The organism is Nonomuraea spiralis (assembly GCF_014648435.1).
GTDB classification, from domain to species: domain Bacteria; phylum Actinomycetota; class Actinomycetes; order Streptosporangiales; family Streptosporangiaceae; genus Nonomuraea; species Nonomuraea spiralis.
The window spans coordinates 56,453-108,710 of the sequence record NZ_BMRC01000031.1; the positions used below are offsets into that span (position 1 = coordinate 56,453).

General features: G+C 71.4%; 56 protein-coding genes (1 of these 56 only partly in view). 28 read left to right on the forward strand and 28 right to left on the reverse strand.

Going from position 1 to position 52,258, the window contains the following annotated elements; translation table 11 throughout:
• From IEZ27_RS44450 to IEZ27_RS44465, 4 genes are all read right to left on the reverse strand, one after another.
• Nucleotides 1-567: the 5' portion of a GNAT family N-acetyltransferase gene (locus IEZ27_RS44450; protein ID WP_189652764.1), read on the reverse strand. 36 nt of this gene lie to the left of the window's left edge; 567 of the gene's 603 nt are visible here — the first part of the coding sequence; it begins with the start codon at nucleotides 565-567; the stop codon falls past the left edge of the window.
• Nucleotides 568-766: 199 nt separating this feature from the next.
• A complete protein-coding gene (locus IEZ27_RS44455) occupies nucleotides 767-1,519 on the reverse strand; it encodes a GntR family transcriptional regulator (protein WP_185845243.1) in 753 nt (250 codons plus the stop codon).
• Nucleotides 1,520-2,353: 834 nt separating this feature from the next.
• Nucleotides 2,354-2,797 carry a Zn-ribbon domain-containing OB-fold protein gene (locus tag IEZ27_RS44460; protein ID WP_189652765.1) on the reverse strand — a complete coding sequence of 148 codons (444 nt, stop codon included), beginning with the start codon at nucleotides 2,795-2,797 and terminating at the stop codon, nucleotides 2,354-2,356.
• Between the two features lie 3 nt (nucleotides 2,798-2,800).
• Complete coding sequence (locus IEZ27_RS44465) at nucleotides 2,801-3,973, reverse strand: thiolase C-terminal domain-containing protein (RefSeq protein ID WP_229824897.1); 1,173 nt, start codon at nucleotides 3,971-3,973, stop codon at nucleotides 2,801-2,803.
• Between the two features lie 176 nt (nucleotides 3,974-4,149).
• Between IEZ27_RS44465 and IEZ27_RS44470 the strand changes: the two genes are divergently transcribed.
• From IEZ27_RS44470 to IEZ27_RS44495, 6 genes are all read left to right on the forward strand, one after another.
• Nucleotides 4,150-4,764 (forward strand): flavin reductase family protein, encoded by a 615-nt coding sequence (locus IEZ27_RS44470; protein WP_189652766.1) that lies wholly within the window; start codon nucleotides 4,150-4,152, stop codon nucleotides 4,762-4,764.
• Nucleotides 4,751-5,872 carry an acyl-CoA dehydrogenase family protein gene (locus tag IEZ27_RS44475; protein WP_189652767.1) on the forward strand — a complete coding sequence of 374 codons (1,122 nt, stop codon included), beginning with the start codon at nucleotides 4,751-4,753 and terminating at the stop codon, nucleotides 5,870-5,872. Before IEZ27_RS44470 ends, IEZ27_RS44475 begins: the two co-directional genes overlap by 14 nt.
• Nucleotides 5,873-5,883: 11 nt before the next feature.
• Nucleotides 5,884-6,657 carry an SDR family oxidoreductase gene (locus IEZ27_RS44480; RefSeq protein WP_189652768.1) on the forward strand — a complete coding sequence of 258 codons (774 nt, stop codon included), beginning with the start codon at nucleotides 5,884-5,886 and terminating at the stop codon, nucleotides 6,655-6,657.
• 63 nt (nucleotides 6,658-6,720) lie between these two features.
• The gene (locus IEZ27_RS44485) at nucleotides 6,721-8,016 is read left to right on the forward strand and encodes a DUF2252 domain-containing protein (RefSeq protein ID WP_189652769.1); all 1,296 of its coding nucleotides are present in this window, start codon (nucleotides 6,721-6,723) and stop codon (nucleotides 8,014-8,016) included.
• A 28-nt stretch (nucleotides 8,017-8,044) separates the two neighbouring features.
• Nucleotides 8,045-9,250 (forward strand): ATP-grasp domain-containing protein, encoded by a 1,206-nt coding sequence (locus IEZ27_RS44490; protein ID WP_229824898.1) that lies wholly within the window; start codon nucleotides 8,045-8,047, stop codon nucleotides 9,248-9,250.
• A 34-nt stretch (nucleotides 9,251-9,284) separates the two neighbouring features.
• The gene (locus tag IEZ27_RS44495; protein WP_229824899.1) at nucleotides 9,285-10,031 is read left to right on the forward strand and encodes an SDR family oxidoreductase; all 747 of its coding nucleotides are present in this window, start codon (nucleotides 9,285-9,287) and stop codon (nucleotides 10,029-10,031) included.
• Here IEZ27_RS44495 and IEZ27_RS44500 read toward each other — a convergent pair whose 3' ends face one another.
• The 3 genes from IEZ27_RS44500 to IEZ27_RS44510 form a co-directional block, all read right to left on the reverse strand.
• Nucleotides 10,032-10,829 (reverse strand): ATP-grasp domain-containing protein, encoded by a 798-nt coding sequence (locus IEZ27_RS44500; protein ID WP_229824900.1) that lies wholly within the window; start codon nucleotides 10,827-10,829, stop codon nucleotides 10,032-10,034.
• A 109-nt stretch (nucleotides 10,830-10,938) separates the two neighbouring features.
• Nucleotides 10,939-11,196, reverse strand: a complete 258-nt coding sequence (locus IEZ27_RS44505; protein WP_189652772.1) for a hypothetical protein — start codon at nucleotides 11,194-11,196, stop codon at nucleotides 10,939-10,941.
• Nucleotides 11,197-11,227: 31 nt separating this feature from the next.
• Entirely contained in the window at nucleotides 11,228-11,485 is a 258-nt protein-coding gene (locus IEZ27_RS44510) for a hypothetical protein (protein WP_125647097.1), read from the reverse strand.
• Nucleotides 11,486-11,702: 217 nt separating this feature from the next.
• Here IEZ27_RS44510 and IEZ27_RS44515 point away from each other — a divergent pair, with 217 nt between their 5' ends.
• The 3 genes from IEZ27_RS44515 to IEZ27_RS44525 are packed head-to-tail and all read left to right on the forward strand — an operon-like array spanning nucleotide 11,703 to nucleotide 13,955.
• Nucleotides 11,703-12,359: an NIPSNAP family protein gene (locus tag IEZ27_RS44515; RefSeq protein ID WP_189652773.1), complete on the forward strand. Its 657-nt coding sequence runs from the start codon at nucleotides 11,703-11,705 to the stop codon at nucleotides 12,357-12,359.
• A 28-nt stretch (nucleotides 12,360-12,387) separates the two neighbouring features.
• Complete coding sequence (locus IEZ27_RS44520) at nucleotides 12,388-12,894, forward strand: SigE family RNA polymerase sigma factor (protein WP_308427352.1); 507 nt, start codon at nucleotides 12,388-12,390, stop codon at nucleotides 12,892-12,894.
• On the forward strand, nucleotides 12,891-13,955 hold the full coding sequence (locus tag IEZ27_RS44525; RefSeq protein ID WP_189652774.1) for a hypothetical protein: 1,065 nt from the start codon (nucleotides 12,891-12,893) through the stop codon (nucleotides 13,953-13,955). Before IEZ27_RS44520 ends, IEZ27_RS44525 begins: the two co-directional genes overlap by 4 nt.
• A gap of 16 nt (nucleotides 13,956-13,971) precedes the next feature.
• Here the strand turns inward: IEZ27_RS44525 and IEZ27_RS44530 are convergent, their stop codons facing one another.
• Nucleotides 13,972-14,901, reverse strand: coding sequence for an SDR family oxidoreductase (locus tag IEZ27_RS44530; RefSeq protein WP_189652775.1), 930 nt, complete (start codon nucleotides 14,899-14,901; stop codon nucleotides 13,972-13,974).
• A gap of 9 nt (nucleotides 14,902-14,910) precedes the next feature.
• On the reverse strand, nucleotides 14,911-15,639 hold the full coding sequence (locus IEZ27_RS44535; RefSeq protein ID WP_189652776.1) for an SDR family oxidoreductase: 729 nt from the start codon (nucleotides 15,637-15,639) through the stop codon (nucleotides 14,911-14,913).
• 46 nt (nucleotides 15,640-15,685) lie between these two features.
• On the opposite strand from IEZ27_RS44535, the gene IEZ27_RS44540 reads away from it, so the two are divergent.
• The 4 genes from IEZ27_RS44540 to IEZ27_RS44555 are packed head-to-tail and all read left to right on the forward strand — an operon-like array spanning nucleotide 15,686 to nucleotide 18,912.
• A complete protein-coding gene (locus IEZ27_RS44540) occupies nucleotides 15,686-16,414 on the forward strand; it encodes an enoyl-CoA hydratase family protein (protein ID WP_189652777.1) in 729 nt (242 codons plus the stop codon).
• On the forward strand, nucleotides 16,411-17,187 hold the full coding sequence (locus IEZ27_RS44545) for a CoA transferase subunit A (RefSeq protein WP_189652778.1): 777 nt from the start codon (nucleotides 16,411-16,413) through the stop codon (nucleotides 17,185-17,187). The genes IEZ27_RS44540 and IEZ27_RS44545 overlap by 4 nt, the downstream gene beginning before the upstream one ends.
• Nucleotides 17,174-17,893, forward strand: a complete 720-nt coding sequence (locus IEZ27_RS44550) for a CoA-transferase subunit beta (protein WP_189652779.1) — start codon at nucleotides 17,174-17,176, stop codon at nucleotides 17,891-17,893. The genes IEZ27_RS44545 and IEZ27_RS44550 overlap by 14 nt, the downstream gene beginning before the upstream one ends.
• Nucleotides 17,890-18,912 (forward strand): NAD(P)H-dependent flavin oxidoreductase, encoded by a 1,023-nt coding sequence (locus tag IEZ27_RS44555; protein ID WP_189652780.1) that lies wholly within the window; start codon nucleotides 17,890-17,892, stop codon nucleotides 18,910-18,912. Before IEZ27_RS44550 ends, IEZ27_RS44555 begins: the two co-directional genes overlap by 4 nt.
• Before the next feature lies 1 nt (nucleotide 18,913).
• Here IEZ27_RS44555 and IEZ27_RS44560 read toward each other — a convergent pair whose 3' ends face one another.
• From IEZ27_RS44560 to IEZ27_RS44570, 3 genes are all read right to left on the reverse strand, one after another.
• Nucleotides 18,914-19,579, reverse strand: a complete 666-nt coding sequence (locus tag IEZ27_RS44560; RefSeq protein ID WP_189652781.1) for a pentapeptide repeat-containing protein — start codon at nucleotides 19,577-19,579, stop codon at nucleotides 18,914-18,916.
• A 4-nt stretch (nucleotides 19,580-19,583) separates the two neighbouring features.
• Nucleotides 19,584-21,062: a glycoside hydrolase family 3 protein gene (locus tag IEZ27_RS44565; protein WP_189652782.1), complete on the reverse strand. Its 1,479-nt coding sequence runs from the start codon at nucleotides 21,060-21,062 to the stop codon at nucleotides 19,584-19,586.
• 137 nt (nucleotides 21,063-21,199) lie between these two features.
• Complete coding sequence (locus IEZ27_RS44570; RefSeq protein ID WP_125647132.1) at nucleotides 21,200-22,354, reverse strand: acetyl-CoA C-acetyltransferase; 1,155 nt, start codon at nucleotides 22,352-22,354, stop codon at nucleotides 21,200-21,202.
• Between the two features lie 97 nt (nucleotides 22,355-22,451).
• Here IEZ27_RS44570 and IEZ27_RS44575 point away from each other — a divergent pair, with 97 nt between their 5' ends.
• Nucleotides 22,452-23,123 (forward strand): TetR/AcrR family transcriptional regulator, encoded by a 672-nt coding sequence (locus IEZ27_RS44575; RefSeq protein WP_125647135.1) that lies wholly within the window; start codon nucleotides 22,452-22,454, stop codon nucleotides 23,121-23,123.
• Nucleotides 23,120-23,800 carry a DNA alkylation repair protein gene (locus IEZ27_RS44580; protein ID WP_125647138.1) on the forward strand — a complete coding sequence of 227 codons (681 nt, stop codon included), beginning with the start codon at nucleotides 23,120-23,122 and terminating at the stop codon, nucleotides 23,798-23,800. The genes IEZ27_RS44575 and IEZ27_RS44580 overlap by 4 nt, the downstream gene beginning before the upstream one ends.
• A gap of 5 nt (nucleotides 23,801-23,805) precedes the next feature.
• Here IEZ27_RS44580 and IEZ27_RS44585 read toward each other — a convergent pair whose 3' ends face one another.
• Complete coding sequence (locus tag IEZ27_RS44585) at nucleotides 23,806-24,645, reverse strand: LysR family transcriptional regulator (RefSeq protein WP_189652783.1); 840 nt, start codon at nucleotides 24,643-24,645, stop codon at nucleotides 23,806-23,808.
• A gap of 82 nt (nucleotides 24,646-24,727) precedes the next feature.
• Here IEZ27_RS44585 and metE point away from each other — a divergent pair, with 82 nt between their 5' ends.
• Entirely contained in the window at nucleotides 24,728-26,872 is a 2,145-nt protein-coding gene (metE, locus tag IEZ27_RS44590) for a 5-methyltetrahydropteroyltriglutamate--homocysteine S-methyltransferase (RefSeq protein WP_189652784.1), read from the forward strand.
• Here metE and IEZ27_RS44595 read toward each other — a convergent pair.
• From IEZ27_RS44595 to IEZ27_RS44610, 4 genes are read right to left on the reverse strand one after another with little or no spacing between them, the layout of a single operon-like run.
• A complete protein-coding gene (locus IEZ27_RS44595; RefSeq protein WP_189652785.1) occupies nucleotides 26,863-27,414 on the reverse strand; it encodes a GNAT family N-acetyltransferase in 552 nt (183 codons plus the stop codon). The two genes, metE and IEZ27_RS44595, sit on opposite strands and share 10 nt — an antisense overlap.
• Nucleotides 27,415-27,466: 52 nt before the next feature.
• The gene (locus tag IEZ27_RS44600) at nucleotides 27,467-28,381 is read right to left on the reverse strand and encodes an ABC transporter permease (protein ID WP_189652786.1); all 915 of its coding nucleotides are present in this window, start codon (nucleotides 28,379-28,381) and stop codon (nucleotides 27,467-27,469) included.
• Nucleotides 28,382-28,426: 45 nt separating this feature from the next.
• Nucleotides 28,427-28,744 carry a hypothetical protein gene (locus IEZ27_RS44605; RefSeq protein WP_189652787.1) on the reverse strand — a complete coding sequence of 106 codons (318 nt, stop codon included), beginning with the start codon at nucleotides 28,742-28,744 and terminating at the stop codon, nucleotides 28,427-28,429.
• Entirely contained in the window at nucleotides 28,741-29,085 is a 345-nt protein-coding gene (locus tag IEZ27_RS44610) for a hypothetical protein (RefSeq protein WP_189652788.1), read from the reverse strand. Before IEZ27_RS44610 ends, IEZ27_RS44605 begins: the two co-directional genes overlap by 4 nt.
• Nucleotides 29,086-29,331: 246 nt before the next feature.
• Between IEZ27_RS44610 and IEZ27_RS44615 the strand changes: the two genes are divergently transcribed.
• A complete protein-coding gene (locus IEZ27_RS44615) occupies nucleotides 29,332-30,042 on the forward strand; it encodes a UTRA domain-containing protein (protein WP_229824901.1) in 711 nt (236 codons plus the stop codon).
• A gap of 442 nt (nucleotides 30,043-30,484) precedes the next feature.
• Here IEZ27_RS44615 and IEZ27_RS44620 read toward each other — a convergent pair whose 3' ends face one another.
• Genes IEZ27_RS44620 through IEZ27_RS44640 form a run of 5 tightly spaced genes read right to left on the reverse strand, consistent with a single transcriptional unit; the run spans nucleotide 30,485 to nucleotide 35,348 of the window.
• Nucleotides 30,485-31,402, reverse strand: coding sequence for a carbohydrate ABC transporter permease (locus IEZ27_RS44620; RefSeq protein ID WP_189652790.1), 918 nt, complete (start codon nucleotides 31,400-31,402; stop codon nucleotides 30,485-30,487).
• Nucleotides 31,403-32,314 (reverse strand): carbohydrate ABC transporter permease, encoded by a 912-nt coding sequence (locus tag IEZ27_RS44625; protein ID WP_189652791.1) that lies wholly within the window; start codon nucleotides 32,312-32,314, stop codon nucleotides 31,403-31,405. It lies immediately after the preceding gene.
• Complete coding sequence (gene ngcE / locus IEZ27_RS44630) at nucleotides 32,314-33,726, reverse strand: N-acetylglucosamine/diacetylchitobiose ABC transporter substrate-binding protein (RefSeq protein WP_189652792.1); 1,413 nt, start codon at nucleotides 33,724-33,726, stop codon at nucleotides 32,314-32,316. The genes IEZ27_RS44625 and ngcE overlap by 1 nt, the downstream gene beginning before the upstream one ends.
• Nucleotides 33,727-33,743: 17 nt before the next feature.
• A complete protein-coding gene (locus IEZ27_RS44635) occupies nucleotides 33,744-34,478 on the reverse strand; it encodes a sugar isomerase domain-containing protein (RefSeq protein ID WP_189652793.1) in 735 nt (244 codons plus the stop codon).
• Nucleotides 34,479-35,348 (reverse strand): MurR/RpiR family transcriptional regulator, encoded by an 870-nt coding sequence (locus IEZ27_RS44640; RefSeq protein WP_189652794.1) that lies wholly within the window; start codon nucleotides 35,346-35,348, stop codon nucleotides 34,479-34,481.
• 79 nt (nucleotides 35,349-35,427) lie between these two features.
• Here IEZ27_RS44640 and IEZ27_RS44645 point away from each other — a divergent pair, with 79 nt between their 5' ends.
• On the forward strand, nucleotides 35,428-36,438 hold the full coding sequence (locus IEZ27_RS44645) for an N-acetylglucosamine kinase (protein WP_189652795.1): 1,011 nt from the start codon (nucleotides 35,428-35,430) through the stop codon (nucleotides 36,436-36,438).
• On the opposite strand, the gene IEZ27_RS44650 is transcribed toward IEZ27_RS44645, so the two are convergent.
• Complete coding sequence (locus IEZ27_RS44650; RefSeq protein WP_189652796.1) at nucleotides 36,428-37,498, reverse strand: thiolase C-terminal domain-containing protein; 1,071 nt, start codon at nucleotides 37,496-37,498, stop codon at nucleotides 36,428-36,430. The two genes, IEZ27_RS44645 and IEZ27_RS44650, sit on opposite strands and share 11 nt — an antisense overlap.
• Before the next feature lie 116 nt (nucleotides 37,499-37,614).
• On the opposite strand from IEZ27_RS44650, the gene IEZ27_RS44655 reads away from it, so the two are divergent.
• From IEZ27_RS44655 to IEZ27_RS44665, 3 genes are all read left to right on the forward strand, one after another.
• Nucleotides 37,615-38,451: an alpha/beta fold hydrolase gene (locus IEZ27_RS44655; protein WP_229824902.1), complete on the forward strand. Its 837-nt coding sequence runs from the start codon at nucleotides 37,615-37,617 to the stop codon at nucleotides 38,449-38,451.
• A gap of 93 nt (nucleotides 38,452-38,544) precedes the next feature.
• Nucleotides 38,545-39,393 (forward strand): LysR family transcriptional regulator, encoded by an 849-nt coding sequence (locus IEZ27_RS44660; RefSeq protein WP_189652797.1) that lies wholly within the window; start codon nucleotides 38,545-38,547, stop codon nucleotides 39,391-39,393.
• Nucleotides 39,394-39,408: 15 nt separating this feature from the next.
• A complete protein-coding gene (locus IEZ27_RS44665) occupies nucleotides 39,409-40,032 on the forward strand; it encodes a MerR family transcriptional regulator (protein WP_189652798.1) in 624 nt (207 codons plus the stop codon).
• Nucleotides 40,033-40,035: 3 nt separating this feature from the next.
• On the opposite strand, the gene IEZ27_RS44670 is transcribed toward IEZ27_RS44665, so the two are convergent.
• Complete coding sequence (locus IEZ27_RS44670) at nucleotides 40,036-40,923, reverse strand: hypothetical protein (RefSeq protein WP_189652799.1); 888 nt, start codon at nucleotides 40,921-40,923, stop codon at nucleotides 40,036-40,038.
• Between the two features lie 53 nt (nucleotides 40,924-40,976).
• Nucleotides 40,977-41,654 (reverse strand): ThuA domain-containing protein, encoded by a 678-nt coding sequence (locus IEZ27_RS44675; RefSeq protein WP_189652800.1) that lies wholly within the window; start codon nucleotides 41,652-41,654, stop codon nucleotides 40,977-40,979.
• Between the two features lie 82 nt (nucleotides 41,655-41,736).
• Between IEZ27_RS44675 and IEZ27_RS44680 the strand changes: the two genes are divergently transcribed.
• Both IEZ27_RS44680 and IEZ27_RS44685 read left to right on the forward strand, forming a co-directional pair.
• Entirely contained in the window at nucleotides 41,737-42,594 is an 858-nt protein-coding gene (locus tag IEZ27_RS44680; RefSeq protein WP_229824903.1) for an RNA polymerase sigma-70 factor, read from the forward strand.
• Between the two features lie 24 nt (nucleotides 42,595-42,618).
• Nucleotides 42,619-43,380, forward strand: a complete 762-nt coding sequence (locus tag IEZ27_RS44685; protein WP_189652801.1) for an SDR family oxidoreductase — start codon at nucleotides 42,619-42,621, stop codon at nucleotides 43,378-43,380.
• On the opposite strand, the gene IEZ27_RS44690 is transcribed toward IEZ27_RS44685, so the two are convergent.
• A complete protein-coding gene (locus IEZ27_RS44690) occupies nucleotides 43,370-43,942 on the reverse strand; it encodes a TetR/AcrR family transcriptional regulator (protein ID WP_189652802.1) in 573 nt (190 codons plus the stop codon). The two genes, IEZ27_RS44685 and IEZ27_RS44690, sit on opposite strands and share 11 nt — an antisense overlap.
• An 84-nt stretch (nucleotides 43,943-44,026) precedes the next feature.
• Here IEZ27_RS44690 and IEZ27_RS44695 point away from each other — a divergent pair, with 84 nt between their 5' ends.
• Together IEZ27_RS44695 and IEZ27_RS44700 are read left to right on the forward strand one after the other, a co-directional pair.
• Nucleotides 44,027-45,676: an FAD-dependent oxidoreductase gene (locus IEZ27_RS44695; RefSeq protein WP_189652803.1), complete on the forward strand. Its 1,650-nt coding sequence runs from the start codon at nucleotides 44,027-44,029 to the stop codon at nucleotides 45,674-45,676.
• Nucleotides 45,673-47,106, forward strand: coding sequence for an ATP-binding protein (locus IEZ27_RS44700; RefSeq protein WP_125647208.1), 1,434 nt, complete (start codon nucleotides 45,673-45,675; stop codon nucleotides 47,104-47,106). Before IEZ27_RS44695 ends, IEZ27_RS44700 begins: the two co-directional genes overlap by 4 nt.
• 15 nt (nucleotides 47,107-47,121) lie before the next feature.
• Here the strand turns inward: IEZ27_RS44700 and IEZ27_RS44705 are convergent, their stop codons facing one another.
• Complete coding sequence (locus IEZ27_RS44705) at nucleotides 47,122-48,123, reverse strand: ROK family transcriptional regulator (RefSeq protein ID WP_229824904.1); 1,002 nt, start codon at nucleotides 48,121-48,123, stop codon at nucleotides 47,122-47,124.
• A 73-nt stretch (nucleotides 48,124-48,196) separates the two neighbouring features.
• Here IEZ27_RS44705 and IEZ27_RS44710 point away from each other — a divergent pair, with 73 nt between their 5' ends.
• Genes IEZ27_RS44710 through IEZ27_RS44720 form a run of 3 tightly spaced genes read left to right on the forward strand, consistent with a single transcriptional unit; the run spans nucleotide 48,197 to nucleotide 51,964 of the window.
• Nucleotides 48,197-49,360, forward strand: coding sequence for an MFS transporter (locus IEZ27_RS44710; RefSeq protein ID WP_229824905.1), 1,164 nt, complete (start codon nucleotides 48,197-48,199; stop codon nucleotides 49,358-49,360).
• Nucleotides 49,361-49,406: 46 nt separating this feature from the next.
• Nucleotides 49,407-50,474: an LLM class flavin-dependent oxidoreductase gene (locus IEZ27_RS44715; RefSeq protein ID WP_189652805.1), complete on the forward strand. Its 1,068-nt coding sequence runs from the start codon at nucleotides 49,407-49,409 to the stop codon at nucleotides 50,472-50,474.
• 2 nt (nucleotides 50,475-50,476) lie between these two features.
• Nucleotides 50,477-51,964, forward strand: a complete 1,488-nt coding sequence (locus IEZ27_RS44720; RefSeq protein ID WP_189652806.1) for an AMP-binding protein — start codon at nucleotides 50,477-50,479, stop codon at nucleotides 51,962-51,964.
• Between the two features lie 114 nt (nucleotides 51,965-52,078).
• Here IEZ27_RS44720 and IEZ27_RS54500 read toward each other — a convergent pair.
• Nucleotides 52,079-52,258, reverse strand: a 180-nt coding sequence (locus IEZ27_RS54500) for a transposase (RefSeq protein ID WP_229824906.1), incomplete at its 5' end; no start/stop codon positions are given.

A 52,258-nucleotide genomic window follows, 5' to 3' on the forward strand; every position in this document is an offset into this window, starting at 1 on the left:
GAAGGCCGTCGTGGACAGATCACGCGACGGCCGCTGGAACAGGGCCCCGGACGAGCGGTGCGGCAGGTCCACGGTGCGGACGTGCCGGAAGCCGCGGGTGCGGTAGTACTCCTGCAGCCGCGGGTTGGCCTTGGCGCAGTCGAGCCGGAGCCAGGGCAGCCCGGAGGCGTGGGCCGCGGTGCAGGCCCAGTCGAGGAGCGCGTCGCCGAGTCCGCTGCCGGACCAGGGCCGGGCCACGGCCAGCTTGTGGACGTAGAGCGCGGCGCCCGGGTTGTCGGCGGGCGTCCAGAACTCGGGGTCGGCGTTGTCGTCGAGGGCGATCGTGGCCACGGGCGGGGCCTGGACGTCGGGGTCGAGATAGCGGAGCTCGTCGTCGAGCAGGTACAGGACCCGCTCCTCGATGAGCGGCTCGATCCGCTCGGGGCCGAATCCCTGCCGCGGCCACTGCCGCACTCCCTGCGTGTAGAGCCACTCGGCGGTGTCCGCGAGAAGCCTGAGTACGCCGGGAAGGTCCGCGGCCTCCGCGCGCCGGAGTGCGAGCGGGTGAAGGAGGGTGTTTGTGTGCATAATACAGCCCTTCGATGCGTAGGGTGCCCATGCCAACACTCAGCGTGATGACGCAATGTCGCGCAGGGGCGTAATGGGTCCTCAACCCGATATATATGGATAAATGGCGATTTAGGGGAGTATGCACGACTCCCCTAGGCCAGCGAGGCGGCTTTCTCGCTGCGCCCGGCCGGCGGGATCACCCCTTCAACCGAGCCCGTCAGCGGCGACGATCGAGCTCGTATCTGATCAGATGTTTGTCGGCGGGCAGCACCGACACAGCGACACGCACTGGCATGTCGGCCCCGTCGTATCCGACTCGGACGTACACCATGACTGGTGTGCCGAGTTCGAGCTGGAGACGCTCGGCCTCCTCCTGGTTGGGCATGCGGGCCCAGATGTCGTCCACGACGCGTATCTGCGCGTGGCCCAGTTCTTCCAGAACCCGGTTCGCCCCTCGCGCGATGTCTCCGGGCCTGGCGATCTCGGAATCGGCTACCAGATCACGGGGAAAGTAGGAGTCATTGGTGTTGTACGGCTGGCCGTCCACGAACCGCAGGCGGCGACGTACGACCGCCAGCTCTCCATCCGCCAACTCCAGCCTGCTGGCGATCTCCTCGACGGGAGAAACCGTCAGAACTTCAATGTACTGGCTCGGAGCCCGGCCTTCCTGCGCAACGGCGTAGGCGAAGGCCTCCTTCAGTTCCCCGGTGGGTTGCGGCTCCAGCTCGCGCTGCGGGTAGATCAGCAGCGGTCTGCGGTCCCGGACCACCGTTCCGCGCCGCGGCGTGCGCGTGACCAGCCCCTCGTTCACGAGTTCCCCGAGAGCCAGCCTGACGGTGTTCCTGCTCACCCCGTGGTCTTCCATGAGCTGTGCCTCGGTCGGCAGCTGCGCCCCGGGGCCGAGAACACCCGAGTAGATGGCTCGACGCAACTCCGAAGCCACCTGCTGATACAGCACCGACCTTGCCACTTTCACCCCTTTTGTTCCAACAATTTAGACGATCTGGTTCTAGCAGGCCACAACCCCTTGACCGAAGCCCCTCGACCGGCCCATCATCCATTCGTTGGTACAAATCCATCTAAAGGCCGGTGAGGGGGTGGAGGCCAATGTCGCCGGTCCGCACGGACACGCCGTTCCTGCCCTGGCGGGACCCTCGCGAAGCAACACGTTTACTGCGTTACGTGTTGCCTTGCCGGCGGTCCACCCACACGTACCAGAGCAGTGGCGGTGGAATGCCCGTGCTCTCGGTGTCGACTGAACTGACCGTGTGGTGCAAAGACGGATCCTTTGTCTGGAACGAGGAGGGTGGCGCCCCCGTCACGCACCCCATTGATGACCCTGTCGGTTCAGCCCGACGCATCGCCGCACGTCGCCGGCGGCACGTGCCTTCGCACACCCCCACCGACTCCGTGCGCGAACCCGCGGCCTAGGACTCCATCCCTCGCCGGAGTCCTGGCGTCGCCGCTCACGGGGCAGGAAGCGCGTCCTGGCGGGTCCCCCACGCCCGCCAGGACGCGTCTTCCTCCGAGGGACCTGCTCGCCGCCGTACCGCCCCCGCCGCCGGAGGACTGCGCGCCGTCCGGCTCCGGCCCGGACCCACGGCAGGAGTCAGCGGTCGTGACGCCGGGGTCACGTCTGTCGCCGAGTCGCTGCCGCACACGTCTGCCGTCAAGTCCGGGTCGCCTCCAGTGTTGACGCCTCAGCTTCATCATCAACCCTCGCGACCCAACCTGGGGGCACCTTCCGGAATGGTGGGACTGGTGGGAATTACCGGTACCAATCCACTGCCCGGATGAAGATCGATCAGCGGGAGGATGTGCGCTCGGGCGAATGGACATCCAGATCACCGCTCAGGGGCTCCCAGTCGAGCAGGGTCAGCCGGTCGTCGATCCGGGTGCGGACCCCTCGTACACGCTGGCCGGGCTCGGGCTCGGGGGCCGCGCCGCGCCAGTTCCCGTGCAGCAGGCAGCCGGGGACCGCGTCCAGCCGCACCATCACGACGACGTACGGCTCCCGCGCGCCCGGCAGGAACGGCTGGTGGTTGACGATCCAGCTCTCGACCACGCCCTCGGCCGGCACCGGCGTCCAGCGCCAGGACTCGCCCCGGCAGGACGGGCAGAAGGCCCGCGACGGGAAGCGCGCGGTCCCGCAGTTGTCGCAGCGCTGCACCGCGAACCCCTCCCGGGCCAGGCGCTCCCACCACTCGGCGGAGTCCCGGTCGGGCTCGGGACGGGGACCGTGGGCCATGGGTCACGACCTTCTGAGGATCAGGGCGGAGGTGGCGGGCAGGATGTAGCCGGGCTGGGCGGTCGAGAGCGCCACCTCGGCGCCGGGCACCTGCCGCTCCCCCGCCTCACCCCTGAGCTGGGCGACCGCCTCGGCGATGTGGTTGACGCCGTGCACGTACCCCTCGGACAGGAATCCTCCGTGGGTGTTCACGGGCAGCTCGCCGTCCATGGCCGTGGCCCCCGAGTCCACGTACGGGCCGCCCTCGCCCTTGGCGCAGAAGCCGTAGTCCTCCAGCTGCACGATGACCGAGTACGTGAAGCAGTCGTAGATCTCGGCCACGTCCACGTCGCGGGGACCGAGGCCGGCCTGGGCGTACAGGCGCGGGGCCAGGGCCGCGGCCGCGGTCACGGTGGGGTCGGCGGGAGCCGTGCCGGACAGGTGGGACGTGCCGCCGCCCCAGGCCGCCGCGGAGATCAGGACGGGGTGACGGCGCAGGTCGCGGGCGCGTTCGGCGGTGGTGACGACGACCGCGCAGGCGCCGTCGGTCTCCAGGCAGCAGTCGAGCAGGCGGAAGGGCTCGGCGATCCACCTGGCGGCCAGGTAGTCGTCCAGCGTGATCGGGGTACGCATGAGCGCCCGCGGGTTCTTGGCCGCGTTGGCGCGCTGGGTGACCGCCAGCCGGCCGAAGTGCTCCTCCTTGGTGCCGTACCTGAGCATGTGGGCGCGGGCGTACATGGCGTACTGCTGCGGCGGGGCGACGTAACCGTACGGGGCCTGGTACTGGACCTCCGGGCTGACCGGGACGCCGCGTCCGGTGCCGCCCATGCGGAACTCGGAGCGGGCGTTTATCGCGCGGTAGCAGACGACGGTCTCGGCCATCCCCGTGGCCACGGCCAGGGCGGCCTGGCCGACGACGGCGTGCGAGACGCTGCCGCCGCCGAACTGGTCCAGGTGCCAGGCCAGGTCGGGCAGGCCCAGGGCGGGGGCCACCAGGGAGGGCGGTGCCGAGTCGCCGACGCGGTGGGTGGCCAGGCCGTCCACGGCGTCCGGGGGGAGGCCGGCGTCGTCCAGGGCGGCCAGGACGGCGCGGCAGGCCAGGGTGAGGGTGCTGACGCCCGAGTTCTTGGTGAAGGGGGTGTAGCCGACTCCCGCGATGGCGGTCACGTCCCGGAAATCAAGCAAGCGCTTGGGCACGTACGTCACGCTAGGCCCTCCCTTTCCCCAAGTCAATCGCCGTACGAACCCGCCCCGGGCCGTCGCGCGGCGATACCCCTCACGACGTACGGGTTGACACGGTTTTCGGAATGGACCTACTGTCCAAGCAAGCGCTTGGTATGATGGGCGCAGTCGGTGACGAGGAGGCGGACCCCATGAGCACACACGCTGCCCGGCTCATCGCGCCGGACGGCTGTCGCGGCCTTCCGACGCCCCTTCAGCGCAGCAGGACTCGCAACGGAGCCACCATGCCGACCGGCCCCTCACAGCCCAGCGGGAACGGCCACCTCGACAGCCGCCGGTTCCGCCAGGTCCTCGGCAGGTTCGCGACCGGCGTCGTGGCGATCACCGCCCTCGACCCGGCGAACGACCAGCCCTGCGGCCTGGCGGCCAACTCCTTCACCTCGGTCTCGCTCGACCCCCCGCTGGTGGCCTTCTGCGTCGCCCACACCAGCACGAGCTGGCCCCGGGTGCGCGGCGCGAAGGTCGTCACGGTGAACGTGCTGGCCGAGCACCAGCGATCGGTCTGCGCGCAGATGGCGGCCAAGGGCGGCGACAAGTTCGCCGGGCTGAGCTGGACCGGCTCCCCCGGCGGCAACCCGGTGCTCGAAGGCGCGCTGGCCTGGCTCGACTGCGTGGTCGAGGCCGAGCACCCGGCGGGCGACCACGTGATCATCGTGGCCCGGGTGCTGCAGCTCGACACGCACGCCGACGGCGGCCCGCTGGTGTTCTTCCAGGGCGGCTACGGGGGCTTTGTTGAGCCTGCGTGAGCAGGCCCGCGCCTGGCTGGAGGAGAACCTGTCCGGCGCGTACGCGCGGGCCCGCGGCCTCGGCGGCCCCGGCAGGGAGCACGAGGGGCACGACCTGCGCGTGGCCTGGGAACGCCACCTCGGCAAGGCGGGCTGGACCTGCCTGAGCTGGCCCGAACGGTACGGCGGCCGCGCCGCCTCCCTCGACGACCAGGTCGCCTTCTACGAGGAGTACGCCAGGGCCGCCGCCCCGGCCAGGGTCGGCCTCATCGGCGAGGGCCTGATCGGCCCGACCATCCTGGAGTTCGGCACCGACGAGCAGAAGGAGCGTTTCCTCCCCCCGATCCAGCGCGGCGAGGAACTGTGGTGCCAGGGCTACTCCGAGCCCGAGGCCGGTTCCGACCTGGCGAACGTCCAGACCAGGGCGCGGCTGGAGGGCGGCGAATGGGTGATCACCGGGCAGAAGGTGTGGACGTCGCTGGCTCACCTCGCCGACTGGTGTTTCGTCCTGTGCCGTACCGAGGAGGGCTCGCAGCGGCATCGCGGGCTGTCGTACCTGCTGGTGCCCATGCGGCAGCCGGGCGTCACCGTACGTCCGATCCGGCAGCTCACCGGCACCTCCGAGTTCAACGAGGTGTTCTTCGACGGCGCGCGCACGGCCGCCGGCGCCCTGCTCGGGGCGCCCGGCGACGGCTGGCGGGTGGCCATGGCCACGCTGGGCCACGAGCGCGGCGCCTCCACGCTCGGCCAGCAGATCGGGTTCCGGCGGGAGCTGGCCGAGGTGATCGCGACCGCCCGGCGCACCGGGGCGGCGCAGGATCCCGTCCTGCGCGACCGGCTCGTGCGGTCGTGGCTGGAGCTGGAGATCATGCGGCTGAACGCCCTGCGGATGTTGCGCCCGGACCCGGGCCCGGAGGTGTCGATCGCCAAGCTCTACTGGTCGGAGTGGCACCGGCGGCTCGGCGAGCTGGCCCAGGAGGTGCAGGGAAAGGCCGGCCTGGTGGCGGACGGCGGCCTGAACGACCTGCAGCGCTTGTATTTGTTCAGCCGGGCGGACACGATCTATGCCGGGTCCAGTGAGATCCAGCGGAACATCATCGCCGAGCGCACTCTGGGACTTCCCCGCTGATTGGAGCACGGATGGCACCGCCCTATCCGAGGTCGCACGGTCTGCTCGACGGCAAGGTCACGCTGGTGACCGCCGCGGCGGGCGCGGGCATCGGCTACGCCACGGCCAGGCGCTGCGCCGAGGAGGGGGCGACGATCGTCCTGTCCGACCGGCACGAGCGCCGCCTGGCCGAAGCGGCCGACGCCCTGACGGAGCTGACCGGCGTCAAGCCGCTGGCGGTGCCGTGCGACGTGACGTCGGAGCCGCAGGTGCTGGCCCTGTTCGACGCGGTGGTCGAGGCGCACGGCCGGCTCGACGTGGTGGTCAACAACGCCGGCCTCGGCGGTACGGCCCCGCTGGCCGAGATGACCGACGAGCAGTGGCACGCGGTCCTCGACGTCACCCTCAACGGCACCATGCGCTGCACCAGGGCCGCGGTCCGGCACATGATCGGCCAGGGCTCCGGCGTGATCGTGAACAACGCCTCGGTGGTCGGCTGGCGGGCCCAGCGCGGGCAGGCGCACTACGCGGCGGCCAAGGCCGGGGTGATGGCGTTGACGAGGTGCGTCGCGCTGGAGGTCGCCGAGCACGGCGTACGGGTCAACGCGGTCGCGCCGTCACTCGCCGTGCATCCGTTCCTGGCGAAGGTGACGAGCGAGGAGCTGCTCGCGGAGCTGGCCGCCAAGGAGGCGTTCGGGCGGTCGGCCGAGCCGTGGGAGGTGGCCAACGTGATCGTCTTCCTGGCGAGTGACTACTCTTCGTACATGACGGGGGAAACCGTGTCGGTCTCCTCGCAACATCCCTGACCTGGCCCTGTCAGGGGAAGTTCGGGGTAGGCGAGCGGGTCGGCGGGGCGCTACGGTCCGCGTATGGGCACACGCTCCTCCTTCCTGCTCGACGTCCTGATCACCGAGTTCGGCGAGTCGATCAAGCGGGATCCCGCCGCCTTCCGGCGCAAGTTCCGCAAGATGGCGGCCTCCCCCTTCGCCTTCTACCGGGGCAGCGCCAGCCTGTTCTACGCCGACCTCACGGGCGACTTCGCCGACGAGTCCTACCTCGACGAGCCCACCGGCCGGGTGTGGATCCACGGCGACCTGCACGCGGAGAACTTCGGCACCTACATGAACGCCTCCGGGGTGCTGGTCTTCAACGTCAACGACTTCGACGAGGCCTACGTCGGCCCCTACGTCTGGGACCTCAAGCGTTTCGCCGCCAGCGTGGCGCTGATCGGCTACGCCAAGGCGCTGTCGGACGAGACGATCGGCGTGCTGGTGGGCGAGTTCGCGCGGGCGTACCTGGCCGAGCTGCACGGCATCGCGACCGGCGGCGACGACGCCATCGGCTCACTCACCCTGGACACCACCGGGGGCGTGCTGCACCGGGTGCTGCAGACGGCGCGGCTCAGCACGCGCGTGGCGATGCTCGACGTGGAGACCGTGATCGACGACTACGAGCGGCGCTTCGCCATGATGGACGGGCGCGAGGAGGTCGACGCGGCGACCAGGCAGGCCGTGCTCGCCGCGTTCGAGGACTACCTGGGGACGCTGCCCACGCCGTCCAACCCGGTCGAGCACGTGGTCAAGGACGTGGCGCTGCGCAAGGGCGTGGGGATCGGGTCGGCTGGGCTGCCGTCGTACAACCTGCTGCTGGAGGGGCGTTCGCAGGCGCTGGAGAACGACGTCATCCTCTACATGAAGCAGGCCCAGGCGCCGGCCGTGGCCCGCTACGTCGCCAACGAGAAGGCGGCCTCCTACTTCCTGCACCAGGGCCACCGCACGGCGGAGTCGCAGCGGGCGCTCCAGGCGTACGCCGATCCCTGGCTCGGCTACACGACGCTCGGCGGGGTGGGCCAGCTCGTGGCCGAGGTGTCGCCGTACTCGGCCGACCTCGCCTGGGACGACGTCAACGAGCCCGACGAGCTGCGGTCCATCGTGCGCGACCTCGGGCGGGCGGTGGCGCGCATGCACTCCGTGGCCGACGACGAGTCCAGCCACGACCTGGTGGACTTCTCGACGGAGGAGGCCATCGTCGCGGTCATCGACGGCGACCAGGCCGGATTCATTGGCATGTTGGTGGATTTCGCCCACCGTTATGGGGCACAGGCTCGGGAAGACCATCAACGGTTCGTCGACCTGTTCAGGAACGGTCGCCTGCCCGGCGTGTGAGCCCTCGCGGCGGCCGCGGAGGAGCATCGTGCGTCATCTCATTGGGCTGCTGCTGGGGACCGAGGAGGACTGGCCGGCGGCGTTCGAGACCGTGTTACGCCGGTTGGGGCCGATCAAGGGGGTGGGCGGGTTCGACGTCGAGCGCATCACGATCGAGCCGTTCGACCTGCGCGCCGGGCCACGCCACGAGCTGGTGATCGACCGGCTGGCGTACTGGTACTACCACCCTCGCGAGTGGCTCAAGAAGATCGCCATGATGGACGACGTCTACCTGCTGAACAGCCCGTTCACGTTCCAGTCCATGGAGAAGCACGCGGCCTACTGCGCGATGATGCGGCTGGGCCTGAAGGTGCCGGAGACGGTGCTGGTGCCGTACAAGAACCCGGTGGACAACGCCCGTTACGCCTACACCTCCGAGCGTTACAACCGGGCCTTCGACCTCGACGCGGTCGCCGAGGGCATCGGCTACCCGTTGTTCATGAAGCCGTACGACGGTGGGGCCTGGCGGGGTGTCTCCCGGGTGCGCGACCGCGACGAGCTGCACCGCGCCTACGACCAGAGCGGCGAGATGCTCATGCATCTCCAGCAGTCCGTCGAGGGGTACGACGCCTTCGCCAGGTCGTTGTCGATCGGCGCGGAGACCATGGTCATGCGCTTCCGCCCCGACGAGCCGATGCACGACCGGTACGCCGTGGACCACGAGTTCCTCTCGCCGTCCGTGGGCGAGGAGGTCGTCACCGTCGGACGGCTGGTGAACGCGTTCTTCCGCTGGGAGTTCAACTCCTGCGAGACCCTGGTCAAGGGCACGGACGTGCACCCGATCGACTACGCCAACGCCTGCCCCGACGTGGCGCTGACCAGCCTGCACTACTACTTCCCCTGGGCGATCAAGGCACTGGTGAAGTGGAGCGTGTTCTGCGTGGCCACCCGCCGCCGTCCGCGCATAGACCTGGAGACGCACGACTACTTCGCCGTCACCGGCGACTACGGCGAGCGGCTGGCCCAGTACCGCAAGCTGGCCGACCGGTACTTCGAGGTCGACCGGTACGAGGAGTTCTGCCGCACCCACCTGGGACACATCGACGAGGTCGTCCAGGAGTGGGTCGCCGGGCCGGACTTCGACCGGCTGCTGGTGGGGACGGTGGCGGCGACGTACCCGGCCGCCGAGCGCGAGCGGTTCACCGAGCACTTCCGCGGGCTGCTGCGGCTGTGGGTGAAGGACCAGAACTGCTAGTAACCGACCAGTCGGTATGGCATGCTTCCGGACCATGACTCTGTTCTCGGTGGAAGGCAAGACGGTCGTCGTCACCGGAGGTTCGCGCGGCATCGGCCGCATGATCGCCGCCGGGTTCGTGGAGGCGGGCGCGACCGTCGTCATCTCGGCGCGCAAGACGGCGGAGGTCGAGAAGACCGCCGCCGAGCTCGGGTGCTCGGCCGTGCAGGCCGACCTGTCCACGCGGGAGGGGGTCGACACGCTGGTCTCGGCCGTCGGCGGCCCGCTGCACGTGCTGGTCAACAACGCCGGGGCGACCTGGGGCGCGCCCCTGGAGGAGTATCCGGAGCACGCCTTCGACAAGCTCTGGGACATCAACGTCAAGGGCGTGTTCTACCTGACCCAGAAGTTCCTGCCGCACCTGCGGGAGGCGGCCGGCGCCGACGACCCGGCCCGGGTGATCAACGTCGGCTCGATCGACGGCATCAGGGTGCCCGCCCTGGAGAGCTATGCCTACTCCTCCACCAAGGCCGCGGTGCACATGCTGACCCGGCATCTGGCCAGGCAACTGGCCAAGGAGCACATCACGGTCAACGCCATCGCCCCCGGCCCGTTCGAGTCGAAGATGATGGCGTTCGCCCTGGACGACCCCGCCACCCGCGCGGCCATCGCCTCGAACGTGCCCCTCGGCCGGATCGGCCGGCCCGACGACATGGCGGGCGCGGCCATCTTCCTGGCCTCGCGGGCGGGGGCGTACCTGACGGGCACGGTCATCCCGGTGGACGGCGGGATCTCCTGCTGATCAGACCAGCTCGGTCAGGGCCCTGGCCAGGTTCGCCGCGGCGTCCGGCGCGTAACGCAGGAACAGGTACGGCTCGGTCAGTTCCAGCTCGATGACCACCGGCGTGCCGTCGGACAGCCGGACCAGGTCGATCCTGGCGTAGAGAAGGGCGTGGGGAATGGCTGCGAGCACCTTCTCGGCCAGGTCGACCTGGTCCGGGGCCGGGGTGCGGAGCTCGGCCCGCGCGTTGTGGTCGAAGGTCGCGCCCGGCGCGAGCATCGGATGGCGCCGGACGGCGTGGCTGAAGCGGCGGTTGAAGTACAGCAGGGAGGTCTCGCCCTCCGACTCCACCATGTCGAGGTAGGGCTGCACCATCGGCTGCCGTCCCGCGGCCTGGAGCGCGGCGGCCAGCTCCGCGGCCTTGTCGCGGTCGGTGGTCCTGGTCGTGTCGCGGGCCCCGGCGGAGATCGCGGGCTTGACGACGTATTCCGGCCAGTCGGGCAGGTCGTGGGCGGACCAGTGTGTCGGCACGGTCGGCACGCCCAGGTCCCTGAGGTAGGTCTTGTCGGTGTTGCTCTCGAGGACGGCGACCGGGTTGAGCAGCCGGGTGACGGACTCCACGCCGCGCGCCCAGGTCAGGAACTCCTCGCGCCGGTCGATGTAGTCCCACACCGATCGCACGACCACGGCGTCGTAGGCGCTCCAGTCGGCCGCGGGGTCGTCCCAGCGGACGGCGCGGCCCTCGATGCCGTTCGCCTGCCAGTGGGAGAGCGCGAGGTCACGCTCGTCGTCCTGGCCGGTCGCGTCGTCAAACGTCACATATGCACATTTAGCCACGCAGGGATGTTAATACGGGGCGAGTTACGCCTTTCCGACCAGGCCCGAACGGGGGCGCCCTCTCCGCGCCGGAGGGCGCCCCCGGGTCCGGCTAGGAGTCGACGCTGGTGTAGGCGTCGCTGCCGTCGGTGGCGGTCACGGCGTTGCCGTTGACGTTGTTGACGCTCGTGGTGTCGCTGCCGCTCACGTTGACGTTCACGACGTTGCCGAAGTTGTTGCCCGACTGGGAGGTGTCGTGGTTGGAGCTGGAGTTGCCCGCGTTGGTGTCGGCGTAGGCGGGGGCGGACAGCAGCGTGAGAGCGGCCGCGGCGGCGACGGCGCCGGTGGTCACGCAGAGCTTCTTCATCATTCGATGTCCCTTCCTTGGAGCTGTACGGGCGTCAGTAGAAGATGTAGGTCACCGCTATGCCGCCGTCGGTGGCGGTGGTCGCGATGCCGTTGGTGTTGTTGACGTTGGCCGAGTCCCAGCCACTCCGAATGGCCGAAGTGACGTCGCCGAAGTTGTTTCCGGCCTGGGACGAGTCGCTGTTGCTGCTCCAGTTGTCGAGCCAGGTGTCAGCGTGAGCGGGAACGGCCATGAGTGCGGCGCCGGCGACCGCTGCCAGCACGGCACCTGCGGCGCACAGCTTTTTGATCACTTCTGCTCCTTCACCGGTGAGGAAGCCCTTCGGGACGGCGGGAGCCAGGGCCCTGGGCACGCCGCCGCCCCCTTTTTGACCTTCTGTGACCCATTGGGACCAAGGTCAATGCGACTATATAACTCTGCGTTGCCTATCGGTAGCGAAGAGTGATCAGAACATTGTTCGAGCCATACGCTGACATGAGATGGCAGCGACCCGGCCCTAGGGTCCGGGCATGATCTACGAGCTGCGGCGGTACACCCTTCACCCCGGACGGCGGGACACGCTGATCACGCTGTTCGAGCGCGAGTTCGTCGAGCCGCAGGAGGCGGCCGGAATGCGGGTCGCCGGCACCTTCCGCGACCCCGGCGCACCCGACACCTTCACCTGGCTGCGGTCCTTCCCGGACATGGAGACCCGGCGTACGGCACTGGAGTCCTTCTACGACGGCCCGGTCTGGCGGGCCCACCGCGACGCCGCCAACGCCACGATGATCGACTCCGACGACGTGCTCCTGCTGCGCCCGGCGGCCGGGCCGCCACTCCCCTCCTGGGACCGGCCGCCCGTCGGCGCCGCCGAACCCCCCGCCGCCCTGTATGTCGCGACGATCTGCCACGTCGAGGACGGCTTCGCCGGATTCTTCGCCCGGCAGGTCGCACCGGCGCTGGCCGAGGCCGGGGCGCCGCCGGTCGGCTGGCTGAAGAGCGAGCACGCCGAGAACACCTTCCCCCGCCTGCCCGTACGCACGGGTAAGACGGTGTTCGTGTGGTTCACCCGTTTCGCCCGGCCCGAGGACGAGCGCGAGGTGGACCTGTCCCTGCTGGAGGCCCGGCTCACCGCCCCGCCGGTACGCCTCCGCCTGCGTCCCACCGCCCGGTCGTCGATGCGCTGAGGCGTTCTTTCCAACCTCCGGGGCCGCCGTGGAGTTGATTCTCTACATGGACCGCTACGAGGGGTTCCATGAGTTCGTCCGGAGCCGCCAGCAGTCGCTGATGCGGACCGCGTACCTGCTCACCGGGGACCCCCATCTCGCCGAGGACCTGTTGCAGACGGTCCTGACCCGTGTCGCCGCGCACTGGGGCAAGCTCGCCAAGGGCGGCAACCCCGAGGCGTACGCCCGCCGGGCCCTGGTCAACCAGACCATCTCCTGGCGCAGGCGCCGGCGGCCCGAGCTGCCCGCCGCCGAACTGCCGGAGACCGGCGGGCACGCCCACGACGAGGCCACCGTACGCCGCCTGGCCCTGCTCGGCGCGCTGGCCCGGCTCACGCCCAAGCAGCGGGCGGTGATCGTGCTGCGCTTCTACGAGGACCGCACCGAGCACGAGACCGCGCGGCTCATGGGCGTCTCGCTCGGCACGGTCAAGAGCCAGACGCACTACGCGCTGTCCAAGCTGCGCGCGCTCACCCCTGTGGAGGTGTACCGATGAAGTCGCTGAGCGAGGACCTGCGCGCGCTGGCGGAGCAGGCGCCCGACGTCGACCTTGGGGCGCGGGCCGTCCGCGGCGCCCGGCGCAGGCGGGCGACCCGGCTGGCGGTGGCGGCCGCGGCGGCGGTCTGCGTGATCGCGGGCGGCGGCGCGACGCTCCTCTGGCAGGAACGGGCTCCCGCGCTCGTGCTCCCCCCGCCGGAGACCACCGTGCTCCCGCTGCCCGCGAAGGGCGTCGCGCCGGTCGAGCAGTTCTACCGGACGATCTGCCGGGACACCGGCCCCACGTGCGCCTGGCGGCTGGTGACCCGGGACGGGGCCACGTACGAGCTGGCCGACGGGCCGCGGGACGGGCCCGTCGAGGCGACGCCCGACGGGCGCAGGATCGCCTACTACAGCCCGGGACGGCACGCGGTCGTCGTCCGCGACCTGGCCGGCGGCCAGGTGTGGACGTCGCCGCTCAAGCAGCAGGAACGGGAGTTCGACAGCGAGTTCGCGCTGCGGCTCGCACCCGGCGGCCTGCGCTTCGCCGTGTCGGGCCGGACGTCGAACAAGCTGGTGGACCTCAAGCGCGGCACGGCGACCGACCTGCCCAAGGGGTGGTGGCCGGTGAGCGTGTCGGACGGGACCGGCCCCGTCGTGATGGCCAAGTCGTCGGACGACACCACCTCGGTACGGGTGCTCGGCCACGACCCCGTCACGGTCACGCCGTCCACCTACGACTTCAGCGCCCTGGCCCCGGACGGGCACACGATGGCCCGGGTGAGCGCGACCCTCGACCGCGACCGTACGCCCATGGTGCGGCACGACGGCACGCTCGTCGTCTTCGACGTCCTGGGGGACGTCGAGCGCCGGATCAAGCCGTCGGGGCTGGCCGCCGGGCTGCTGCCGGCCAAGCTCGGCGGCTGGTTGTCAGCGCGGGAGGTGACGATGCTGACCGTTTCCGGCGACGCCCGCCAGGACGCCGTGGTGTACGCCGTGGACGTGGTCTCGTCGCGGGCCAGGGAGCTGTTCACGCTCAGGGACGACGGGCGGTTCTCCGTCCCCGGCCTGGTCCGCTAGCGCGCCGGGGAGCGGGTCAGGGGGCCGCGCCGTAGACGGGCCCGGGGGCGGGCGCGGCCTCCAGGAGCCCGGCGACCGCCGCGCCCACCTCCTCCGGGGACCAGCGGGCGCCGCGGTCCACGCCGGGGCCGTGGCGCCAGCCGGTGGCCAGGGAGATCGTGCCGCCCTCGACCTCGAACACCCGGCCCGTCACGTGCCCGGAGTGCGCCGAGCCGAGCCAGACGACGAGGGGGGCGATGTTCGCCGGGTCCATGGGGTCGAAGCCGGACTCCGGCCTGGCCATGGTCGCGGCGAACACCTCCTCGGTCATCCGGGTGCGGGCGGCCGGGGCGATGGCGTTGACCGTGACGCCGTAGCGGGCCAGCTCGGCGGCGGCGACCTGGGTGAGCGCGGCGATCCCGGACTTGGCCGCCGAGTAGCCGGCCTGGCCGACGCTGCCGAGCAGGCCGGCGCCCGACGAGGTGTTGATCACCCGGCCCGACACCTCCTCGCCTGCCTTCGACCGCTCCCGCCAGTGGGCCGCCGCGTGCCGCAGCGGCAGGAAGTGGCCCTTGAGGTGGACGCGGATCACGTCGTCCCAGTCCTGCTCGGTCATCGAGACCAGCATGCGGTCGCGCAGGAAGCCGGCGTTGTTCACCAGCGTGTCCAGCCGGCCGTACGCGCTGACGGCGGTCTTGACCAGCCGGGCGGCGCCCGCCCAGTCGGACACGTCGTCGCAGTTGGCCACCGCCTGTCCGCCGAGCGCCTCGATCTCCGCGACGACCTCCTGGGCGGGGCCGGGGGACGCGCCGCCGCCGTCGCGGGAGGTGCCGAGGTCGTTCACCACCACGCGGGCGCCCTGTCTGGCGAACTCCAGGGCGTGCTGTCTGCCGATGCCGCGTCCGGCGCCCGTCACGATCACCACGCGGCCAGTGCAAATACCCACGAGACCTCCCAAGGGGATCATGAACAGATATCAGGAAATATCGTCGGAAGCTAGGAATTGCCAGGCGGGGATCTCGCCGCCGCCGTCCACCCGTACCTCGGCGCCGGTCACGTAGCCGGGGGCGGCCAGCCACAGGCAGGCCGCGGCCACGTCGGCGGGGGTCGCGGGGCGGCCGGCGGGGATGGTCGCGTCCGCCCGCCCGTGGCCGGTGTACCGCTCGGCCGCCGTGGTGCCGGCCAGGCCGACGACGACCGAGTTGACTCTGACCTCGGGGGCCCACTCGGCGGCCAGGCAGCGGGCCAGGTGGTGCAGGCCCGCCTTGGCGGCGCCGTACGCGGACGTGCCCGGCGAGGGACGGGCCCCGCTGACGCTGCCGATCATCACGATCGCGCCCCGGGCGGCGGCCAGCAGCGGATGGGCGGCCTGGGACACCAGCAAGGGGGCGGTCAGGTTCAGCTCGATGACGCGGGCGTGCAGGCGCGGCGAGGTGCCCGAGACGGGGGCGGGCGGTGAACCCCCGGCGTTGTTGACCACCACGTCGAGCCGGTCGAACCCGGCCACCAGCCGTTCGACGTCCGCCGGCACACGCACGTCGGCCTGGACGAAGCGCAGGCCGTCCAGCGGGCCCGGGTCCGTCCTGGCGCAGACCGTCACCTCCGCGCCGGCGGCGCGGAAGGCCCCGGCGATGCCCGCGCCGATGCCCTGGGTTCCGCCCGTCACCAGCACGGACCTGCCCGCGTAGTCGTAAGAGACCGTCACGGGTGCTACCGTACCAAGCAAGCGTTAGGTGCGACCAGGGAGCGCGATGGGGATCACACTGCGGGACGGGCCGGTCGCCGAGGTCGTGGTGGACGTGCCGCCGGTGAACGCGTTGACCGTACGGGGCTGGGCGGAGCTGGCGGCGGCGGTACGGGCGGCCGGGCGCGACCCCGCGACCAGGGTGGTGGTGCTGCGCGCCGAGGGACGCGGGTTCAACGCCGGCGTCGACATCAAGGAGATGCGGGCCGACCCCGGGCACACGGCGCTGGTCGGGGCGAACCGGCAGTGTTTCGAGGCGTTCGCCGCCGTCTACGAGTGCGAGGTGCCGGTGATCGCCGCGGTGCACGGCCACTGCCTGGGCGGCGGGGTCGGCCTGGCGGGCAACGCGGACGTGGTGGTGGCCAGCGAGGACGCCTACTTCGGGCTGCCCGAGGTGGACCGCGGGGCGTTGGGCGCGGCCACGCACCTGGCCCGGCTGGTGCCCCAGCACCTCATGCGGGCGATGGTCTACACGTGCAGGAACGTCACGGCGGCCGAGCTGCACGCGTTCGGGTCGGTGCTGGAGGTGGTGCCGCGCGACAAGCTGCGGGAGGCGGCGATGGAGGTGGCCGGGCAGATCGCGGCCAAGGACCCGTACGTGATCCGCCGCGCCAAGGAGTCGCTGAACGGCATCGACCCCGTGGACGTCAGGCGCAGTTACCGCTTCGAGCAGGGCTTCACCTTCGAGCTGAACCTCATGGGCATGGGCGACGAGCACAGGGAGCGGTTCCGATGAGCAAGGTGATGTCCGTCGAGGAGGTCGCGGCCTCGGTGGAGAGCGGGATGACGGTCGGGATCGGCGGCTGGGGCTCGCGGCGCAAGCCCATGGCCCTGGTGGGCGGCCTGCTGCGGTCACCCGTACGCGATCTGACGATCGTCTCCTACGGCGGCCCGGACGTCGGCATGTTGTGCGCGGCGGGGAAGGTGCGCAAGGTCGTGGCGCCGTTCGTGACGCTCGACTCCATCCCCCTCGAACCGCACTTCCGGGCGGCCCGGCAGGCGGGCGGGATCGAGTTCGCCGAGTACGACGAGGGCATGTTCATGTTCGGGCTGCTGGCGGCGGCGCACCGGCTGCCGTTCCTGCCGACGCGGGCGGGGCTCGGGTCCGGCGTGCTGCGGGTCAACCCGGACCTGCGTACGGTGCGCTCGCCGTACGGGGACGGGGAGGAGCTGGTCGCGGTGCCCGCCCTGACCATGGACGTGGCGCTGGTGCACCTGAACCGGGCCGACGCCCGCGGGAACGCCCAGTACCTGGGCCCCGACCCGTACTTCGACGACCTGTACGCCAAGGCGGCCGGGCGCTGCTACGTGTCGTGCGAGCGGCTGGTGGACACCGCTGGCCTGCTCAAGGAGGGGCCGGTGCAGTCGCTGCTGATCAGCAGGTCGATGGTGGCCGGCGTGGTCGAGGCGCCCGGCGGGGCGGGGTTCACCTCGTGCGAGCCGGACTACGGGCGCGACGAGGAACGGCAACGGCGCTACGCGGAGGGCGGCCTCGATGAGCAGGGCTGATGTTTGTGTGCTGGCGTGTGCGGAGGCGTTCAGGGGGGACGGGGAGATCCTGGCGGCCGGGATCGGCGGCGCGGTCACGGTGCTGGCCGCGCGGCTGGCGCGGCTGACGTTCGAGCCCGATCTGCTCACCCACGACGGCGTCTGCCTGCTCACCGGCGACGTACCCGCGCTGGGGGCCGCGCCCGGGGTGGTGGAGGGCTGGCTGCCGTTCCGCGAGCACCTGTGGCTGGTGCTGAACGGCCGCCGGCACGTCATGCTGGGGGCCAGCCAGATCGACCGGCACGGCAACAGCAACATCTCCTGCATCGGCGACTGGGCGCGGCCCAAGGCGCAGCTTCTCGGGGTGCGCGGCGCGCCGGGGAACACGCGGTGCGACCCCACGAGCTACTGGATCCCGCGGCACTCGCGGCGGGTGTTCGTGCCCGAGGTGGACATGGTGAGCGGGCTCGGCACCGACCGCGGCGCGTACGAGTTGCGGCGGGTGGTGACGAACCTGGCGGTGCTCGACTTCGCCACCGCCGACGGCTCGATGCGCCTGGTGTCCACGCATCCTGGCGTGAGCGTGGCCGACGTGGTCGCGGCCACCGGATTCGACCTCGTCATCCCGCCGGACGTGCCCACGACGCGGGAGCCGGACGCCGGGGAGCTGGCCGTACTGGACCGCCTCGATCCGGGTCGCGCGCGCGAGCGCGAGGTGGCCGCGTGAGGACCGCCCTGACCGAGCTCATCGGCTGCCGCCATCCGATCGTCCAGACGGGCATGGGGTACGTCGCGGGCGCCCGGCTGGCCGCGGCCGTCTCGGCGGCGGGCGGGCTGGGCGTGATCGGGGCGGCCACCATGTCGGTGCCCGAGATGACGGCGGCCGTCAGGCGGGTCAAGGAGCGCACGCAGGCGCCGTTCGGGGTCAACATCCGTTCGGACGCCGACGACGCGGCCGAGCGGGTGGAGGTGCTGATCAGGGAGGGTGTGCGGGTGGCGTCGTTCGCCCAGGCGCCGCGGCGGGAGCTGATCGGCCGGCTCAAGGACGCGGGGGTGGTGACCGTACCGTCGGTGGGGGCGCGCCGGCACGCCGAGAAGGTGGCCGCGTGGGGTGTGGACGCGGTGATCGTGCAGGGCGGCGAGGGCGGCGGGCACACCGGCCCGCTGGCCACCACCCTGCTGTTGCCGCAGGTGGTGGACGCGGTGGACATCCCGGTGATCGCGGCGGGCGGCTTCTTCGACGGGCGTGGGCTGGTGGCCGCGCTGGCCTACGGCGCGTGCGGGATCGCCATGGGCACCCGCTTCCTGCTGACCCGCGACTCCCCGGTGCCCGGCCAGGTCAAGGACGTCTACCTGGCGGCCCGCGAGACGGTCGTGACGACCAGGGTGGACGGCGTGCCGCACCGCGTGCTCAGCACGCCGTTCGTGGCCTCGCTCGAACGGTCGCGGCTGCTGCGCGCGGTGCTGAACGGCGCCCGGTTCAAACGGCTGTCCGGCCTGTCGTGGGGCGCGATGGTCCGCGAGGGACGCCGGATGCGGCGCGGCCGGGAGCTGACCTGGGCGCAGGTGCTCCAGGCGGCCAATACGCCGGTGCTGCTCAGGGCGGCGATGGTGGACGGGCGGCCGGACCTCGGGGTGATGGCCGCCGGTCAGGCCGTGGGCGTGATCGGCGACCTGCCCTCGTGCGCGGAGCTGATCGACCGGGTGCTGGCCGAGGCCGAGGACGTGCTCAAGCGCCTGACCTGACTCACAGGACGGTGATGCCCCGGGCGGCGAGGATGGCACTGGCCTGGGCCTGGTTGATGACCGCGCCGGCGAACGCGCGCAGCTTGGCGTCGTCGGGCTGCCCGAGGTCGGCGCCACGCAGGTCGGCCTTGGTGAACGTGGTGTTGAGCAGCCGCGTGCCGATGAGCCGGCAGTCGCTGAAGGTGGCCTCGGTGAAGTCGCAGCCCGACAGGTCGGCGTCGTCGAAGCGCACGCCCTCGATGAACTCGCCGCGCAGGGAGCAACCGCCGAGGTTGGCCAGCGTCAGGTTGCAGCGCGCCACCTTGAAGCCGGTGCCGCGCGAGGCCGTCAGCGCGGCGCCGATCATGCGGCAGCCGCTGAAGGAGACGTCGGTCAGCAGCGCGCCGCCGAACTGGGCCGAGGACAGGTCGACGTCGGTGAACGTCACGTCGATCAGGTCGGCGTCGTTGAACCTCGGGCGCATGCCGCCGCCGCCCTTGAAGACCGCGCCGTCCAGGTCGGCCTTGCGGAAGTCGGCGCCGTCGAGCACACAGGACTCGAACAGGGCGCCGGCCAGCGCGGCTCCGGACAGGTCGGCCTCGGTCAGGTCGCAGCCGCGGAAGACGTGCGGCTCGTCGCCCTGGAGGACGGGGCGGCTGTGGGAGAGGTCTTCGCCGTCGAGGGTCACGGTGTCACAGCGTACCGGTGAGCACCTCCGCCGCGGCCTGGCCGCAGACCCGCGCCGACCCGTACGTGGCGATGTGCACGGCGCCGAGGTCGGAGCGGGCGGGCAGGCCCATCTCCACCACGACGGCGTCCGGACGGGCGCTGAGCAGGTGCCGCAGCGCCTCGCCCTGCCAGTCGTAGCGGTGGGCGTCGCGGACCACGATCACCAGTGGCCGCTTGGCCGCCTCGCCGATCAGCCGCTCCAGCCGGGCCCCGGTCGTCTCCCCGGCCACGAGCCTGGTGACGGCGGTGCCGGGCAGCAGCCGGCCGAGCGGTTCGCCGACGCCCCACGGGGTGCCCTTGTCGATGGCCAGGTTCATCTCGGGGGCCAGCTCGACCACGTGCGCCGCCCCGGTCAGCGGCAACACCGACGCCGTCGACCTGCGGGTGACACGTACGGCCCGGCGGGCGGCGGCGAGCCCGATGTAGCCGTCCTCCGGTACGGGGCTGCCCGAGGAGGTGGTCCAGGCGGCCAGCTCGCGGACCCGGCGTGCGGCGTCGGCCAGTCTCTCCTCGGGCAGCAGTCCTTCGGTCACGGCGGCGGCGATGGCGTCGCGTACCTCGACGGCGGTGGCCTCGTCGGCCCGCTCGCCGCCCACGCAGATCGCGTCGGCCCCCGCGGCTATGGCGCGGGCGGAGGCGCCCCCGATCCCGTACGCCCCCGACACCGCGGCCATTTCGATGCCGTCCGTGATGATCATTCCCTGGAAGCCCAGTTCCTCGCGCAGCAGGCCCGTGAGGACCTTCGGGCTGAGCGTGGCGGGCAGCTCGGCGTCGTAGGAGGGCACGAGCAGGTGGCCGGTCATGATCGACCGGACCCCCTCCTTGATCGCCTCCCTGAAGGGGAAGAGCGCCTCCTCGATGCCCGCGTCGGCCACCACGGGCACGCCGTGATGGGAGTCGACGATGGTGTCCCCGTGACCGGGGAAGTGCTTGGCGCAGGCGGCCACCCCGGCCGACTGCAGGCCGCGGACGAACGCCCTGGTGTGCCGGGCCACCAACGCCGGGTCCGCGCCGAAGGCCCGCAGGCCGATGACCGGGTTGTCCGGGTTGGAGTTCACGTCGGCCGAAGGGGCGAAGTCGATGGTGATGCCCGCACTGGCCAGCTCGCCACCCAGGTCCCTGGCCAGGGCCTCGGTCAGGCCGACGTCGTCCACGACGCCGAGCGCGTACCCGCCGGGTCGGCTGCTGCCGGTGCTCACCTCCAGCCGGGTGACCTCGCCGGACTCCTCGTCGGTGCCGACCAGCACCGCGGGGTTCTCCGCGCGCAGCGCGGCGGTGAGCCGGGCCACCTGGGCGGGGTCGGCGATGTTGCGGGAGAACAGCACCACGCCCGCCAGTCCCTCGCCTAGTCGGCGGCGTATCCAGTCCGGAGGCGTCCGTCCGACGAAACCTGGGAGTAACACTGCGTCGGCGAGGCGAAGAAGGTCACCGCTCATGGGCATGACCCGAAATCTAATAGGAAAGTTTCCTATTTGCTAGAGGCATTTTCTGATGTCAGCCCGCTTTCTTCCGGGATTAACTCCATCGCCACTCCGGACGACCTTCCCCGCCATTCCGTGAAAGCCCGCGGCCGGGCCGGTCAGCCGAGGCGCTCGATGACGGTGACGTTCGCCTGCCCGCCGCCCTCGCACATGGTCTGCAGGCCGTACCGGCCGCCGGTGCGCTCCAGTTCGTGCAGCAGCTTCACGGTCAGGACCGCGCCGGTCGCGCCGAGCGGGTGGCCGAGCGCGATCGCGCCGCCGTTGGGGTTCACCCGGGCGGGGTCGGCGCCGGTCTCCTTGATCCAGGCCAGTACGACCGGCGCGAACGCCTCGTTGATCTCGATCGCGTCGAAGTCGTCGATGGCCATGCCGGTCCTGCCCAGGGCGTGGGCCGTGGCGGGGATGGGCGCGGAGAGCATCATGATCGGGTCCGCGCCGCGCACCGACAGGTGGTGCACGCGGGCGCGCGGGGTCAGGCCGTGGTCGCGTACGGCCCTGGGCGAGGCGACCAGCAGCGCCGCCGCGCCGTCGGAGATCTGGGACGCCAGCGCCGCCGTGAGCCTGCCCCCCTCGGTCAGCGGCCGGAGCGCGGCCATTTTCTCCGGCGTGGTGTCCCGGCGCGGCGTCTCGTCGTCGGCGACGCCCTCGTACGGGACGATCTCGCGCCGGAAGTGCCCGGCGTCCACGGCCCGCAGGGCGCGGCGGTGCGACTCGTAGGCATAACGTTCCATGTCCTCGCGTGACAGGTCCCAGGCCGCCGCCATCTGCTCGGCGCCGGCGAACTGGGAGACCTCCGCGGTGCCGTACCGCGCGGCCCAGCCCTTCGACCCGGCGAACGGGTTCTCGTGCCCGAGCGGCCGGCCCGCCAGCATGGCCGAGGAGATCGGGATCATGCTCATGTTCTGCACGCCGCCCGCGACCACCAGGTCACCGGTGCCCGACAACACGGCCTGGGCGGCGAAGTGCAGGGCCTGCTGCGAGGAGCCGCACTGGCGGTCGACCGTGACGCCCGGCACCTCCTCGGGCAGCCCGGCGGCCAGCCAGCAGGTACGCGCGACGTCACCGGCCTGCGGCCCGATCGTGTCCACGCAGCCGAAGATCACGTCCTCCACGGCGGAGGGGTCGGCGCCCGTGCGATCCATCAGCTCACGCAGCACGTGGGCGCCGAGATCGGCGGGATGGGCCCCGGACAGTCCGCCGTTCCTGCGCCCGACCGGGGTGCGGACGGCGCCGACGATGTACGCCTCATTCATTCTCGCATCGTAGCAAGCGCTTGGTCGCCTCGTAACGCCGCAATGAGCTGGGCCGGTTGCGTGAACAAGCGATTGTCCGATGGCTCATAATGGAAACGTGACCACGCGAAAGAACTCCGGCACCGCCACCTCACCGGCGAAGCGCCAGCGCGCCACCTCCTCGGGGGCGGCGTCAGAGCGACGCGACCACCTCGTCAAACTCGCCGCGGAGCTCTTCGCGCGCAAGGGTTTCCAGGCCACGACCGTACGCGAGATCGCCGACGAGGCGGGCATTCTCTCCGGAAGTCTCTACCACCACTTCGACTCCAAGGAGACGATCGTCGACGAGGTGCTGTCCACCTTCCTCGACGACCTCATCGCCCGCTACCGCGCCGCCGTCGACAACAACTCCGACGCCCGCACGGTGTTGTCGGAGATGGTCCGCATCGGCTTCGGCACGCTGGAGCCCCACCGCGCCGCGATCACCGTCATGCAGAACGACTGGAACTACCTGCGCCAGTTCGAGCGCTTCAACTACCTCGTCAAGGCCGAGGACGAGGTCGAGCAGATCTGGGTGGCCCAGATCAAGGCGGGCCAGGCCGCCGGGCTGTTCCGGGCCGACGTCGACCCCAAGCTGACCTACCGGATGATCCGCGACACCATCTGGGTGGCGGTGCGCTGGTTCCGTCCCGGGGGCAGGCTCAACACCTCCGCCCTGGCCGAGCACTACATCACCGTGCTGTTCGACGGGCTCGCCACCGGTGAGCGCACGACCCAGCGCCAGGGATGAGCCTCGGCAAGGCGGTGCGGCTGGCACTGCAGGAGGCGGCCGAGCCGGACAAGGCCGAGCCGATGCGCGCGTACATGAAGTCGGAGATGCCCTTCCTCGGCGTGCAGGCGGTGCCGCGGCGGGCCGCGCTCCGGCGGGTGTTCGCCGGCCACCGCATCGACTCCGCGCCCGAGTGGCGGCGCGCGGTGCTCTCGCTGTGGCGCGAGGCCGAATACCGCGAGGAGCGTTACGCCGCCGTCGAGCTGTCCGGATATCACTTCTACCGCGACTTCCAGACCCTCTACACCGTGCCGATGTACGAGGAGATGGTCGTCACGGGCGCGTGGTGGGACCTGGTCGACGAGCTGGCCACCCACCGCGTGGGCGGCCTGCTGACCGCCTACCCCGACTCCATGCGCCCGCTGATGCTGGAATGGGCGGCCGACGCCGACCTGTGGAAGCGCCGCACGGCCATCCTGTGCCAGAACCGCTTCAAGTCCCGTACGGACACCGCCCTGCTCTACGCCTGCATCGAGCCGAGCCTGTCCGACAACGACTTCTTCGCCCGCAAGGCCATCGGCTGGGCCTTACGCGAATACGCCAAGACCAACCCGGACGAGGTAGTGCGTTACGTACGCGCCAAGGGCATCTCGGGCCTGAGCCGCCGCGAGGCGCTGAAGAACCTGCCCGTCGGCTAGCGTCCTCATCTCGTCCACAGCGCGTCCTGCACGGCCTGCACCAGGGCCATCAGCTCCGGCGTCACCCGTTCCCGCGCCCAGGCCAGCGCGTACGTGATGCGCAGCTCCCCCGCCTCCAGCGGCACGAACCGGACGTCCTCCCGCCGGACGGCCCGGACCAGGAGCTGCGGGATCGGCAGCAGCCCGGCCCCGGCGGCGACCAGGTCGAGCGCGGCGGAGAAGTCGTCGTCGGCGACCATCCGCGCGCGCCCCGGCAGCCCCACCCAGGCCCGGCCGCCCGGCGTCAGCACCACCTGGCCGCCCAGATCGTCCGCCGTGACCCGGCCGCGCCCGGCCAGCCGGTGCCCGAGCGGCACGGCCAGATGGTCGACGGTGACGTGGAAGCGGGCCGCCGTGACGAACCGCGCGGGCGCCGGGGTGGCCAGGATCGCGGCCGAGACCTCGCCGCCGTCCAGCGCCTGCGCCGCGGCGCTCCGGCCGGCCACCACCAGTTCCACGCCGATGGCCGGAGCGCGTCCCGCCAGCCTTCTCGCGATGCGCGCGGCGAGCGTGCCCACCAGTGGTGGATAAGCCAGGTGAATAGTAGGGCGGGCCAGTCTGGCGGCCTCGGCGGTGAACGCCTGCGCCGATTCGAGCGCCTGCCGGGCGTACGGGAGCAGGCCCTTGCCCTCGGCCGTGAGCCGTACCTCGCGGGCGCTGCGCTCGAAGAGCCTGACCCCGGTGGCACGTTCGAGCCTGGTGATGGCCTGGCTGACGGCGGGCTGCGACATGCCCAGGTCGGCGGCGGCGGCCGAGAAGCCGAGCCGTTCGGCGACCCTGACGAAGCAGTGGATCTCTTTGAGCATAAGCAGCACTTATCGATGATGCACGACGTCGGCCGCGCTGGACAGGATTCCGGCATCTGACCGACGTGATCGAGGAGCTGAGATGTCGCCATTCCCCACGTCCACGGTGCTCGGGTACCCGAGGATCGGGCCGCGCCGGGAGCTCAAGCGGGCGCTGGAGTCGTACTGGGACGGGCGCTCCGGCCGGGCGGAGCTGGAGCGGGCGGGCGCGGAGATCAGGGAGCGGACCTGGCGCCGGCTGGCCGAGCTGGGCCTCGAAGGGCTGCCGTCCAACACCTTCTCCCTGTACGACCACGTGCTGGACACGGCCGTGCTGCTGGGCGCGGTGCCGGAGCGCTACCGGGCGGCCGAGGACCCCTACTTCGCGATGGCCAGGGGCACCGACGGCCTGGCGCCGCTGCGGATGACGAAGTGGTTCGACACCAACTACCACTACATCGTGCCGGAGATCGGCCCGGAGACCGTGTTCAAGCTGGACGCCTCCAAGCCGCTCGCCGAGGTGCGCGAGGCCCGCGCCCTGGGCTACGAGACGCGGCCCGTCGTGGTCGGGCCGGTGACGTTCCTGCTGCTGGCCGGGGCGCCCGAGCGGCTGGACGACGTGCTCGGCTGCTACGAGGAGCTGCTCGCGGCGCTGGCCGCCGAGGGCGTCGCGTGGGTGCAGCTCGACGAGCCGGCGCTGGTCGGCGACCGTACGCCGGAGGAGCTGGAGGCCGTCCGCGGCGCCTACGACCGGCTCGGGTCGGTGACCGCGCGTCCCGGGCTGTTCGTGGCCTCCTACTTCGGAGACCTCGGCCCGGCGCTGCCGGTGCTGGCCGCCACGCCCGTGGAGGCGATCGGCGTGGACCTCGTACGCGGCGGCGGCGTGCCCGACCTGCCGGGCAAGACCGTGGTCGCGGGTGTGGTGTCGGGCCGCGACGTGTGGCGCACCGCGCCGGAGCGCGCCCTGGCCGCCCTGGGCGCCGTACGCGCCGGCCGGGTGACGGTGAGCACGTCGTGCTCACTGCTGCACGTGCCCTACGACGTGGACGCCGAGCCCGACCTCGACCCCGGGCTGCGGGCGCGGCTGGCGTTCGCCGAGCAGAAGGTGGCCGAGGTGGTCGCGCTGGCCCGGTCGGACTTCCAGGGCCCGGTCCCCGCCGCGCCCTCGGTGCCGCTGACCTCGCCGGCGGCGCCGGAGGAACGTGCCCCGTACGCCGTGCGGGCCGCCGCCCAGGCCGCGCACCTGGGCCTGCCCCCGCTGCCGATCACCACCATCGGCTCGTTCCCGCAGACCGGCGAGCTGCGCGCGGCGCGGGCCGCCGTGGCGAACGGCACGCTGTCCGAGGACGACTACGAGCGGCGCGTCGAGGCCGAGATCGAACGGGTCGTCAGGGTGCAGGAACGCCTCGGCCTGGACGTGCTCGTGCACGGCGAGCCCGAGCGCAACGACATGGTGCAGTACTTCGCCGAGCACCTCGACGGGTTCGCGGTCACCAGGAACGGCTGGGTGCAGTCGTACGGGTCGCGCTGCACCCGCCCGCCGATCCTGCACGGCGACGTCAGCCGTCCCGGGCCCATCACCGTGCGCTGGGCCTCCTACGCGCAGTCGCTCACGGACAAGCCGGTCAAGGGCATGCTCACCGGGCCGGTGACGATCGTGGCCTGGTCGTTCGTCCGCGACGACCTGCCGCTGCGCGACGTCGTGTTCCAGGTCGCGGACGCGGTACGCGAGGAGGTGCGCGACCTGGAGGCCGCCGGACTGTCGATCATCCAGGTGGACGAGCCCGCGCTGCGCGAGCTGCTGCCGCTGCGGCGGGCCGCGCAGGCCGACTACCTGGAGTGGGCGGTGGCGGCCTACCGCCGGGCCACCTCGGGGGCGGCCGACCGGACCCAGATCCACACCCACCTGTGCTATTCGGACGCCGACCAGATCCTGGCCGCCATCGACGGCCTGGACGCCGACGTCACCACGATCGAGTCGGCCCGCTCGGGGGCGCGCATCCTGGGCGCGGTGAGCGCGTTCGGCCGCGGCCTCGGACCCGGCGTGTACGACATCCACTCCCCCCGTGTCCCGGGCGCCGACGAGGTCGAGGACCTGCTGCGCAGGACGCTGGAGGCGCTGCCTGCCGAACGGGTCTGGGTCAACCCCGACTGCGGGCTCAAGACGCGTACGTACGAGCAGGTGGAGTCCTCGCTCGCGCACGTCGTCGAGGCCACCCGGCGGCTGCGGGCCGAGCTTCAGGCGTAGAGCGCGGTGAACTCCTCGACCGTCATGCCGAACAGGACCTCGTCGTCGTAACGGCCGGCGGCGAAGCGGCTCCTGCGCCGGCGGCCTTCCTCGACGAAGCCCAGCCGCCGGTGCAGGGCCAGCGACGGCTCGTTGGAGCTGTAGACCCACGCCTCGGCCTTCTGGAAGCGGCGCTCGGCGAACATGTACCGCAGCAGCAGGACGATCGCCTCGCCGGCGTAGCCCTTGCGGTGGTGGGGCGTGCCGATGGAGATGCCGTAGGCGAACGTGCCGTGCATACGTTCCACGTCGTGGGTGTTGATCATGCCGACCGGCCGGCCGTCGTCCGCGGCGGCGACCACGAGACGCACCTGGTCCATGTCGGACTCCTGCTCGGCCAGCTCGGTGGCCCACTTCTTCGCCTCGGCGGCCGAGCGGGGCGGGTGCAGCCGCCAGCCGTTCCTGACCGCGTCGGAGTCCTCCTCGAAACCGAGGAACGCCTCCCAGTCCTCCGGTTCGATGGCTCTCAGGCGTACACGCTCGCCCACCCACACAGACGTCATGCCGTGGAGCAAACCAGACCCCACCCCTCCCCCGCGAACCCTTTTCCCGGCCTCACCCGCGTCCGTATCTGGCCTCGGCCCGCCAGAAGTACCAGAGCCCGAGGAGCAGTCCGGCGAGCGCCCAGAACGCGCAGCTCAGCCATACGACAGGACGCGGGTTGTAGGCGTGGATCAGGATGTCGCGCATGAACTCGATGGTGGAGGCGGCGGGATTGAGATACATGACGTCCGCCACCCACTGGGGCAGCCCGACCCCTCCGACAGGCTTGCCGGTGGCCGGGTCCGGATAGCCCACGATCTTGTACTGGATGGAGAAGAAGACCCCGGAGGCGTACAACCAGGTCCGCAGGACGAACGGCAGGAGCTGGTTCACGTCGCGCAGCGAGGCACCCACGCGCGCCAGGACCAGGCTCAGACCGGTGTTGAACATCGTCTGCAGGAGCAGGGCGACCGGGATCATCAGCCAGAACCAGGTGGGGAACTCCCCCATGACGACCACCAGGACGAGCAGCACACCCATGGAGACGGCCGCCTGCCGCAGTTCCTGGAGGGTGTACGCCAAGGGCAGCGCGGCGCGGGGGAAATGCAGGGCGCGGATGAGCGAGAGGTTCCCCGAGACGGACTTGGCCCCCGCGGAGGCCGACCGCTGGCTGAAGGTGAAGACGAACATGCCCGTGACGAGGAACGCCGGATAGTTCTCGATATGGTCGTGTCCGCCCAGGACGAGGCCGAACATGACCCAGTAGATGCCGGCGTTCAGCAGCGGCGTCAGCACCTGCCAGAGTTGCCCGAGCGCGGAGGCGGAGTATTTCGAGGCGGTGCGGGAGGTCGCGTAGACCAGGATGAAGTGGCGGCGTTCCCATAATCGGCGGAGGTAGACGTGCATGTCCGGCCGGACCATGGATCGCCGCAGCCCATGACGGCTCGCGAGAGCGGCAAGCGAGTCCTGCTCAGGCGCAGATGACATCGGCGTCTCCTCACGGCCTGCCGCGTCGGGGGACTGGGAGAGAGTCTAGGTTCCGACCCCGCGAAACGGCGCTCCCTCCGCACGTCCGCGCAGACGCGCCGCCATGACCGAAGGGCGTGCGGCCGGGCCGGGCGGTCGGCTCTCCCCGGAGCAGCGGTTCATCTCGGATGAATGCGACCTCTGGAGCCCGCTCTCGGCCTGGAGGTTCCCGGCCAGTTCCGCCGGCGTCGCCCCGCAGCGGACATTGGAGAGCCCGCTGTCACTGGGTACGAGGATGGCGCGGATCGCGACCCAGCCACCGGCCATGTCGGTGATCTGCCACCCGGGGAACCTGCCGAGCAATTGCTGCACGGTCAGGTTCATGACCGCGCTCCCACTGTCGGCGCGGAACGCTCGTACGATCCGCGCAGCTCCGCGTAGCGCAAGGCGATCCGCCGCGCGGCCCGTGACGGCTCGACGGCGGGATCGCGGGCGTACAACACCCGCTTGCGCCGGTCGTCCCAGCCCGCTCGCCACCGGTACCACTCGCCGTCGCACCAGATCACCAGCCCGGCCCACACCGCCACCAGGGCGAGGCCGTACCCGATGTGGGTGTCCGCCTGGACGCCGTGTTCCTCTCGGAGGACCGTGCGCAGGAGCTCCGCGGACGGTCCGGGTCGGGTTTCCTTGCCGTTGCCAGGTACGGCGATAACCTTGTCCTGCATCGTTGACGCCCCAAAGCTCTCGATGCTCAGCCCCCTGCCGTCGGGTGGTGTTGCACCACCATGTGTCCCGTAGGCAGGGGGCTACTCCAGGCCCCACTTTAGGGGGGCTAAAGTGCGCCGAATGTCGGTCGCTGAGGAGGCGGCACACGAATGGACTTGAAGACGCTGAGAGAAGTCGCGCAGGTCAGTGATCCTGTGGAACGAGCCCGCGTCCTCAGCCGACTCATGACCGAGGAACAGGGGCTGGTGACCGAGGCGGCCAAGATGCGGCGGCAGGCCATCGCCGAGGCGCGGGAGTCCGGCATGAGCCTGGAGGAGATCGCCGGGCGGCTGGGCGTCTCACCGGGTCGCATCTCACAGATGCGGAAGGGGCCAACGGCTCGTGCGCCGGAGGGGCCCGCCTCGTCCGCCCCTCGGGTGCTGGTGCAGCGTGCGTTGCCGACCGAACCGGCGGTTCGGGGCTCGAAATCGCTCTTCCTGGCCGAAGCGGAACGGCAGGGCCTCAAGGCCGATCGCCGGATGTTGTACGTCGGGCTGGAGCCCGCCAGTGAGCATGTGGCGGCGTGCCTGCGTGTCGAACCTGGGGTCGAGATCGTGGCCCGGCGCAAGGTGATGAGCGCGAACGACGTACCGGTGCGTATCGCGACGAGCTACTTCCGAGCGGATCTGTTCGGCGACACCAGGATCGCCGAGCCGGAGTTCGTGAAGCCGTCGTTGCAGTCGGCGTTGACCGCCCTGGGTTACACGTTCGGCCACGCCGAGGAGAACCTGGCCGCCCGGCAACCGACCGCCTTCGAGCGTGAGACGTTGGAGCTTGAGCCGGGTGAGTGGGTGGTCCAGGTGTTGCGCGCCAGCTACTCGACCGAGGACACACCGATTCATGTCCTTGAGACGATCTGCGCCGCGAATCGGCACATCTTCCCCATCGGCCAGGTCTCGGGATACGACGAGTTCTGAGCGACCATCGCGCCGGACGGCTGTGGACTCCCGGCGACAGCGAGGACCGCAACCCCGGACGGTGTGCCGGATTCGGCCTACCTGGCTGGTTTCACCATCGCCTCGGTCATGCCTTGGCTCTGGCAGAGCCAAGGCAGGACGGCTCTCCAGCCCAAGCGCCGGTAGCACGATCCGATCCGGCTGTGGTTCGCCCGGGGAGCAAGATTGGCGCCGTCGACCAGAGACATCTGGCATCCGGCCTCGAGAACCACCACCGTTGTACGTGGCCCAGGACAGGACACCAGCCGGGCAGCCGATGACCCGTCGCCGGCGAGCGGGCGGGCACCGCGCCATGGCGCCGGGAGGCGCGGGGGTTGCGCCGCAAGGCGCCTCAAGAAGAACCGCCTGAGCCCCCGAGGCGTGAGGCGCCCCCACGGCGAAGACCCTTGGCCCCAGAGTCCCCCTACTTGAGGGCTCCGGAGGTCAGGCCGGACTGGATCTGGCGTTGGAAGACCGTGTAGACGACCAGCATCGGCAAAATGGCCAGGGTGAGCGCGGCGAACAGGGCCGACCAGTCCTGGTCGTACCCTGCAGCCGTGGAAATGTCCGCGATCCCCTGAGTGAGCACCCATTTGTCTCGATCCTGGAGCAACACCAGCGGAAGCTGGTACTGGTTCCACTGCCCGAGCACGTTGAAGATCGTGATGCTGATGATGCCCGGCTTGGCCATCGGCAACATGATCTGGAAGAAGACCCGGGTGTGCGACGCGCCGTCCACCATGGCCGCCTCCCCCACCGCCGTCGGCAGCGTACGGAAGAACGCGGTCAGGAAGAACACCGTGAACGGCATCGAGTACGCGATGTAGACCAGCACCAGCCCCGCGTGCGTGTTCAACCCGATGTACGGCCCCACCAGCGGCACGGCCCCCATGTTCTGCACGACGAAGAACAGCGGCGTCAGCTTCAGGTAGACGGGGAAGGCCAGCCCGGACACGAACAGGAAGTAGATCGGCCGGTTGGCGCGGAAGGGATAACGCGCCAGCACGTACGCGGCCATCGAGCCGAGCAGCATCGTCCCGGACACGCTGAAGGCGACCACGATGACGCTGTTGAGCATGTACTGCCCGATGTGCGCCTGTTCCCAGGCCCGGGCGAAGTTGTCCCAGTTGAGCTTGGCCGGCAGGCCCCACGCCTCGCCGAAGATCTCGTCCTCGCTCTTCACCGAGGCCAGGAAGGTCCACAGGATCGGCACCACCACGAGCACCGTCCACACCAGGAGCGCGACGTGGGACAGCGCGGCCATCGGCCCGAGCCGCCGCCGGCGCTCCTGGCGGGCCAGTTTGCGGGAGTTCGCCACCGTCCACGAGGTCGTCGTTGTCATCTAGTACTCGATTCGTTCGCGGCGCGACAGGCGCAGCGAGAGGATGGCGAAGCCGACGGTGAAGAAGAACATCATGACGCCCAGCGCCGAGGCGTACCCGAAGCGGAAGTACTGGAAGGCGTTGCGGTAGATCTCGGCGGCCATGACGGTGGTCGACCAGTCGGGTCCGCCGTGCTGGTCGGTCATCACCCACACGATCGCGAACGCGTCGAGCGCCAGGATGCCGAGGTAGACCCAGGCCACCTGGATCGTGTCCCACAGCAGCGGCAGCGTGATGCGGAAGAACAGGCTGAACCGGCTCGCACCGTCGATCTGCGCCGCCTCGAACATGTCACGCGGGATGGAGGCCAGCCCCGCCGAGAACAGCACGACGTAGAAGCCGACCGCCTGCCAGACCAGTACGCCGAGCACCGACCAGAAGGCGACGTCCGGGTCCGACAGGAAGCCGACCGGCTTGGCGCCGAGCGCGATCAGCGGCCCGTTCAGCATGCCGCTGCCGTCGGGCCGGAACACCTGCTGGAACAGCACCCCCACCACGGCCACGGCCAGGACCTGCGGGAAGAAGAACACCACACGGTAGAACTTCGAGCCCGCGATGCCCGAGGAGCCCTTGCGCCCGCCCACGTTGAGCAGGAAGGCGAAGAACAGCGCGATCACGATCGTGAGCAGCGGCAGCAGGACGAGCAGCAGGCCGTTGTGGGTGACGGCCTTCCAGAAGATGCCGTCCTTGAACAGCCGGACGAAGTTGTCCAGCCCGACGAAGCCGGGCGTCGCCGTCACACCGCGCCAGTCGGTCATCGCGATCCGGAACGCCTGGAGCAGCGGCGAGATGACGTAGACGAGGTAGAGGATCACCGGGGCTGCCAGGAACGCGGTGATGAACAGCCCGCGGCGATACCTGTTGAACAACATCAGCGCTTGTACTTCTTGATGGAGGAGTCGTTCTTGATCTCGTCGGCCTTCTTCTGCAGGCGCTCCAGGTACTTCTCCGGGGTCAGGCCGCCGGACATCAGCTCGCCGGTGGCCGCGATGCCCTCGTCCTTGAGCTGGCCGTACCAGGTGTTCCAGCGGTAGTAGAGGGTGTTGGCGCCCGCGTCGGCGACGGCCTTGGAGGCGCTGGTGACGCCGGGCGAGATCGTACGGCCCTCGGTCGCGCCCTTGACCGCGGTCACCGTCTTGACCATCTCGCTGAAGTCGCCGGCCGCCTTCTTCGACAACATGCCGCGCAGGTACTCGATGCCCGCCTGCGGGTTGGGGCTCTTGGCCGAGACCATGAAGTTCTCGCCGGGCTGGGTGTGCAGGGTGCCGTACGGCATCTTGTCCGAGCCGGTGACGTCGGGGATCGGGAACATGCCGTACTCGAAGTCGGGCGGGGTGGTGCTCTTCTGCTCGTTCTCCAGCCACGACCCGGACGGCAGCATGGCCACCTTGTACTTGTTCTGGGCCGTCTGGGTCTGCACGTGGTCGAGGCCGGTCGTGCCCTCCATGAGGTACTTGGCGCCCACCTCGGCCCAGGCCGTGGCGGCCGTCTTCATGGCCTCGGTGGTCCAGGCGCCGTCCTCCAGGTTGTCGATGTTGACCAGCACCTCGTTGCCGCCGATCTTGGCGGCCATGGTCAGCAGCGGCTCGTACAGGTACTGCGGGAACTTGCCCGCGTACGTGAAGGGCGCCATCTTGCCGGACTTCTTGATCGTCTCGCAGAGCTTGGTGAACTCGTCCCAGGTCTTGGGGATCTCCCAGCCGTTCTCCCTGAACACCTTCTGTGAGTACCAGATGCCGTGGATGTAGTTCACGTAACCCAGCACGCTGAACTTGCCGTCGTAGGTGCCGATCTCGATGACCGACGGGTCGATCGTGTCCCTGACCTTGACGGCGGGGTCGTCCCAGCTCGGCGCGTCGAGCAGCGCGGTGAGGTCCTGGAGCTGGCCGTCCTGGGACAGGGCGCCGAAGTCCATGAAGTTGGCGCCGGAGTTGTCGATCACCTCGGGCGGGTTGCCGCCGGCGAAGCGCGGCTGGAGGACCTTGGTGATCTCCTTGGTCGCGTTGTGCTTGATCTCGCTCTTCGGGTACTTCGTCGTGAACAGGGGCTCGTGGATGGTCTTGGCGTAGTCCTGGCCGAACCCGCCGTCGAAGATCCACACCTCCAGCGGCTTGCCGTCCGCGACGCCGAACGGGTTGGCCGCGCTGGTCGCCACCGGCGCGGAGGACGCGGTGGCCGTGGGCTTGGCGACGGGGGTGGCACAGGCGGCCAGCGCCCCGGCCACGGGCACGAGGGCCGCCCCGCGCAGGAGTTCACGCCGGCTGATATGGGGGGTGTCAGGCATTGATGGCTCCTAAATTTTCATGATCCTCGTCGGATGCGCCCTGCGTAGCGGCTCTCCAGTGCCTTGTTGTGCTCGTCGCCGCCGGTCACGTTGACCGACAGGTAGATGGGGGGCCGCTCGCCCAGGGCGACGAGCTCCTCCACCGCCTCGGTGACCACCATCTGCGCGAGCAGCGCCGAGGTGACCGTGGAGACCGCGCCGTACGTGCCGCCGTCCGGCAGGTCGAGGACGGCGTCCCCGTACGGGGAGCCGTTGTCGAGCACGACGTCGGCCAGGTCCATGAGCTTGTCGCCCGAGGGGTGGCGCGAGGTCATGCGGGTGCTGTGCGCGACCGACGTGATCGCGACGAGCGGGTGGCCGCGCTCCTTGACCAGCCTGGCCAGCTCGACGACCGTGCCGTTCACGCCCGAGCTGGAGACCAGGACGAACACGTCCTGCGGCTCGACGGGGGCCAGGTCGTAGATCTCGTGGGCGACGGCCGGGTCGCGTTCGAGCTCGGGGGTGAGCACGCTCGGCGGCCGGCCGCCGAACAGGACGAGGTCGCGCGGCGAGAGGCGGTTGCTGGGCACGAGGCCGCCGGCCCGCCCGGCGATCTCCATGGCGATGGCCTCGGAGTGCCCCGACCCGAACGCGTTGACCACCCCGCCGGCCCGCAGCGCGGCCACGATCAGCGCGGCGGCCCGGCGCACCGGCCCGGCCTGGCTCTCGGCGACCTGCGCGGCGAGCGCGAGCACCTTGGTTGCGTACGTCATTCAGCCTCTTTCCACCCGGTGGCTCTCCACGGCGCTGATCGTGAGCTCGAACGCCTCGTTGGTGCGCTCGTAGGTGCGCTGCGCGACGGCCACGTAGACGGCGTCGAGCACGAAGAGCTGCGAGTGCACGGCCGCCAGCCCGCCCAGCCTGAACGTGGTCTCCCTGCTGGCCGTCGTCAGCACCAGGTCGGCCAGCTCGGCCAGCGGCGAGCGGGCGAAGGAGGTGACCGCGACCGTGGTGGCGCCGTGGCTGCCCGCCTCGGCCAGCGCCTCCATGACCTCGCGGGTACGGCCCCGATGGCTGATGCCGATGGCGATGTCGTCCGCGCCGAGCAGCGCCGCCTCCGACAGGGCCACGTGCGCGTCGCCCGCGCTCCAGCCGGGTACGCCGATGCGGCGCAGCCTGCCTTCGAGCATGGTGGCTACGTTCCCGCTGGTGGAGACGCCTATCAGGAGCACCCGGCGGGCTCTGACGATGGCGTCGGCGACCTGGGCGACGACCGCGAGGTCGAGCTGTGCGGCGGTGTCCTGGATGAGCCTGGCGTCGGCGGCGGCCATCACCTCGATGGCCGAGTCGAGCGGGTCGTCCGGGCCGATCTCGTGGCCGACGCCCGCGCCCCAGCCGGCCTGCGCGGCCCTGCCGGTCTCCGTGGCGAGGGCGACCCGCAGCTCGGCGTAGCCGGAGAAGCCGAAGGCCCGGCAGAACCTGGTCACGGTGGCGGGCGAGCTGCCCGCCCGCTCGGCCAGCGCGATGATGGTCGACCGCGCGGCCTCGGCGGGGTCACCGAGGATCACCTCGCCGACCCTGCGCAACGCCTCCGGCAAACCGGGCAGTTCCGTTTCGACGCGCCCGAGCGCTCCTGAAGTCACGAATATTCCTTCCGAATACCCGGCCTTCTGGCGAAAATTATTCTTGCTTCTCGGTCGCGTCAACCCCCAGAATTTGACCGTGACGAAATCGCTGGTGGTCGGTGTAGACGCGGGTGCCACCTCGACCCGCGTGTCCGTCCACACCCTCGACGGGACCCGGGTGGGCTACGCGCGGGCCGGTGCGGGGAATCCCTCGGCCCACGGTCTGGACAAGGCCGTCGCGGCGATCGGGACGGCGCTCGGCCACGCGCTGGGGTCATATGACGGCGGCCAGGTCGTGGCCTCGCTGGCCGGGGTCGCGGGCCAGGTCGAGACGCTGGTCCCCGAGCTGGCCCGGGTGTGGGCCGCGCACGGCGTCCAGGACGGGCCCCGCATCGAACGCGACGTGGCCGTGGCGTACGCCGCCGGCACGCCCGAGCCCGACGGCTCGCTGCTGCTGTCGGGCACCGGCGCGGTCGCGGCCAGGGTCACCGGCCACCGCATCCACACGATCGCCGACGGGCTGGGCTGGCTGCTGGGCGACGAGGGCTCGGGCTTCTGGATCGGCCGCGCCGCCGCCAAGGCCGTGGTCGCCTCCCTCGACCAGGGCGCGACGTACGCGCCGGGAAGCCTGACCGCGCTCGTGGTGGAGCACTTCCTGGGCGAGGAGCGGCCCGGGTCGCCGCGCGCGGTCGCCGACCGGCTCGTACGCCTGGCGCAGGCCGATCACATGCGGCTCGCCGCCCTGTCCGCCCTGGTCAGCGAGGCGGCCGAGGCCGGCGACCCGATGGCGCTCAAGGTCGCGGACGAGGCCGCCGACCGCCTGGTGGCCACCCTGCGCCGGGTGCACGTCGCGGGGGACGTCGTGCTGGCCGGCAGCGTGCTGACCAGCGAGGGGCCGGTGCGCCGGGCCGTGCTGACGCGGCTGGCCGGCGAGCGCGTGACGACGGCCCGCGACGCGGCGGGCGCGGCAGCCTGGCTGGCGGCCAGGGAGGCGCTGCCCGGCGACGACGGCCGGGCCTCGCACGCCGCCTTCACCGAGAGCCCTTCGGCGTTCACCGAGAGCCCTTCAGCGTTCACGGACGGCCCTTCGGGAGGGCTCACCGGGTGAGCAGGGCCGCGCTGCCGTAGCTGCCGCCGAAGCCCGTCACCAGGGCCGTCTCCCGCCCGGCACGCAGTTCCCGCACCGCCTGGGCCACGTTGTTGAGCCCGTGCACGTACCCCTCGGACAGCAGGCCGCCGTGCGGGTTGACCCAGGCGTGCCGCCGTTCCAGCAGGTACGCCCCCAGGTCCGCCCGCGCCGCCAGCCCGAAGTCCTCCAGTTGCCTGGGCACCAGCCACGAGTAGGCGTCGTAGAGCAGCGCCGCCTCGACGTCCGAGGGCCGCATGCCGGAGGCCGCCCACAACATGGGCGCGACGTACGCCGAGAAGACCGCGGTCACGTCGGGCGAGCGGTCCATCGACGAGCACCCCGGCCCGCCCCCGCGGACGACCGCCCGGATGCGTGGCCCGTCCAGGACGCCGCTCACCACCAGCGCGCACGCGCCGTCGGTCTCCTGGCAGCAGTCGGCGGTACGCAGAGGCGTGCAGACGTACGGTTTGTCCAGGTAGGCGGCCAGTTCCAGCGGCTCGCGGCGCAGGGCCCGGGGGTTGGTCGCGGCGTTCGACCTGGACTGGGCGACCACGGCGTGCAGGTGTTCGGCGGTCAGGCCGGTGTCGTGCAGGTAGCGGGTGGCGGCCATGGCGAACAGCGGGATCGGGCCGGCCAGGCCGTAGGTGTGGTGTTCCAGGGGGCCGGTGGAGGCGGTGTTCATGCGCGTGCCGGAACGCCCGTTGAGCGCCCGGAAGACCAGGACGTTGCGGGCCAGGCCGGCGTGGACCAGCATCGCCGCGTCCCCTAGCACGGACGCCGCCTGCGTCCCGCCGCCGGCGATGTCGTTGTGCCAGCGCAGCCGCTCGACGCCCAGCGCGCGGGCGACCTGGACGACCGGCGCCGAGTCGTTCATGTGGTAGCTGAGCAGCCCGTCCACCTCGCCCGGCGCGATGCCCGCGTCCGCGCACGCGGCCCGGCACGCCTGCGCCGCCAGCTCCAGCTCGGTACGCCCCGACCGCCTGCTCAGGGTGGTCATCCCGATCCCGGCCACGGCCGCGCACCCGGCGAAGGACTGCATGCCCGCCCCCTTCCAGGTCCGGTCGGCGATCACGGTAACCCGGCGAACCACCGAAAGACAAGCGCTTGCTTGGCGAACCACGCCGAGGGCCCCGGGCTCCGATATCGTGCCGCGTCGTGATCCCGACGGAATCGAGGACGAGCATGCTGAAGGTCCCCGGCGCCCGCCTCCACTACGAGCTGCGCGGCACCGGCCCGCTCCTGCTGGTCGTCGCGGGCGGCGACGGCGACGCGCGGGCGAACGCGGCCCTCGCCGACGGGCTGGCCGACCGCTACACCGTGCTCACCTACGACCGGCGCGGCCTGTCCGCCAGCACGATCGACGACCCCGCGCAGCCGATCACCCTCGCCACCCACGCCGAGGACGTCCACCACCTGCTGGCCGCGCTAACCACCGAGCCCGCCCGCGTCTACGGCAGCAGCATCGGCGCGCTGATCGCCCTGGAACACCTCGCCCGCCACCCCGGCCAGGTACGCCTGCTGGTCGCCCACGAGCCGCCCGCCGTCCAGGTGCTCCCCGAGGCCGAACGGGCGGCGGCCGACGCGGCGCAGCGCGAGGTGGAGGAGACGTTCGCGGCGGAGGGGACGTTCGCCGCGCTGGCCAAGTTCCTGGTCGTCGCGGGCATCGACCCCGCCGACCGCGAGGAGGACGTCGTCCTGCCCCGTCCGAGCCGGGAGCGGCAGGCCAACCTGGAGTTCTTCCTGACCCACGACGCCCCCGCCGTGCGCCGCCACCGGCTGGACCTGGACGCGCTCAGGTCCGCCGCCGGCCGCGTCGTGCCCGCCGTGGGGGTGAACAGCGGGCCGATCATGCCGTACCGTTGCGGGGTGCTGCTGGCGGCGGAGCTGGGGGTTCCGTACGCCGGGTTTCCGGGTGGCCACAACGGCGGCGTTCTGCGGCCGAAGGGCTTTTCCGCCCGCCTGCGCGAAGTCCTGACCAGCGAGAAGGCATAAACCGTGACTCGATGTCTTCACGGAGGCTGTCCCGTCTTGTAATACGGAGATGCGCTCATCCGATAGCCCATCATCATCACCCCGAGGTGAGAGATGGATCTACGCTACGTCAGGTACGCGATGGCGATCGCGCGCGCCGGCAGCCTGCGCCGGGCCGCGGCCGCGCTGCACATCGCGCAGCCCACGCTGTCGGAACAGCTCAGGGCGCTGGAGAAGGAGGTCGGCGTCGAGCTGTTCAGCCGCTCGTCCAGCGGCGTACGCCTCACCGAGGCCGGCGAGGCGTTCCTGGCCCGTGCCACGGTCGCGCTCGACGCGTACGAGCGGGCCGTGACCGCCGCCAGGAGCAAGGGACGCACGGCCCGGCTGGGCGTGGCCGACGGGCTGGCCGACGTGGCCGCCCGCCTGCTGTGCCAGCTCCAGAACGTGCCGGTGCGGATCGCGCCGATGAGCACGGCCGAGCAGATGATCTCCATCGCCGACGGCACGCTCCAGGCCGGCCTCGGCTACGCTCCCGGCTCGCTGCCCAGGGGCGTGGCCCGCATGCTCGTCCACCGCTTCCCCGTACGCGCGTTGCTCCCCCGCGACCACCCCCTGGCCGCGCACGAGACGTTGTCGCTGGCGGACCTGGCGGCCGAGCCGCTGATCATGCCGGAGTCCGACGCGGTCGCCGGGGCCCGGCGGTTCCTGGAGGGGTTCGTCCGGCATCGCCTGCATCCCCGGCTCGGCCCGGCCGCCGCCACCCATGACCTGGTCATCGACATGGTGGGCGCGGGAGTCGGCTACACCCTGTGCGTGCACGAGGGCATCACCGTCCCGGACGAGCTCGCGTTCGTGCCGATCAAGGAGGACGTGCCGCCGCTGGAGGTGGTCTTCCTCTGGAACCGGCAGGCCGACGTCCAGGAGGTGGTGAGCGCGGCCCGCCATGTCGCCCGCTCTGGATAGCGCTATTATCTATCGATGCGCATCTCAGAACTGAGCGCCCGTTCGGGTGTCGCCATCCCCACGATCAAGTACTACCTCCGTGAGGGCATGCTGCACCAAGGCGAGCAGACCGCCGCGACCCGCGCCGAGTACGACGACTCCCACCTGCGCAGGCTCCGCCTGATCCGGGCCCTCCTGGAGGTGGGCAGGCTCCCCGTGGCCGCCATCAAGACGGTCATCGCCGCCGTCGAGGACGAGACGCTCCCCATGCACCACATGCTGGGGATCGCGCACTACGCGCTCGGCCCGGTCGTCGAGCCCGAGCAGGACGAGGAGTGGCGGACCGCGCGGGCCGAGGTGGACCACCTGCTCGGCGAGCTCGGCTGGACCGTCGCCGAGGACGCCCCCACCCGCGACGAACTGGCCCAGACGCTGGTCCGGATGCGCCAGCTCGGCCTGCACGTGGACCTCGCGCCGTACGTCGAGGCCGTCGGGAAGCTGGTGACCGAGGTCGAGATGGACACCATCCCCTTCGACGGGCCGCGCGACGCGGCGGTGGAGGCCCTGGTGCTCGGCACGGTGTTGTACGGCAAGGCGTTCGACACGCTGCGCCGGATGGCCCAGGAGTCGGAGTCGGCCCGCCGGCTGGGGCCGCGCTAGCGGTCAGAGCAGGCCGTTCCCGCGCAGGATCTGGACCGCCCGCACGGTGGCCGCCCCCCGCCATTCGAGCGCGCCGGCGGGCGAGATCCGGGCGTAGTCCACGACCCAGCCGCCGTCGTCCTGCTGCGTCCCGGCCAGCCGTTCGAGGTCCGCGGCGATCACCTCGGGCGCGAACAGCTCACGCGCCGGCCGCCCCGGGTACGGCGCGAAGTCGAGGGGGTGCAGCCGCTCCTCCTCGGTGCCGCCCTCCACGGGTACCCGCCCGTCGTCCGGGATGTCGGCCGCCAGCCGCCTGAGCAGCCCGGCGGCCTCGGGGTGCGTGTCGTGGACGGCGTCCAGGAAGCGCACGGCGAAGGAGAGCACGTACGCGTGCGGCCGTTCCTCCAGCGCTTCGATCGCGTCGAGGCAGTAACGGGTGGCCCGCTCCAGCCACGGGTGCGCGGCCACGGCCGGGTCGTGGGCGGCCACGCCGAGGGCCGCCGCCGCGGAGATGGCCGTGATCTGGAGGGACGAGGTGGTCGTGGCCGCGCCCGCCCACCAGGGCGCGGTGCCGTCGGCCAGGGAGAGCGGCAGCGCGAACGGCAACCCGCCGTCGGGCAGCGTGACCGACTCCAACCAGTCGCACAGCGCGACGGCCTGCGGCGCGGTCTCGGGGGCGATCTCCTCCAGCACCTCGAAGGCGTGCAGCGCCGCGCCCGGCTGGCTCTCCGGCGCGCGCAGGTCGGGCTCCAGGCCCCAGCCGTAACCGCCGTCGGGGTTGCGGTAGGCGTCGAGGGCGTCGAGCACCGGGGCCGGGCCGGTCTCCCCCAGGAGCAGGTGGAAGCGGCGCCGGTCCAGGATCCGGGCGTGCGTGGCCATGAAGCCGGCGACCGCCTGAAGGTTCACGTTCATGTGGCCATCGTGCCCGGACGGCGGCCGTCAGGTCTTGTACGGATCGGACGCCCTCAGCCGGTGACGCCCACCGGCCGTTTCAGCAGCCACAACGCGGCCCGCTGGAGCAGCGTGCGATGGATCTCGTTGTCATAGGACCTGGTGTCGTGCCCCAGCGCGTCGTAGACCACCCGGCCGCGGCGCACCGGACGCGCCCAGACGAGCGGCTGGCCGTGGGAGGAGGCCAGCGGCCGTACGTCCGGCAGCACGTCGAGGTCGCTGTAGACCTCGTCCACCACGTCGAAGTCGCGCAGGCCCTCCACGATCGGGTGCGCGTCGCCGTGCACCCGCACGCCGGTCCAGCCGAGGGGCGGATGGGAGGACTTGAGCCAGCTCCAGCGCCCGCCGAGGACGCGCGGCCAGCCCTGCCAGTCGTCGAAGCAGATGGCGGCCGTGTGCATGCACAGCAGGCCGCCACCCCGGTCGAGGTGGTCGAGGAGCGTGGTGCGGGCCTGTGCGGGCAGCTCGAAGCGCCGCCCGTCGCGCAGACCGGCGAAGCGGTCCTGGCCCATCTGCCAGCGCAGCGCGTTGACGGTGATGAGCTGCACCTCCGGCGCCTCGCCCAGCGCGCCCGCGATGTCCTCGGTGATCTCGGACTCGACGCCCACCTCGGCCAGCACGTCGGCGAGCACGGCCGACGTGGCGGCGAAGTCGTGGAAGAGTCCTCCTGACAGGATCAGATTTCTCGCCACGCCTCCAGCTCATCACGCCTCCCATGACATTGCCAAGCGCCGACCGGCGACCCCGGCACGCGGGCCCCCCGGCTGAGGAGGCATGATGCCGGACGTGGACTTCGAGGAATATCGGCCGATGTTGCTGGGCCTGGCCTACCGCCTGCTCGGCAGCATGTGGGACGCCGAGGACGTCGTTCAGGAGGCGTGGCTGCGGTGGGAGGGCACGGACCGCAGCGCGGTCAGGGAGCCGCGGGCGTTCCTGCTGACCGTGGTCTCGCGCCTGGCCCTCGACCAGCTCCGCTCGGCCCGGGTCAGGCGGGAGGCGTACACCGGGCCGTGGTTGCCCGAGCCGGTCGCGACGGGCGACGCGGGGCCGCTGGACACGGCCGAGCTGCGCGACACCATGTCGTACGCGACCCTGCACATGATGGAGCGGCTGTCGCCGCCCGAGCGGGCGGTGTTCGTGCTCAGGGAGGCGTTCGAGCTGCCGTACGACCAGATCGCCGAGATCGTCGGCTCGTCGGTGGCCAACGCCCGGCAGATGCACCACCGGGCCTCGACCCGGCTGTCGCAGGGCCGCGACAGGTTCAGCCCGACGAACGAGGACCACACCAGGCTGCTGACGAAGTTCATGGAGGCGGCGGGCGGCGGCGACCTCGACGCGCTGACCGACCTGCTGCACGAGGACGTCGTCCTGTGGAACGACGGCGGCGGCAAGGTCAGGGCCGCCCTGCGCCCGATCTTCGGCCGGCGCAAGGTGAGCGGCTTCATCGGCGGCCTGATCTCCCGCTACGACTTCAGCCAGGCGCGCCTCGTCGAGGTCAACGGCCGTCCGGCGCTGTGGACGCGCGTGGGGGGCCACGACCAGCTCATCGCCCTCGACGTGCGCGACGGCCGGATCCAGGAGCTCTACGGCTTGTCCAATCCGGACAAGCTGGCCCGGGTGCGGCCGAGTTGATCGGCCCGTCACTATAGTCGCCTTATGGATCTCGGCATCTCGGGCAAGGTCGCCCTGGTCACCGGTGGCAGCGCGGGCATCGGCCTGGCCGCCGCCAAGAGCCTCGCGCGCGAGGGCTGCGACGTGTGCGTCAGCGCCCGCGACCCCGAACGGCTCGCGGACGCCGTGGTGGAGCTGCAGCAGTTCGGCGGCGTGGTGCACGCCGTACTGGCCGACGTGGAGGACCCGACCGCGGCTCAGCGCGTGGTCGAGGAGACCCGCGACGTGCTCGGCCCGGTCGACATCCTGGTGGCCAACGCGGGCGGCCCTCCCACGGGCCGCTCCGACGAGGTCGACCTCAAGGACTGGGACGTCGCGGTGCAGCGCAACCTGCTCGGCACGGTCCGGCTGATCCAGGCGGTGCTGCCCGAGATGCGCTCACGCGGCTGGGGCCGGGTCGTCACCGTCACCAGCTCGTCGGTCCGCGAGGCGATCGACGGGCTCGCGCTGTCCAACGCCATGCGCCCGGCCGTCGCCGGGATCGTGCGCACGCTGGCCCGCGAGGTGGGCGGCGACGGCGTGCTGGTCAACAACGTGCTGCCGGGGCCGATCGACACCGAGCGACTGCGCGGGATGTCCGGCGGCGACGACGTCGTGGCGGCGCGCGGCCGGGCCGTGCCCGTCGGGCGCGTCGGTCAGGCCGAGGAGGTCGGGGACGTGATCGCGTTCCTGGCCAGCGAGCGGGCCTCGTACGTGAACGGGGTCTCGATGCTGGTCGACGGCGGCCACAGCCGGGTCATCGCCTGAGCACGGCGGCGACGACGCCGGCCGCCCAGTCCTCGTCCTTGTCGGGCGGGTCGACGAAGTAGGACAGGTTGGCCCGGTGGTAGCAGGCGCCCATCAGCAGGGAGGCCGCCGCGCCGGGATCGAGGCCCGGGTCGGTGCGGCCCGCGCGCCGCTCGGCGGCCAGGATCTCGGCCAGCGACAGGATCGGCATGTGGGGGCCGGTGTTCGTGGTGGCCAGCATGTGCCTGAACCTGGCCAGCAGCGAGGGGTCGGCCAGCATGCCGGAGGCGATCGTGGCGGCCCTGGTGTAGAACTCCAGCGCGGCCAGGACGAACCGGGTCAGGTCGGCCGCCAGGTCGCCCTGACCGGCGGCCAGCCGCAGCCGGGCCAGCGCGGGGGCGAGCGCGGGCATACGTTCGAGCAGCACCGCGAGGAAGAGGGCTTCCTTGCCGTCGAAGTGCTTGTAGAGCAGGGCCTCGGAGCAGCCGGCCGCCCGTGCGATGCGCTTGGTTGTCGCGCCGGAGATGCCGAACTCGCGAATGGCCTGCTCGGCGGCGTCGACGATGCGCTCGCGGGTGCTCATCGGACCATGATATGAGCGAGTGCTTCCACACCCGTGCGTGCATGACATCCTTCCCTTAGGGACCATTGGGGAGAAGGTAGGGGAATGGACAAGCCGGTCATCGTGACGGTCGACGACGATCCGGGGGTGTCCCGGGCGGTGGCCCGTGACCTCCGGCGCCGGTACGGCCAGGAGTACAGGATTGTCCGCGCCGAGACGGCCCACGACGGCATCGAGGCGGTCAAGGAGATGCGGCTGCGCGGGGACGAGGTGGCGGCGATCCTGGCCGACTACCGGATGCCCCAGATGAACGGCGTGCAGTTCCTGGAGGCCGCCATGGACATGTATCCGTACGCGCGCCGGGTGTTGCTGACCGCCTATGCCGACACCGACGCCGCGATCCAGGCGATCAACGTGGTCGACCTCGACCACTATCTGCTCAAGCCGTGGGACCCGCCGGACGAGAAGTTCTACCCGGTGATCGACGGCCAGCTCGACGCCTGGATGCGGACCGACCGTACGGCTCGTCCTGAGTTGCGCGTGGTGGGCGACCGGTGGTCGGCGCGTTCCTACCAGGTACGTGACTTCCTGGCCCGCAACCATGTGCCGTACCAGTGGATGCTGGCCGAGGACCCCGAGGGCGCGCAGCTGGTGAAGGCCGCGGGCGAGGGTTGTCACCTGCCGCTGGTCGTCACCGAGGACGGCACCACGCTGGAGTCCCCCGACCACGCCACGCTGGCCACGGCCGTCGGCCTGTCCACCACGCCGGCCACCGACTTCTACGACCTGATCGTGGTCGGCGGCGGGCCCGCGGGCCTCGGCGCGGCGGTCTACGGCGCCTCGGAGGGCCTGAAGACGGTGCTGGTCGAGGCGCACGCCTCGGGCGGCCAGGCCGGCCAGAGCTCCAGGATCGAGAACTACCTGGGCTTCCCCGACGGCGTGTCCGGGCAGCAGCTCGCCGACCGGGCCCGCCGGCAGGCGCTGAAGTTCGGGGCCGAGCTGCTGAGCGCGCGCAAGGTCACCCATCTGGAGCCGCGCGGCCAGGCGCGGGTGATCGGGTTCAAGGACGGCGGGGAGATCGCCGCCCACGCGGTCATCCTGGCCACCGGCGTCACCTACCGCCGGCTGGAGGCGCCCGGCCTCGACGAGTTCGTCGGCAGGGGCGTCTTCTACGGCGCCGCGCTGACCGAGGCGCCCGCGTGCAAGGACAACGAGGTCTACATCGTCGGCGCGGCCAATTCGGCGGGGCAGGCGGCCGTCTACCTGGCGGGATTCGCGAGCAAGGTCCATTTGTTGGTGAGGAGTGATGGTTTGGAGAAGTCCATGTCCCACTACCTCATCGAGCAGATCCACGCGCTCGGCAACATCGAGGTCCACCTCCTGACCGAGGTCGTCGCCGGCGCCGGTGACAGCCACCTCGAACGCATCACGTTGTCGACCAAGGGCGAGGAGCGCACGGTCGACGCCCAGTACCTGTTCGTGTTCATCGGGGCCGAGCCGTACACGTCGTGGCTGGGCGAGACGATCGAGCGGGACGCGAAGGGGTTCGTGCTGACCGGGCCCGACCTGGTGCAGGGCGGGCGGCGGCCGCGCAACTGGACGCTGCGCCGCGAGCCCTACTACCTGGAGACCAACGTGCCGGGCGTGATGGCCGCCGGAGACGTACGGGCCGAGTCGATCAAGAGGGTGGCCTCGGCCGTCGGTGAGGGCGCGATGGCCGTCGCGCTGGTGCATCGTTACCTGGAGAAGCAATGACCGAGACCGCCGTCGACATCGACGAACTACGCAAGCTCTTCCTGTTCGAGCGGCTGACCGACGAGCAGCTCACCAAACTCGCCACCAGCGGCCGGGTACGCGCCTTCGCCCAGGACGAGGACATCGTCCGGCAGGGCGAGCCGGCCGAGTGCTTCGCCGTGCTGCTGGAGGGCGAGGTGCAGATGATCAACGAGACGGTCAGCGCCGGCACCGTCGCCATGCCGCGCGCCTCCCAGCCGGGCGTCTACGGCGGCGCCACCTCGGCGTACCTGGGCGACCGGGCGCCGGAGACGTACCAGCACACGTTGCGCGCGACCGCGCCCTCGCGGATCTTCCTGCTGCCGGCCAAGAAGTTCGCCTACATCGTGGCCGAGTGGTTCCCGATGGCGATGCACCTGCTCGACGGCATGATGTCGGGCGGGCGCATGCAGCGGGAGATCATCGACCGGCGGCAGCGGCTGACCGCGCTCGGCACGATCACGGCCGGGCTCACGCACGAGCTCAACAACCCGGCCGCGGCGGCCGTGCGCGCGGTGAGCGAGCTGCGCTCGCTGATCAAGGCGTCCCGCATCCAGCTCGCCCAGCTCGCCGAGGACGGCATCCCGCCGGAGAAGCTGCGCACGCTGATCGAGGCGCAGGAGGCGTGCACGAGCAACCTGGGCAACCAGCCGCAGCGCTCGCCGCTGGAGATCTCCGACGCCGAGGACGAGCTGGGCGACGCGCTTGAGGAGGTCGGCGTCGAGGACGCGTGGGAGCTGGCCCCCGCGCTGGTCAACGCCGGGTTCAGCGCCGAGTACCTGCAGAAGATCCGCGGCAAGGTGGGCGAGGAGCACACCCCGGCCGCGCTCCACTGGCTGGCCGAGGCCATCGAGATCTCGCAGATGCTGAACGAGGTCACCGAGGCCACCGAGCGCATCACTTCGCTGATCCGCTCGGCCAAGCAGTACTCGCAGATGGACCGCGCGCCGTTCCAGATGATCGACGTGCACGACCTGCTCGACAGCACGATCGCCATCTTCCGCGGCAAGATCGCGCCGGGCGTCAGCGTGGTCACCGACTACGACCGCACGCTGCCGCTCATCCCCTGCTACGCCGGCGAGCTCAACCAGGTGTGGACGAACCTCATCCACAACGCGCTCGACGCCATGGGCGACGAGGGCACCCTGACCGTACGCACGGCCCACGACGAGGACGAGGCCATCATCGAGATCGGCGACACCGGCCCCGGCGTGCCCGACGCGATCAAGGACCGGATCTTCGAGCCGTTCTTCACCACCAAGAGCGTCGGTGAGGGCACCGGCCTCGGCCTGGACATCTCCTACCGCATCGTGGCCGGACGGCACGGCGGCGAGATCAAGGTGCGTTCGGTGCCGGGCGAGACGTGGTTCGAGGTACGCCTCCCGCTGCGCGAGCCGGTCGCACAGCAGTGAGCCCCGCGGCGCGGGTCACCAGACGTGGTCCCGCGCCGCGTCGAGTGCCGTCAGCACGGCTCCCTGCAACACCGCGTTGCCCTCGACCCGGGTGGCCCTGACCTCGGTGGGCGCGGGCGACAGGTCCCGCAGCCGGGCGGCGACCTGCTCGGCCAGTTCGTCGCCGCCCTCGTGGCCCACGGCCCCGCCGAGCACCACCAGGCCGGGGTCGAGCAGGGTGACGAAGGCGAAGGCGCCCTTGGCGACCCGGCGCACCCACTCCTCGCGCCGGGTCTCGGCCTGGAGCAGCAGGCAGAGCGCCGTGCCCTCCACCTCCAGGAAGCCGATCTCCCCCGCCCCGCCGGACGCGCCGCGGCGCAGCCGTCCGCCGAGGACGACCGCGGCGCCGAGGCCGTCGTCCAGCCAGAGCAGTACGAAGTCGTCGCTGCCCTGGGCCGCGCCGGTACGCAGTTCGGCCACGGCGGCCAGATTGACCTCGTTCTCCAGGACGACCGGCACGCCCAGCCGCTCGCGTACGGCGCTCACCAGGCCGGGCCGCCACCCGGGCACGTCGTTGGCCACCGTCAGCTCGCCGTCCTTGGGCTTGACCAGGCCGGGCGCGCCGATGACCACGTTGTCGAGCGGGCGGCCCGCGGCGGCCTCGGCGACCGCCGCCTCGATCAGGCCGACCAGGTCGCCGGCGATCTCGCGGACAGCCGAGCCGACCACGCGGCCGGTCAGGTCGGCGACCGTGACGTGGATCGCGGTGCGCCGCAGGTCGACCCCGGCCACGTGGGCCCGGCCGGCGACCAGCGCGTAGAGGCGGGCGTTGGGGCCGCGGCGGTCCTCGCCGCATTCGCCTGCCTCCTCGATGAGGCCGCCGCCCTTGAGCCGTTCGATCAGGTCGGAGACGGTGGGCCGGGACAGGCCGGTCAGCTCGCGCAACTGCGGGGCGGTCAGCGGACCGTGCTCCAGCAGCAGGTCGAGGGCGAGCCGATCGTTGATCGCACGGGCCATGGACGGGGTCGCGGTCTTCACGCCGCCCATAATAGTCAGGAAGCCTCCCTGATAGGTCTTTTCATCAGGAAGGTTGCCTGATAGTTTCCCGCTCATGAATCATCACCGCGCCATCGCGGCCGTCTTCGCCGCGCACGGCGCCGTCGCCGGCAGCCTGGCCACCCGGATCCCGTGGATCCAGGAGCACGTCCACCTCAGCGCGGGCCTGCTCGGGTTCGCGCTGCTCTGCCCGTCGATCGGGGCGTTCGTCGGGATGCCGCTGGCCAGCCGGCTGGCCCACCGGTACGGCAGCCGGGCCAGCACGCGCCTGCTGCTCGCGTTGTGGTGCGCCGGCCTCGCCCTGCCCGCGCTCGCCCCCGCCCCCGTGTGGCTGTTCGCCACCTTCCTGCTGTACGGCGCGACGGCGGGCATGTGCGACGTCGTCATGAACGCCCACGGCGTCACGCTCGAACGACACCTGAACAAGCCGATCATCTCCGGCCTGCACGGCATGTGGGCCGTCGGGAGCCTGGCGGCGGGCGGCCTCGGCACCCTGGCCGCGCAGGCGGGCGTCGACGCCCGCCTGCACCTCGGGGCCGTCGCGGCCACGCTGATGGTCCTGGGCGCGATCGCCGGGCGCGGCCTGCTGCCCGACGGCCCGCAGGCCGCCGACGCGCCCGCGCCGCGCCGGTTCGCGCTGCCCGGGCGCGGCATCCTGGCCATCGGGCTGGTCGGCTTCTGCGGCACGTTCGCCGAGGGGGCCAGCTCGAACTGGGCGGCGGTCTACCTCACCAACGTGGCCGACGCCGGGCCCGGGGTCGCCGCCGCCGGATACACGATCTTCATGCTCTGCATGGCCGGGGCCCGGCTCGCGGGCGACCGGGTGGTACGGGTGACCGGTCCCGCGCGGGCGGTGCGGACCGGCGGGCTCGTGGCGGTCGCGGGCGGCGTGCTGGTGGTCCTGGCCCGTACGCCGGCGCTGGGCATCACCGGGTTCGCGCTGGTCGGGCTGGGAGTGGCGATCATCGTACCGCTGGTGTTCGCGGCGGCGGGGCGGGCGGGGCGTACGCCGGGCGAGGGGGTCGCGGGGGTCGCGACGATCACGTACCTGTCGGGGCTGACCGCACCGGCGGTGACCGGATGGGTGGCCGACAGCGTGTCGTACCCGGCGGCGTTCGCGCTGATCACGGGGATCCTGGTGGCGCTCACCCTGCTCGCGCCGGTGTTGCGGCAGCGCGAGACCGCGCCCGAGAGGGTCCTGGAGCGGCATCCGGCGTGATACGCTCCCAAGCGAGCGCTTGGTTTATCAGCTGAGAGGCCGCCGCATGAAGTTCTCGACCTTCCACCTCTTCCACCGCTTCGACGGGCAGAGCTTCAAGGACGTCTACGACTACCATCTGGAGCTCATCGAGCTGGCCGAGGAGCTGGGCTTCAACGGGGTACGGCTGGCCGAGCACCACTTCCGCGACTACGGCGTCGTGCCCAACCTGTTCACCATGCTCGCCCACGCCGCCGCCCGCACCTCCCGGATCAGGCTCGGCACCGGCATCGTGGTGTTGCCGCTGCACAACCCGATCCACGTGGCCGAGGAGGCCGCGCAGGTGGACGTGCTCTCCGGCGGGCGGCTCGACCTGGGCATCGGCCGGGGTTACCAGAGCTACGAGTTCGAGGGCTTCGGCATCGACCTGGCCGAGGCGCGGGACCGGTTCAACGAGGCGCTGGAGGTGATCCTCGGGCTGTGGACGCGGGAGTCGTACCAGCATGAGGGGAAGTTCTACCGGACCGGCGCGGAGGTCTCGCTCGCGCCGCGCCCGCTCCAGACCCCCCATCCGCCGCTGCACGTGGCCGCCGTCTCCCCCGAGACCGTCACCATGTACGCCGAGCGCGGCCTGCCCGTCCTGGCCGATCCCGCGGCCACGTTCCGCAAGGTCGTCAAGGCGGCCGAGACCTGGCGGGAGACGGCCGCGCGGGCCGGCCACCCGGCGGGCGCGGACCTCGTGGTGGCCCGCAGCGTGTACGTCGCCCCCACCCTGGAACGGGCCCGCGAGGACCAGGCCAGGTTCGAGGCGTCGTTCGACCGCTCGCGCATCTTCAACGAGCGCAGCGCCCCCATCGACCCGAGGACCGGCAAGGCCGCCCAGGGTTTCGAGTACTACCAGGACCGCTACCTCAAGGGCGGCTCGGTCTCGCCGGACTTCCGCTGGGAGCAACTGGAGGTCATCGGCGACCCCGCCCGGGTCATCGAGCAGATCTCGTTGCTCAGGGACGCCGGCTTCACCGATCTCCTGTGCGACTTCGGCAGCACCAGGCCCATGCCGCTGGAGGACATGAAGCAGGTCATGCGTTTCTTCGCCGCCGAGGTCATGCCGGCCTTCGCCCCCGCAGGAGGATGACGATGATCCACAGCCTGACCCTGTCCGACGTCCTCGCCGACCACGCCCGCAGCCGCCCCCAGGTCACCGCCGTGGTGGACGGGGACGTGCGGCTCACCTACCCCGAGCTCGACGCCCGCGTGACGCGGCTGGCCGACGCCCTGGCCGGACGCGGGGTGGCCGCCGGTGACCGGGTGATGTGGCTCGGCCAGAACTCGTACGCGGTGCTGGAGCTGCTGCTGGCCTGCTCCCGCCTGGGCGCGGTCCTGTGCCCGGCCAACTGGCGGCAGTCACGGGACGAGCTGCGCTTCGTCCTGTCCGACCTGGCGCCCAGGGTCGTCGTCTGGGAGCCCTCCGACCAGGCCGCCGAACTGGCGGACGAGGCGACGTGGGTCCGCGCGGGCGGCGCGTACGAGGAGCTGGTCGCGGGTGGCTCGCCGAGGGAGTTCCCGCAGGTGGACGATGCCGAGCCGGTGCTCGCGCTCTACACCGCCGCCTTCGCCGGCCGGCCCTGCGCCGCCCTGCTCAGCAGCGCGGCCCTGGTCGCCCACAGCGCCACGCTGCTCGTCGTACGGCAGATGGAACCGGGCTTCACCTTCCTCAACGACGGGCCGCTCTTCCACGTCGGGACGATGATGTTCTGCCTGGCCACCCTCCAGATCGGCGGCACGAACGTGTTCACGCCCGCCTTCGACGCCGAGGAGGTCTGCCGGCTGGTCGACGCCGAACGGGTGACGCAGGCGTTCCTGTTCGGGCCGATGATCGACGCGGTCGCGGCGGCGAACGCGGGCGGCAAGTACGACCTGTCCTCGCTGCGCTTCGTCGCCCACTCCGCCGAGTGGGACGACATGATCACCGTGGACGACTCGCCCTGGTGCCGCTCGAAGATGGGCGGGTACGGGCAGACCGAGGTGGGCGGCATGCTCACCTTCCTCGGGCTGGCCGAGGGCGGGGCGGGGTTCGCGGGACGGCCGTCGCCGCTGGTCCAGGTGCGCATCCTGGATCCGGAGGGCGTGGAGGTGCCGGCGGGCGAGGTGGGCGAGATCTGCGCAAGGGGCAAGACCCTCTTTTCCGGATATTTCGCCCGGCCCGACTTAAATGAGGTGAAGTCGCGGTACGGCTGGCATCACACCGGCGACCTCGGCCGCCGCGAACCCGACGGCACCATCACCTTCATCGGCCCCCGCCTCCGCATGATCAAGTCGGGCGCCGAGAACGTCTACCCCGCCGAGGTCGAGCGGGCGCTCAAGACCCACCCGGCCGTCGCGGACGCGGCGGTGATCGGCGTGCCCGACCCCTCCTGGCACCAGGCGGTCAAGGCCGTGGTGGTGCTCAGGCCGGACGCCGCCGCTTCGGCGGAGGACCTGGTCGCGCACGTCAGAGGGGAGCTGGCGGCGTACAAGAGGCCGCGTGAGGTGGTGTTCGCCGACGCCATCCCGAAGCAGGGCTTCACCCCCGACTACGACGCCCTCGACGCCGCGTACGGCGGCGGCAACTACCCGGGCGCCTGAGCTACCAGAATTGTCGGCAGTGCTCCGGGCTTCAGCCCGGGGGTGAAGCCGACCGTCCCGCGTAGCGGGGCACGAGCAGCCGATTCGCCGCCAGGCGGACCGGCGTCCACCCGCTCAGACGGGCCGGTTCTGCTGCTCGATGTACTGGCGCAGGACACTGATCGGCGCGCCGCCCACCGAACCGGCGAAATAGGATCCCGACCACAGCTTGTTCGCCCGGTAGTAGTGGGCGGCCAGTTCGGGGAACTCCTGTCGCATCCGCCGCGAGGACACACCTTTGAGGCTGTTGACCAG

What these genes read in the sequence shown, in the direction of transcription:
- IEZ27_RS44700 (WP_125647208.1), top strand. Translation starts at nt 45,673, where the DNA reads ATGACCGAGACCGCCGTCGACATCGACGAACTACGCAAGCTCTTCCTG.
- IEZ27_RS44470 (WP_189652766.1), top strand. Translation starts at nt 4,150, where the DNA reads ATGAGCACACACGCTGCCCGGCTCATCGCGCCGGACGGCTGTCGCGGC.
- IEZ27_RS44685 (WP_189652801.1), top strand. Translation starts at nt 42,619, where the DNA reads ATGGATCTCGGCATCTCGGGCAAGGTCGCCCTGGTCACCGGTGGCAGC.
- IEZ27_RS44485 (WP_189652769.1), top strand. Translation starts at nt 6,721, where the DNA reads ATGGGCACACGCTCCTCCTTCCTGCTCGACGTCCTGATCACCGAGTTC.
- IEZ27_RS44650 (WP_189652796.1), bottom strand. Translation starts at nt 37,498, where the DNA reads ATGCAGTCCTTCGCCGGGTGCGCGGCCGTGGCCGGGATCGGGATGACC.
- IEZ27_RS44515 (WP_189652773.1), top strand. Translation starts at nt 11,703, where the DNA reads ATGATCTACGAGCTGCGGCGGTACACCCTTCACCCCGGACGGCGGGAC.
- IEZ27_RS44525 (WP_189652774.1), top strand. Translation starts at nt 12,891, where the DNA reads ATGAAGTCGCTGAGCGAGGACCTGCGCGCGCTGGCGGAGCAGGCGCCC.
- IEZ27_RS44720 (WP_189652806.1), top strand. Translation starts at nt 50,477, where the DNA reads ATGATCCACAGCCTGACCCTGTCCGACGTCCTCGCCGACCACGCCCGC.
- metE (WP_189652784.1), top strand. Translation starts at nt 24,728, where the DNA reads ATGTCGCCATTCCCCACGTCCACGGTGCTCGGGTACCCGAGGATCGGG.
- IEZ27_RS44600 (WP_189652786.1), bottom strand. Translation starts at nt 28,381, where the DNA reads ATGTCATCTGCGCCTGAGCAGGACTCGCTTGCCGCTCTCGCGAGCCGT.
- IEZ27_RS44550 (WP_189652779.1), top strand. Translation starts at nt 17,174, where the DNA reads ATGAGCAGGGCTGATGTTTGTGTGCTGGCGTGTGCGGAGGCGTTCAGG.
- IEZ27_RS44670 (WP_189652799.1), bottom strand. Translation starts at nt 40,923, where the DNA reads ATGAACGTGAACCTTCAGGCGGTCGCCGGCTTCATGGCCACGCACGCC.
- IEZ27_RS44715 (WP_189652805.1), top strand. Translation starts at nt 49,407, where the DNA reads ATGAAGTTCTCGACCTTCCACCTCTTCCACCGCTTCGACGGGCAGAGC.
- IEZ27_RS44635 (WP_189652793.1), bottom strand. Translation starts at nt 34,478, where the DNA reads ATGACGTACGCAACCAAGGTGCTCGCGCTCGCCGCGCAGGTCGCCGAG.
- IEZ27_RS44595 (WP_189652785.1), bottom strand. Translation starts at nt 27,414, where the DNA reads ATGACGTCTGTGTGGGTGGGCGAGCGTGTACGCCTGAGAGCCATCGAA.
- IEZ27_RS44495 (WP_229824899.1), top strand. Translation starts at nt 9,285, where the DNA reads ATGACTCTGTTCTCGGTGGAAGGCAAGACGGTCGTCGTCACCGGAGGT.
- IEZ27_RS44580 (WP_125647138.1), top strand. Translation starts at nt 23,120, where the DNA reads ATGAGCCTCGGCAAGGCGGTGCGGCTGGCACTGCAGGAGGCGGCCGAG.
- IEZ27_RS44710 (WP_229824905.1), top strand. Translation starts at nt 48,197, where the DNA reads ATGAATCATCACCGCGCCATCGCGGCCGTCTTCGCCGCGCACGGCGCC.
- IEZ27_RS44460 (WP_189652765.1), bottom strand. Translation starts at nt 2,797, where the DNA reads ATGGCCCACGGTCCCCGTCCCGAGCCCGACCGGGACTCCGCCGAGTGG.
- IEZ27_RS44695 (WP_189652803.1), top strand. Translation starts at nt 44,027, where the DNA reads ATGGACAAGCCGGTCATCGTGACGGTCGACGACGATCCGGGGGTGTCC.
- IEZ27_RS44545 (WP_189652778.1), top strand. Translation starts at nt 16,411, where the DNA reads ATGAGCAAGGTGATGTCCGTCGAGGAGGTCGCGGCCTCGGTGGAGAGC.
- IEZ27_RS44680 (WP_229824903.1), top strand. Translation starts at nt 41,737, where the DNA reads ATGATGCCGGACGTGGACTTCGAGGAATATCGGCCGATGTTGCTGGGC.
- IEZ27_RS44565 (WP_189652782.1), bottom strand. Translation starts at nt 21,062, where the DNA reads ATGCCCATGAGCGGTGACCTTCTTCGCCTCGCCGACGCAGTGTTACTC.
- ngcE (WP_189652792.1), bottom strand. Translation starts at nt 33,726, where the DNA reads ATGCCTGACACCCCCCATATCAGCCGGCGTGAACTCCTGCGCGGGGCG.
- IEZ27_RS44585 (WP_189652783.1), bottom strand. Translation starts at nt 24,645, where the DNA reads ATGCTCAAAGAGATCCACTGCTTCGTCAGGGTCGCCGAACGGCTCGGC.
- IEZ27_RS44665 (WP_189652798.1), top strand. Translation starts at nt 39,409, where the DNA reads ATGCGCATCTCAGAACTGAGCGCCCGTTCGGGTGTCGCCATCCCCACG.
- IEZ27_RS44540 (WP_189652777.1), top strand. Translation starts at nt 15,686, where the DNA reads ATGGGGATCACACTGCGGGACGGGCCGGTCGCCGAGGTCGTGGTGGAC.
- IEZ27_RS44625 (WP_189652791.1), bottom strand. Translation starts at nt 32,314, where the DNA reads ATGTTGTTCAACAGGTATCGCCGCGGGCTGTTCATCACCGCGTTCCTG.
- IEZ27_RS44660 (WP_189652797.1), top strand. Translation starts at nt 38,545, where the DNA reads ATGGATCTACGCTACGTCAGGTACGCGATGGCGATCGCGCGCGCCGGC.
- IEZ27_RS44530 (WP_189652775.1), bottom strand. Translation starts at nt 14,901, where the DNA reads ATGATCCCCTTGGGAGGTCTCGTGGGTATTTGCACTGGCCGCGTGGTG.
- IEZ27_RS44505 (WP_189652772.1), bottom strand. Translation starts at nt 11,196, where the DNA reads ATGATGAAGAAGCTCTGCGTGACCACCGGCGCCGTCGCCGCCGCGGCC.
- IEZ27_RS44620 (WP_189652790.1), bottom strand. Translation starts at nt 31,402, where the DNA reads ATGACAACGACGACCTCGTGGACGGTGGCGAACTCCCGCAAACTGGCC.
- IEZ27_RS44570 (WP_125647132.1), bottom strand. Translation starts at nt 22,354, where the DNA reads ATGAATGAGGCGTACATCGTCGGCGCCGTCCGCACCCCGGTCGGGCGC.
- IEZ27_RS44480 (WP_189652768.1), top strand. Translation starts at nt 5,884, where the DNA reads ATGGCACCGCCCTATCCGAGGTCGCACGGTCTGCTCGACGGCAAGGTC.
- IEZ27_RS44610 (WP_189652788.1), bottom strand. Translation starts at nt 29,085, where the DNA reads ATGCAGGACAAGGTTATCGCCGTACCTGGCAACGGCAAGGAAACCCGA.
- IEZ27_RS44690 (WP_189652802.1), bottom strand. Translation starts at nt 43,942, where the DNA reads ATGAGCACCCGCGAGCGCATCGTCGACGCCGCCGAGCAGGCCATTCGC.
- IEZ27_RS44605 (WP_189652787.1), bottom strand. Translation starts at nt 28,744, where the DNA reads ATGAACCTGACCGTGCAGCAATTGCTCGGCAGGTTCCCCGGGTGGCAG.